The organism is Pseudomonas sp. P1_F7 (genome assembly GCF_056405655.1).
In genome coordinates this window covers 398313-455983 of record NZ_JBFUBR010000003.1, presented here as the reverse complement: position 1 = coordinate 455983, position 57671 = coordinate 398313, and the positions used below count along the sequence as shown (strand labels likewise).

Below are 57671 nucleotides of genomic sequence, written 5' to 3'. Positions count from 1 at the left end.
TTTTGAATAGCGTCATCAACCTGCTCAGCGGGCATGGTCGGGCCACCGTCTTGCGGATATGCATGTTCCATGGTTATCTCCTGCAAATGGCTTGTGGCTGAGTTAAAACTTCACGGGCACTGCAGTCTCACGCATCACGGCTTCAGGGGTCCGGTACAACTCCGCCATTTCGCGCTCTTCCTCGCTTTTCAGTTGCGTCTGCATATACGCGCCAAGATGCCTGGCATGCTGAACAATCGACGCCCCGAAACGACAGCGTTGCTCGCTATAGTCCGCCAATGCCTCTTCAACGGATGCATGTCGCTCCAGTGCTTCCACGATTGCCAAAGCATCACCGGCGGCCTTGGTAACCCCCATCCCGCAATGGGGACGCGCCACAAATGCCGCGTCGCCGAGCAAAGCGACACGTCCGAAATTCATCTTCGGTACTTCCAGATCGTAAATTGGCTGGAATAACGGCTGAGCAGCTTTCTTTACGACTTCGGCAAACTGCGGGGCCAGTAATGTCTCTGCGCACTTGTACATATTGTCGAGCACGTCACGGCGTATCAGCGCCGGAGGAATTCCACCTTCAAATTGTTTACCGCTTTCATCCCTCAGCAAATCCTTCAAGTCATCGTCGCCGCTGGTGCGGTACCACACAAAGTTGTAACGGCGCTCGCCGACGAGGGTGCTGTTGGAATGCCCGGCAACTGGATACCCCAAGATCTGCTCGTGCGGGGGCAAACAAAACGCGAATTTATCGAAAAGTGCGGCGTGGGCAGAGTCAGACAGAGCACTTTCATCGACTAACCCGCGCCAGGCGATATAGCCGGCATATTGCAGCTGCACATCAGGTAAAAAATGCTGGCGAATTGTCGACCGAAATCCATCAGCCGCAATAATGACGTCTGCTTGATGAGTTGCCCCATCGGCCAATGTGACGCTGGCATGGGTTTCAGTACTTTCGACCGACACGACACTGCCACCGCAGCGATACAGTGAGTCTGGAAATGCGGAGCGAAGCACTTGGTACATCTTCCCCCACGCGGTCAACGTTTGTGGGAGTGCGTTCTCAAGTACCACATTGCCGTCCTGGGCCAAAGTGACGCGCGAAAGCACATCGATACCTACAGATGCGTCGAGGGGAATTCCCGCTGCGGCCATCGCTTCGAACAGTTCAGGGTGTGTAACGATCCCAGCGCCTCGTCCAGCGAGTTCATCCGGAACGCGTTCGAAGACCTCAACGTCCCAACCTTTGCGCAACAGCATATTTGCTGCAAACAGGCCGCCCAGCGAGCCGCCCACGACAATGGCGCGGGGCTTGTTCAAAGAATTCATCATGGCTGCTCTCCCACAGTCGCAGCGGCATGGGAGGCGTAAGAACCCACCGCTTCAATCTCGGAAGCCGGGAAGTTGAGCTCGATGGTGACACCAGAAGGATCTTCGATGAACACCTGATGCAGGCCAAGGCTCGGAACGGTGCGATCGCGCCACGCAATCCCTTCGGCTTTGAAGACGCTCCAGAACTCAACCAGGCCGGTTACCAAAAAAGCAATGTGGTCAACGGTTCCAGTGCCTGTCAGCGGGATTTCTTTATCGCCGAGGTATTTCTTCAGACCTTCGGGGTTGGAAGGATCAATCCCGATAATGTGGACCGTGCCGAAGTCCTCCTCATCCCCTCCCATGTACAACCAGGCGCCGGGAAAATCGAACGGCGGCCGGTAGCCGGGGGTAAAACCGAGCACCCTTTCATAAAATCGACTGGACTTCTCCAGGTCGAACGACCGAATCGAGTAATGAGCGAGTTTCACGACTTGCATGGTGCCTCCAACAGTTTTTTGTATTTATTTATCAGTCGATAAACAATACGACCTGACGAAATTGAAGTAAATAGCTGGAGGATCAAATTTTCAGGATTGGCCTGAGCCACGTCGTGGCGTCGCCAAAAGAGAACAGGCTTCAGGCGTTGGGAAAGGGCTTTTCAGAGCAGAATGGCGCGCGTGCGCCCCTCATCACCCGATCAGCTGAGGGCTGAAACAGGTGATGAGTGGTCGACAAAAAAGAGGGTCGAAGCAAGAGATCAGGAGGCAGGAAAAGGGGAAAAATCCATTCGGATCGATGCCGATCAATTCAAGCGAGACTGCTCGCCGAGGTCGTTATCGACTTGCTGCAGTACGTGGGGACTGCCGTTAAGGAATGCATCGACCATCTGCTCGATTAGCGCATCAATGTCCTCAGTCACTGGAAGATCGTAAATCCATTTGCGCACGCCAATATAGAAAATGCTCGCATGCAGACTCCAGATCAGTTCGAGCTCTTTTTCATTGATCGTTTCACCTGAGGACGGTGCCAATCCATGAGCATGGCGGATTTCTGCAATGACGGGGATGAAGACCCGCTCACGCAATTTAGCCAGATACCGATCATTGATACCTTCACGTGTCAGCCCGGCGAAGACGAAGATACGAATCCACTCTCGGCGCAGAATCACACGAGCGTATGAGGTGTAGAAATGAACCAGTCGAGACTGAAGGGGTTCCGAGCGATCCTTGATCATCGCTTCCCACGAGGTATCCCACTGATATACCTCGTCGTACACGCGGTCTATCAGTGCCTCTTTGCTAGGGAAATATCGATAGAGTAAAGGTTGGGTAACGTCCAGTTGTCGTGCCAGCTCACGGGTACTCCCCGAGAATCCGTACGTCGCAAAATGCTCAATGGCTTTCTGCACGATTTGCTTTTCCCTGACCTCAGGCGAAAGGCGTCGAGTCGTCGATTTGACGAGGTCTGCTGAGTTCGCCGATTTTCCCGACTCTTTCTCGTCTCTATTTTTCGAGTCTTGCATAACGCCTCACTAGAGCTTCATTAAGGCATCATACAAAACAAAAGAATGCACTGGCTATGAACCACACCTATTTGGCCAGACGGCTTTCGATATCCTTCTTGAACAAAGCTGGTCGGCTTAAATAATGCCCCATGGCCAACACCTCCATTTGGCCATCGATTTCCAGCGCAAATGCCGGAAAGCCCCGCGCACTCAGGGTGTCAAGCATCCCGTTGCTGCGTTTGATATGGTCCTGCAATGAGTCCTCGGTGATCGAATCAAAAGTCGCCATGAACGCATAGGGTTCAAACCCAAGCTCACTGGCAATGCCGGCGATTACCCCTCGGTCAGCAATGGCTTGGCCTTCTTGGTAGTAGGCAATTTGCAGGCGTTTGAGCATTTCGATGCCACGTCCTGACAGCTGTTGGGCAGTCAACATTGCTGCAATCGGTGGTGAAGAGTTCAGCTGGACGTTTTCATGTTCAAGTACGCCCTGAACATAGGCGTCTGCGAAGGTTTGTTTGCTGAATGCGGTAATCCGAACTTCGTGAGGACGAACAAAATCGCGCCACTCACCAGACATCAACTTGCTTTTGTCCCCCGAGAGCATGCCCACACCATGGGCCTGAATTTCCAGGCCAGGAATAGCGGTGGCCGCCGTGATCATTGGCGCCGCGCCATAGCACCAGCCACAGAACGGGTCGTAGACGTAATGCAATGTCGCAGTTCTCATTCAAATCTCCGGGATCTGCCGTGTCCACACGGCGAAAAGGGATTCGTTACATCGAGGATCCAACGTTCGAAAAAAATGAGGAGATCAGCTCTCCGCCAAGCCTTCAGGCCCGAGCAATTCGCTGATGAAATCGATAAACGCATTGACGCGTTTGGAGCCACGATGATTGGGAAGATACAGCGCAGAAATAGCCGAACTTGCATCGTTCGGATTGATAACAAAAGACTCGAACAATGAAGTCAAATCACCGCTACCAATATCGTCGTTGACGAGCCAATCAGGTAACAGAGCCACCCCGCCGCCCGCCAGCGCAACTTCACGCAAAACCTCCGCATTGTTGCTTTTGAAGCGGCCCTCAATCGGTACTCGAGTCTCCTCACCTTCCTTTAAGAAAGTCCAAACCTGTTGCTTCGGACCATAACTAAAGCGCAGGCACTCGTGCTGCATGAGGTCCATGGGATGTTCAGGGAAACCACGTGCATTCAGGTACTCGGCGCTGGCCACCACCCGGCGTCTGAAATGACCGACGGGACGACTGACGACACCATCCATGGCTGCTGCCGATCCCAATCGGATCGCTAGATCGACGCGCTCACCCAGCAGTTCGACGATGTCGTCAGAGAGCGTCATGTCCAACACGAGTTGCGGGTAATGCTTCAAAAACGAGGCAATATAAGGCGCAATCAGACGGCGCCCAAGCGCTACGGGCACGGAAATACGAAGATGCCCCGCAGGGAGTTCCCCACGGTCAGTGACCGAGGCATCCGCCTCGGCCACAGCATTCAGCACCTCCCGCGCTTTCAAGTAGTAGGCGGCCCCGGCATCCGATAATGAGATTTGACGCGTGGATCGATTAAGCAGGACAGCGCCCAGTTCAGCCTCAAGCCCATCGATCATCCGAGTCACAGAAGACGTCGCCAGGCCTAACTGTCGAGCGGCAGAAGAAAAGCCCTTCGAATCCACAACCTGGACGAACATCTTCAATGCGAGCAGCTTGTCCATGACACTCCTTGATTAACCCGTTGTTCATCTTGAACATTGCGCATATTAGCCGTCTGATTGAACATCGCCATTTGATTGGATGACGAACCTGGGACTCTCACCCCATTCGTTGACACATGCATTGCCAGCAATCTTTTGTCGTTTCGGATTGACTCAGTGGGCCTGTTCGGCTCGACGAGAAACCATCGAGAAGACGACCAAAGCGACCAATGACAATGCGCTTCCCACCGCAGCAATCGCCAACCAGCCGGCGTGTTCATAAAGCGAACTGGCCACTGAAGAACCGATTGCGCCGCCAATAAAGATACTGATCATGTACAACGCATTCAGACGGCCTCTGTTGGCAGTGCCCAGGGCATAGACAGCTCGCTGGCCAAGTACCATGTTCATTTGCACCGCAAAATCCAGCGCTACACCGGTGACCGCTAACCCAATCACACCGTAAAAAGGATTGATGAAGGCCGGAAGGAAACTCAATACCCCCAGCACCATGGCCAGCTGCGAGGCTCGTCGAGTATGCCCTGCATCAGCGAGTCGACCGCTGATAGGTGCGGCAATTGCACCGATGGCGCCGACCAGAGAGAACATCGCAATCTGACTTTGCGTGAGGCCGAACTCACGACTCAATATCAGCGGCACAGCGGTCCAGAACAAACTGAACGCCGCAAACATCAGCCCCTGATAGAGCGCTCGCTGACGCAGCACGGGCTCGCGGCAAAACAGTTGTCCGAGGGACATCAGCAATTGACCATACGACGCGCGATGGGCCGGTTGCCATTTGGGCATGGTCATGCCAATCACGATGGAGATAACGAGCATCAAGGCAGCGGCCCCGATAAACACTGCCCGCCAGCCCAAATGATCGGCAACCAGACTCGACAGCGGCCGCGCAAGCAGAATCCCCAGCAGCAAGCCCCCCATGATCCCGCCAACCACTCGGCCGCGAGACTCTTCCGGTGCCAGATGTGCGGCCAATGGGATAAGCATTTGCACGGAGACTGAGCTGAAACCGATGAACGCCGATACCACTAGAAATACACTCGGCTGCTTGGACAAACCGGCGGCGACCAGGCTGAAGATCGTAATCACGATCGTCGCGATCATCAGCCGGCGGTTTTCTACCAGGTCCGCCAAGGGCACCAGAAAAAACAATCCGAGCGCATAACCAATCTGAGTCAGCGAAACAATAAGGCTCGCGCTCCCACTCGACATGCCGATATCCGGGGCGATCAAGCTGATAATCGGTTGTGCGTAATAGATGTTGGCCACGATGGCACCACAACAAAAAGCAAACAGAAGCACCAGCCCCTTTGTCATTGACGCTTTTTGTATCGTCGCTGCTGTATCACTTGTAGAAACGCCCATGCCATAGACTCCTGAGGTTCGACAGCGGTGACTCTCCAATGAAAGGTCACTCGCACTCATGTTTGCCAGGCCAACAACATAGGCGGCACTCCCCCTCGAGAGAATATGGGCAGGACGCAACGTAACGTTGCGTCCTGCGCAAAAGATACGCGGTGTAGTCAACGCCCCCTCTTTAGTCTATGGCGCGCAATTGAGCGAGATACCTCATTGCCGGCACCCACCCTTCTATATCGCGCCTGCTTGTCTCCAATATCAGCACCTGGCTTGAAGGGGATTCAGCCACCGTCTTCACCGGCCATCGACAAGCCGTTTCAACCAAAAAGCCTCCCTCCTTTTATGCGTCGTCGACGCCAGCCTTGACCGAGATAAAAATGGGTGGATAAAAATAAAATCTCTTGAGTGAACCTGGACGACATCGCCGCTGGAGATGGCGACCTGACACACCGCCTGCCAGTTTCGAGCAACGATGAGCTGGGGAATTTGGCAAACTCGTTCAACTTATTTGTGGAAAAATTCCACAGCCTTGTGCGTCAGATCACTGAGATGACCGAGCAATTGACCACACTGGTCGAAGACATGTCGGCCCAGGCTCAACGCTCAGAGCAGGCCATGAATAGGCAGCGCCAAGAGACGGATCAAGTGGCGACAGCCATCCATGAAATGTCCACGGCGGCGCAACAAGTACAAGCTGGCGACTCACCTTTGGGTCGCCCCGCAGAAGTCGCGCGCCCTGGAGCTGAGCTCGCGCGACTACAGAAACCCTCGAACCGCATCCGACGCATCCCAACGAACAAATCAGCTCAGAATGCGCTACGGATACTTTTTTACTTATGGGCTGGTCAACAGCTGCTCATTTACTGTCATCTGATCTCGCCCACGAGCCACCAGCCACCGATGGAAGTCACGACAGTGAGCTTTATCGAAAGCATCTTTGGCACCCACTAAAAAATACGACGAGGGCATTTTCAGCCCTTGCGCGAACGGCATGATTAAACGCCCATCCGTTACGGCATTGGCAATCATTGAATATTGCGCCAACACAACGCCCTGTCCAAGAATCGCAGCCTGTATGGCCATTGAAGATAATGAGTAGACCCGATATCCATCAGAAATTTGCGAACAGTCAACTTGTTGTGCACCGAACCAATCGCGCCAAGAGGGTGGGGAAGCGAATTTAGGCAACCAATCTATCGATAACAGTGGGTAAGCCAACAGGTCCGCCGGAGTCCGTAGCGGCATATCCGCACGCAACATGTGTGGGCTACAGACCGGAACGACACAATCTCGGAACAGCTCAATGGCGTGCTCGGTTGCCGCATAATCTCCGTATGTCACCCGAAAATCGATTTCATAGCCGTCAGGTGAGGGTTCAGCATGGCTACCATCAAGAAACAGATTGATTTCCGGGTGATCGCTCTGCCATGTGTAGATAAGAGGAGCTAACCAATCTGAAAGCAGCGATGGCAAAGCACTAATCCGTAAGTTGGTGGCGCTCTTCGCTCGTTCGACTTCTACCTGAGCAATGCGCAGCATTTCGAACGCTGCCACGCAGCTATCGTGGTAACGCTGTCCCGCGGCAGTCAGGCGGATACGCTTGCCCACCCTGAACGTCAAACTCATCCCCAGGCTGTCTTCCAGCAATCTCATCTGCTGACTGACAGCCCCTGCCGAGATGCCCAGGCGCCTTGCCGCTTCGACAATTCCACCGAAGCGTCCTACAGCTTCAAACACCTGTATGGCCCGCAGAGAAGGCAAGTTATTCATCTGCATCTCCAGAAAATCGAGCGCTGATTGATACTTTAGCTCAGCTACACAAAGCAACAGTTTTTAACATCTTTTCGAATATTCAGACTCTCGTATTCTGGTCCTGCCAGCGCTGCCTCTTGCAGGCAGTGAAGGCCACCTGGATTAGCCCTGCACCAAGTCCTTGCATTAGCCATGCGCAAACTCCAATGACAGAAAAAGGCAAAGAAAAATGAAAAAAATCATTCTCGCCACGGTATTTGCTCTCGCGTCGACCGGCGCGCTCGCTAACGATTTGAGCACGATTCGCTTCGGCGTAGATCCGACGTTCGCTCCGTTCGAATCAAAGGAGCCCAGTGGTCAATTAGTCGGTTTCGATATTGATCTGGGTAATGCCATTTGCGCTCAACTCAAGGTCAAGTGCGTCTGGGTGGAAACCGCTTTCGACAGCATCATCCCGGCACTCAAGGCGAAGAAGTTCGATGGCATTCTTTCGGCGATGACCGTCAACGAAAAACGCAAAGAAAATATCGCGTTCTCTGACCGGCTCTACAACTCGCCCAATCGTCTGATCGCCAAGGCTGATAGCGGTTTGCTCCCGACTGTGGAGTCGCTCAAGGGTAGGCGTGTCGGCGTCGCCCAAGGCAGTACCCAGGAGGCTTACGTCAGGTCAGTTTGGGCACCACATGGCGTTACCATGGTGTCCTACACCAATCAGGATCTGCTCTACCCGGACCTGGTCAGTGGCCGTATCGATGCCACCCTGACAGACGCGGTCGTTGCAGACATCGGCTTCTTGCAGACGCCCCGAAATACCGGTTTCGCTTTTGCTGGCGACACTGTCCAGGATGAAAAACTACTGGGCCAGGGGATTGCGATTGGCCTGCGCAAGGATGACCAGGCGCTGATCAAAGCCATCAACGGCGCTCTGGCAGAAATGCACGAAAATGGAACCTACGAGGCGCTTCAGAAGAAGTACTTCACTTTCGACATCTATAACTGAATCCTTTTCCTGGCTGGCTCTGATCGTCCTTGCGTAGATGATCAAGAGCCCTCCTATCTTCCTCCACAGTTCCCCCCCTGATTTCCAAGCCTCTAAATAGACGGTCTGCGGACCGCTATTTTATCCGGGAGAACAGATCCATACTTTTTTGCGCAACGACCATTGGTTGCACCTGCACGGGGATTTCACAGATCCAGTTGCCGGGCAAATCAAACTGAAGCTAATCGAACAGTTCTACCCAGCCGATCTTGATTGGCAAGCCGTCGTCTGGGAGCGCACTCGGCAAATTTGGGAGCGTGCTTTGGTGGCATTACTCATTCAATCGCCAGCCAATCAGTAAATCCCTGGCCCACCGCAACGGCTGAAAACCATTGACATACCACACATTCAAGACTGCCTTGCGCGGTCTTGAATGCGTTGCCAGAGACGGGCTCAAGTCCAGGCTTCTCGCACTCATTCAACCCAATGACCTGTTAGTAAATCTAAATAAACAAACAGATTTAAACATCTATTCTCACTCAATCAGATCCTCGTAACCTGTCCTCCTTGTTAGCCATCGTTCGCCAGCACAACGCGAACAACTAAATAATAAGGAGAAATCCCCATGTTTTTGCGAAACGCATGGTATGTAGCCGCCAGTGAAGCTGAGCTGGGTGATGATCTGTACCCCATAACTCTTCTCAGTGAGTCTGTGGTGCTTTACCGAAAGAGTGACGGCACCCCGGTAGCCCTCGAAGATGCCTGCCCTCACCGTAAGCTGCCACTGTCAATGGGCCGTCGCAAAGGTGATGACATTGAATGTGGTTACCACGGTTTGACCTTCGACTGCTCGGGTAGCTGCGTCCGTGCGCCCGGTAGTCAACGCATTCCCCAAGGCGCCAAGGTTCGCAGCTACCCCCTCGCTGTGCGCTACGGTTTGATCTGGATCTGGATGGGTGATATCGAACTGGCAGACGAAACGAAAATTTGTCACGTGCCTGAATGGGGTGACCCCGCGTGGGGCCTCAATCGCGGCGACAGTATGGTTATCCCGTGCAACTACCTGTACATGACCGACAACCTGCTGGACCCCGCACATGTCGCCTGGGTGCATCAATCTTCCTTTGGTAACGCAGCCTGCGCAGAGGAACCGTTGCAAACCACGGTAACCGATGTCGGTGTGATTGTTTCGCGCTGGATGCGCGATGTCGAGGTGGCACCGTTCTATGCCAAGTTCGTCAAGTTCAGTGGTCATTGTGATCGTAAGCAGCACTACGAAGTGCATTACCCGTCCCAGGCCATTATCAAGGCCCTGTTCACGCCCGCTGGAACGGGTAGTGATGAAGGTGAACTGCACGAACATGTGTTCCTGATGAACTCCTACAACTTCATGACCCCCATCGACGAATCGAACACGCGTTATTACTGGTTCCAGGTCCGTAACTTCGATACCGAAAATGAAGAAGTGTCACGCCAGTTCGACGAAGACGTGCGACACGCCTTTGCCGAAGATCGGGTAGTGCTGAGTGCCGTACATAAGGGGATGGCCAACAAGCGCACGCCCAACATCGATCTGGCTTCCGACTTGGGACCACTACGTTTTCGCCGTAACCTCGATAAATTGATTGCCCAGGAACAGCCTGGCAGCTTGATTCCGCTGACCCAACGACACACTGCGGAACAAAAGACGGAGGCATGAGATGGGCACTCAATTGCAAACGCTGTCTTCCTCTGCAGGTTTCAAAACCTTCCGGGTGATTGAAAAAAAACAAGAGAGCGCAGTCATCACCTCCTTCGTCCTGACGGCGAGCGATGGCGTTTCCAATCTGCGCTTTCGTCCGGGGCAGTTTCTCATTGTTCGCCTGTCCCTGGAGGGCGGTGTTACGGCGTTGCGCAACTACAGTCTCTCCGGAGACGCCAATGACCTCGCGCGCGTACGCATTTCGGTTAAACGCGAGCCTGCACCGTTCGACCGACCAGAGGTGCCGCCGGGTCAAGGGTCCAATCACTTGCACGATTTTGTTCAAGTCGGCGACTCGCTCGAGATCGCTGGCCCCACAGGCACCTTCGTGCTGGACGAAGAGAGCCCAAGGCCAGTTGTGTTGTTCAGTGGCGGTGTGGGGCTCACACCGATGCTGAGCATGCTCCATCAACTGAGTACACGTTCGTCGCGTCCGGTGTATTTCATCCATGCCTGCGAAAGTGGAATCGTACATGCCTTTCGTGACGAGGTTTTGGCACTGGCCAGCCGTCGCCCAGGGATCAGCGTGCACTACTGCTACCGCAACCCGGATGCCGACGATCATGCCAATGCTGCCTTTCACAGCCAGGGCTTGGTAAGCCGGGAAACCTTGCAAAGGCTTCTTCCGCTGGACGACTACGACGTCTACCTGTGCGGCCCCAGATTCTTTATGCAGGCGAACTGGCGCCTGTTGCGCGACCTCGGGATCGCTGGCAAGCGCATTCATTATGAATTCTTCGGCCCGGCGACCATCCTCGAGGAGGATGAAGTCGTACCAGTGGCGTCCCTTCCCCTCGCGTCGCCCGTACCCAAAGCGCCGACCGCGTCGATTGAAGGTGCTCTAACCGTGGAGTTTCTACCATCGGGTACGCGTGTGGCCTGGGATCAGAATTGCCAATCACTGCTCGAACTTGCCGAACAGAACGGCCTGACTCCGCCATTCAATTGCCGGGCAGGCCTGTGTAACACCTGCCAAGTCCCCCTTCGGGAAGGCTCTGTCGAGTATTTCGAAGAGCCACTGGATCCCCCTGAAAGCGGCAGCATCTTGCTCTGTTGTACCCGCCCGACCACCGCTGTGACGGTGGACTTGCGGTAGTGATCCTTCCTGTCACGACCAATTACCACCTACCGCTTTCGTTGCCCTGGGGAATCAAGATAATGATCAAATCGCGAGCCGCCGTAGCCTTCGCAGCCAACCACCCCCTGCAAATCGTCGAAGTCGACGTGGCACCGCCTCAGGCGGGTGCCGGCATTTGCACTTGGGCGACAAAGGTAAAACCCGGCACGTCCTGGTAGAAACGGCTGAGGGCCGGGAGATCGACGCAGCAAATCCCCACTTCCATTGGAACCAGCATCTTCACGCTCATTGGAGTGGGAGGACAACGAAGACAATGCGCGGGTGACCTTCAAGATCGAGGCTCGTCAAGTCGGCATTCTGCCTCACCGGGTGCACAGTGTGGTCATGCGGGAACGATCCAGTGAGCCGCCGACAGTTGGAAAACAGATCGAGAAAAGTATAGAGCGGGCCAACAACCAGAGTGTTTCTCCCGCCAAAAAATCCAGGGCGCGCAAAGAATAATCGGCCAGTAACTGATCGGCACCGGCACGTAATTTGCGCCTCTAGGCGATACCCGAGGACGTGTCTCAGGCCTCGTACAACCGAACGTTCGAACAATTGTTTTTTTATCGACGCAATGACTTGGGACTACTTGGCCATAGAGTGCTCAGGAGGCCAGATCATAGTTTCCAAGCTCCTCCTCCGCTCCACTTCGGTAAACACCCTCATAAGTCACGGGGGACCTTAATGCCTGATAGCACTCAACATTACGGGCGGGATGACGTGGGGAAGGTTCAACGGTTTGGATTCGGAAGGATCGCGAACGGCCTTTCTCAACTTCGGCGCAGGAGTGTATGAGGAGCAACACCAAAGGCCTTGCGAAAAGCATGACTGAAATGGGAGAAGTCGGAAAAACCGAAATCCAGCGCAGCTTGAGAAATGCTGCGCACCTTGCCGCATTCAATCGCCTCGCGGCTGGCGAACAGGCGCTCTTTCCAGATCTCCGCGACCGGCGTTTTCTGGTAACGGGCGAAAGCGCGCGTGACGGTTCGCGTGGACACATGATGCGCTTGGATGTCCGCCAGCACGTCGGCACGCAATATTACGAACGCTATGTCATCGCTACGGCCACATTACTCGTTGAAACCGGGGTCATTACCCAGGAAGAGCTCAACCAGGCTCTTGGCTCCCACTTCAAGCTGGCGAACCCGCCTCACTCAAATGGCCGCCCTGCCATCACCGGTCGCCCGCCATTCGAAGTCGGCGACCGGGTGTTGGTCCGCGACGAGTATTTTGCCGGGCACGTCCGCATGCCGGCCTATGTCCGCGGCAAGGAAGGCGTGATCCAACACCGCACCACAGAAAAATGGCCCTTCCCGGATGCCATTGGCCATGGAGACACCACCGCCGCGCATCAGCCCACCTACCATGTCGAATTCCGGGTGAAGGATTTGTGGGGCGATGCTGCCGACGATGGCTTCGTGGTTGTTGATCTATTCGAAAGCTACCTGGACAAAGTCGACGCGCCAACGGCGCAAGCGGTGAAGGCGTGAAAGACGGCAGCCGGTCGGGCCGGCTGCCGGTGACGGTCCTGTCGGGCTTCCTCGGTGCCGGCAAGACGACACTGCTCAACCACATCCTGCGCAATCGCGCAGGCTTGAAGGTGGCGGTTATCGTCAACGACATGAGCGTAGTCAACATCGACGCCGAGGACGTGCAGCGCAATGTGTCGCTGCACCGTGGCAACGATGAACTGGTGGAGATGAGCAACGGCTGCATCTGCTGCACCCTGCGCGCTGATCTGCTAGAGCAGATCAGCCTGCTGGCACGTCAGCAGCGCTTTGATTACCTGCTGATCGAGTCCACGGGCATTTCCGAACCCATGCCCGTGGCCGAAACCTTCGCCTTTCTCGATCAGGAGGGTTTCAGCCTGAGCGAACTGGCGCGGCTCGATACCTTGGTCACGGTGGTGGATGGCAGCAACTTCCTGGCTCTGCTGTCCTCGACCGATACTGTGGGCGGTGAAGACGAAACGGGTACACCGCTGCGTCATTTATCGGACCTGTTGATCGAACAGGTGGAGTACGCCAACGTCATTCTCGTCAATAAGGTGGATTTGATTGGCGAGAGCGGCTTCCTGGCGTTGCGCGCACTGCTTGCAGGCCTAAACCCGACAGCAGAAATCCTATCGATGGATCATGGCGCCATCGACCTAACGAAGATTCTAGGTACCCGTCGCTTCGACTTGCCGAGCCTGGCGCAATCGCCCGGCTGGATGAAGAAGATGGAGGATGCTCGGGAGCGGCATTCCGAATCGGATGTGTATGGAATTTCATCCTGGGTCTACCGTGAGCGGGCGCCACTCCATCCGCAACGTCTGCTGGAGTTCCTGCAGCGGCCTTGGCAAAACGGGCGGCTACTGCGTTGCAAAGGCTACTTCTGGGTTGCCAGTCGGCATCTGGACATTGGCATGCTGGTGCAAAGTGGCCGGCAATTTCGTTGGGACTATGTCGGGCGCTGGTGGACATTCATTGCGCAATCGCAATGGCCTCAGGATGACTATCGCCGCGAAGGGATAATGGCCAAATGGGACGAGATCACCGGGGATTGCCGGCAGGAAATCGTCTTCATCGGTCAGGGTATCGACCTGGATATTTTGAAGCGGCAATTGGACGCCTGTCTGCTGACCCCGCAAGAGATCATGGAAGGTCCACACACGTGGCCAGCCTTGCCAGGCGCAACATCCTTCGACCTCAAGGCATTGTCACCCTGATCGCTTGGCAACCCCCCTATCAATGCACAAACATAGCGAGGCCGCACTAGCCTCGCTATGACCTGTAACCTCAACTTCACGGACTGAGAAGCGCTGTATGTTGTTCTTCAGCACAACGACCCATCGGACACTGGCCTCAATCGCCGACAGGCTGGATCGACCCGAGATCGCTGGCTCAAACGTCCACTCAGTGAAACATCCACCATCGTCATCGCGACCAACAACTATCGGCCAATAGCGTCGGCAACGTGCGAAAGCAATGCCCCCCCAAAACCGTCGTCAATTCACTTAGTACGCTGAGGCCAAAGCCCTGCCCGGGATAAATTCCGAAATTGGTATCAGCTGAAGATTCCACCCAGAGCCAGTCGTTTTGTGGGGATAAAAACACTTAAAATAAAAAAGGGTCGCGAGATAAAATCTCGCAACCCTTTGAATTATATGGTCGGGACGGAGTGATTCGAACACTCGCCCCCTGGCACCCCATGCACGCAGGCCCCATGCAAGCCCCTTTGTAATGGCTGTTTTTACTGGCGCTCGCTGCAATCGAATGCCTACAAGAGCTTACAAGTGCGTGAGAAAGTCACGCAAAAGTCACGCACGCCTTATTGGCCCATCCCCGGCGTTCTGCCGACCGTCCCCCAATAAATCGTAGAGCTTATGTACCCGCTTTGTACCGCGTATGATACGCGCGTGCCAGAAACAGGCCCGATATCAAAAGTGGAGCACCACCGACAATGACGTCTCTCGCCGAACCGGCCAGCACGCTATTAACCCTAAACACCCACAGTACGAAATACCGGCCGGATATCGATGGTTTGCGCGCAATCGCCGTCCTGTCCGTGGTCGGCTTTCACGCCTTCCCGGAATGGGTGACTGGCGGCTTCATCGGCGTAGATATTTTCTTCGTGATTTCCGGGTATCTGATCACCACGATCCTGCTCGAAGGCCTGGCACGCGGGAAGTTCAGCATTCCGGATTTCTACGTTCGGCGCGTCAACCGCATATTCCCGGCCTTGCTGACTGTGATGATCGCCTGCTACGCGTTCGGTTGGCAGACACTGTTCCCCGATGAATTCCAGCAGCTCGGCAAACACATTGCTGGTGGCTCTGCCTTTATATCCAACCTGGTTCTGTGGAACGAAAGCGGGTACTTCGACACGTCGGCCGAGATAAAGCCGTTCCTGCATCTATGGTCATTGGGCATTGAAGAGCAGTACTACATCTTCTGGCCGGTGATCATGTGGGCCGCTTGGAAAAAACAGTTAAACCTGCTGACCATCGCGGTGTTGTTGCTCGGCGCTTCGTTCGCCCTGAACATGGAGTACATCAAGGAAGATCCTACGTTCACCTTCTACATGCCCCAGACTCGTTGCTGGGAACTGTTGATCGGCTCCGTGCTGGCCTACCTGTCACTCTATAAAATCTCGGTCTTTGATAAAGCCTTTGCAGCGACAGACCGATTTTTAGCCGCGATCATTCACAAGCCGGTCGAGAGCGGCCAAATAATCAGAAACGTCCTGTCGTTTATCGGGCTGGGGTTCATTGCCTACGGCCTGGCAACCATCACCAAGGATGATCAATTTCCCGGGTGGCGCGCAATTTTCCCAACAGTTGGTACCGCGCTGATCATCGCCGCCGGCTCGCGGTCTTGGCTCAATCGCTCGATACTTTCCAACAAGCCGATGGTGTGGGTCGGCCTGATCAGCTTCCCGCTGTACCTGTGGCACTGGCCTCTTTTGACATTCGCCCGCATCATTCAGAGCGATGTACCATCCCTAGAAATCAGAATTGCGGCCGTGTTCTCCGCTTTCATTTTAGCTTGGCTGACATATCGCTTTCTTGAGCGCCCTTTACGAACCAACCAAAGTAAATTCAAAACTCCTATTCTTGTCATCCTGATGGCGAGCATTGGAGGTGTCGGTTTTGCAACTTTCAATCTTGGCGGACTGCCTGACCGCGAGGCAGTCAAAAGCGCGGAAGAGTTCAATAGCCAATTTGTAGGGCCAATATGGAAATTCACCAAAAACGACATGTGTATCAATCGATACCAGTTTAAAGAAGCAGAATCATATGGCTGGTGGTTTTGCATTACAAATAAAGATGAAAAACCAACCCTTCTCTTATTAGGCAACAGCTACGCAAACCATTTGTATCCTGGGCTTGCGACGGAAAACAAAATAAACAATCAAACCATTCTTTCTATTGGTGCCTGCTCCCCAAACATGGGCAACCCATCTGATGAAAATACAGCAACGACGATAACTCCGTGTTCTGGTAATCGGGCTTACCATCAGAAACTTCTGATCAACAGCATCATTGAGAAAGACAAAACAATAAAATATGCAATTCTAGACGGCCTCGACCCGAAACCAGACGAAAATTCAATTGCAACAATTGAAGAGCGGATAAGTTATCTTGAAGGCAACGGAATTCAAGTCATACTTTTTGTTCCTCACATCACAACAACCCATGACCTAAAAGGCTGTTTTACTCGTCCGTTTAAAAGTGGACCAGCCTCTTGCGACGTTAGTCCACAAGCAAGGGAAACAGCACTCAATGACTTCAAGCCATTAGTCGATAAAATTTCAAGCAAACACCCAACCGTACGAGTTTTTGATCAGAATGAATTATTCTGCAATTTCCTTGGCTGTTCTCTTACAAAAAATGGGATGCCTCTATTTAGAGATGAATATAGTCATTACTCCGAGTACGCGAGTACAGAAGTGGCAAAATTGTTTGTGAAGTGGGCAGAGAAAAATGTACCGGGAATTTTAGAAAAATAATTAAGCAAGCTGCCAAGGCGATCAATCCGTAATCGCCAGTTGTATTTTAATGTTCGCGGAGTGAAATGTAGGCCTGCTCACAGGTCAGTCCCCGGGCTCGGGCTTGGTCAGCAATTGCAGCCAGGTCGCCCGCTCGCTGGTCAGCGCGTTTGAACACGTCGGCAAGCACAGCGGCGGCGCGGGCAGCTGCCTTGCTTGTGGCGGCAGTGCAGGAATTGCCGCTGGCTTCACAGGCTGCGAGTCGACGGGCAAGGTTATCGGCGGCGAGCTGCACGCCGTCAGCAGAAGCGCGAGCGGCAGCAGCATCAGCCGTTGCTTGATCGATGATGCGTTGGCCATATTGAACCGCCTTGTTGATTGACTGTTGGTAGGCCTGCTCTTTGGCTCGCTCGGCGGCCTCATTGAGCGCTCTCGCCTCTGCATCCCAGGTGTCGCGGGCGTTCCAATCCGACTGCCACTTTTCATCCGTGATCGTCACGCCATGGTGGTAGGCGCCAAACAGCGCGCCGGCCACCAGTAGAACCGCATATCCCACCTGGGCAATGAAGGCCGCCATGCGCAACCGGGTGTTGATCTGGTAGCGTTCCATAGCCAGGTTGAGCGCAGGTGCAAAAACGCCGGATTGTTTGCCGGCGTTCGGGAGGATCTGCAGCAACTGCTGCTGATTGATGGGCAGGGGAGAAAGCGTGTACGCAACTGGCGAGCTGAACCAATAAACCGGAGCTCACCCCTTCAGCCCGCCTGACGCCCCTCATCTGATTTCCACAATCCACCTACCAGCCTGCCGGTAAACGGCGGGCGAGGCGAAGCTATGCCAAAATTTAAAGGAACGCCTGGGCCATGGGTCACTGACGGCGAGTACATCAACGAGCACGGCAACCTGCTCTATTGCCACATAGGTGTGCCGGGTGACGGACGTCTAGCTGATGCCGCGTCGAACTGCATGGCCTCGGATGAGCAATGCCGGGCGAACGCCAAGCTGTTTGCTGCCGCACCAGAGTTGCTTGAAATCCTCACCAATCTGGTCGACCTGGCCAAGCTCGGCGTCGCGCAACTCGGCAAGTACCACGCAGCCTTGGCGCACGCTGAAGCGGTCATCGACAAAGCAACAAAAGAAACGCCTTCTGCCGTACCGGAGTAACCAATGATCGAAACTATCGAGGTGTCGCGCATCAAGCGCTTCGCTGCAAACACAGCGGGCCGGGATTTCGCGGTAGGAGACATTCACGGGCACTTCACCCGACTGCAGACTGCGCTAGACAACGTCTGCTTTGAACCGTCAGTAGACCGACTGTTCAGCGTCGGAGATCTGATTGACCGAGGCCCTGAATCTCTGGACGTCGATGAATGGCTTTTACGCAAGCCTTGGTTTCATGCAGTGCGCGGCAATCATGAGCAGATGGCCATCGATTCGCACGCCGCTGGCCGCGTCAGCGATGAATGCAGCATGCACTTCATCAACGGTGGAGCTTGGTTCTATGCGCTTTCCAGCATTGAGCAAGACTGCTACGCGAGCATTCTTCAGGACTTGCCGCTTGTGATCGAGGTCGAGACGGCGCAAGGCCTGATCGGCATCGTGCACGCCGATGTACCTCGGGGCAGCTGGGGAGAAATGATCTCTGCAATATCCGGATCGGAATTCGAAGCGGATCACGTAGCCGCAATGCTCCTGTGGTCGCGCAGGCGGATCACTGAAGAAAACCAATCTGGCGTAGATGGTGTTCGGGCGGTGATCGTGGGTCACACGCCTCTGAGTCAGCCTGTCGTACTCGGGAACGTGTATCACATCGACACTGCCGGTTGGAAGCATGGCCACTTCACGCTGCTGGATCTCGCCACCCTGCAATGCAACCCGCCAATCAATCCCGAACTCAGTTTTGACTGGGATTAACCACCTTCTGCCGCCGCGGGTGGCATGGAGCATCTATGTCTGCAGAACTGGCGCAGGCGCCGCGCCCATCTACCTGGGCATGTGCCGCGCCGAGTTCGACAAACCGTGCGCCCGTATGTCAGCGAGTTTCCCATAGGCGAGCGCGGTGTCGGATTCGATCGGCAGGAGCTTGATGACTGGGCAACGGCGTACGTCGAGGCCAAAGCAGTTGATAAAAAACGCGCCCCGGAGCATCAATTGCCCCGCAGCGAGCGCCAGAAAGGAGATAAATCATGGCGCGAAAATCGATCACGGGCCTCTCCGAAAGGAAAGGCAACGGGCATATCGACAAGAAAATCAACGGAGAACGACTTTACAAAAGCACTGGAACTGGTGACCGGGAAGAAGCGGAACGCTACCTGATCTTCAGGCTGGAGCAGATCCGCCAGCAGAAGGTGTACGGCGTAAAGAAGGTCAGGATCTGGCGGGAGGCGGCGACTCGCTTCCTGCTGGAGTTCAAGGACCAGTCTTCAATTAAGCTTTCAGCGCACCACCTTTCTCAACTGGACCCGTTCATAGGCGACATGCCGCTGACCCACATTGATGACCAGGCCCTGGTCCTGTTCATCAAAGACAGGTTGGCGACCAAAAAGCTGGCGGACGGCAAGGTAAAGAAAGGTGTCAGCAACAGAACGGTGAATATCTCGATCGAGCGTGTGGTTCGGGTTTTATCGTTGTGTGCCAGGAAGTGGCGAGACGATGAACGCAGACCGTGGCTGGATAGCATGCCGATGCTCACGAAGCTGGAAGAGAAGAAGTCGAGCCGCAAGCCGTACCAGATGTCATGGCAAGAGCAGTCGATTCTCTTTACGGAATTGCCGGCCCACCTGCAAAAGATGGTGCTGTTCAAGGTGAACACCGGCACCCGGGAGCAAGAAGTCTGCAAGCTGAGATGGGATTGGGAGATTGCGGTACCGGAACTCGGGACCAGTCTTGCGACTGATGCTGTGAGCCGCACCGAGTTGGCTGAAATTGAGTCGACCAGACAGGTAGTCGGCAATGAACATCACTTTCAGGTCCATAGGTTTCAGCTCTCGCCACGGCATGGTCAGATCCTCGGAATCGACCAGTGCCAGTTAAAGACTGTTACCTATGTGCTTGAACTGTTTTGTGACCTATGTGGGTGAGTCATACCCCCCATCTCCTTTTTCTTACTTCTTGAAAGATTCCAAAATTTTACTCTGGATTTTTCTAAGTCGGTCAACTGGTACATCGGACTCTTCGTGGACAAGGACCAGGCGTTCTCGATGCTCAACGACTTCCGCGCCTCGGCGATCATTGCCACCACCATTGCGGTAGTGATCATCATCGCCTTGCTCGGCATGTTGATCCGCTTGCTGATCCAGCCATTGCACGCGATGACCCGCGCGATGCAGGACATCGCCGATGGCGACGGTGACCTGCCCCGTCGCCGGAGCATCCAGAGCCAGGACGAGTTCGGCATTCTCGGCAATGCCTTCAACCGTTTCGTGGAGCACATTCACGGCTCGATCCGTGAAGTGTCATCGGCCACCGAGCACGTCAATGAAGTCGCACAACGCGTGGTCTGTGCATCGAACGCGTCGATGTTCAACAGCGACGAGCAGTCTTGCCGGACCAGCAGCGTTGCGGCCGCGATCAATCAGCTGGGCGCGGCCACCCGGGAAATTGCCCGCAACGCAGCGCACGCCTCGCACCAGGCCAGCGATGCCCGCCATCTCGCCGAGGACGGTCAGCAAGAGGTGGATCGCAGTATCGCGTCGATGAACCAACTCTCGAGCCTGCTCAGCGCCTCCAGTACCCACATCGAATCGCTCAACAGCAAGACCGTGAACATCGGGCAGATTCTCGAAGTGATCACCAGCATCTCCCAGCAGACCAACCTGCTGGCCCTTAACGCGGCCATCGAAGCGGCCCGCGCTGGCGAGGCCGGCAGAGGTTTCGCGGTGGTTGCCGATGAAGTGCGCAACCTGGCGCACCGGACCCAGGAGTCGGCGCAACAAGTGCAGACCATGATAGAAGAGCTGCAAGTGGGCGCCCGCGAATCGGTCAGCACCATGGGTGAAAGCCAGCGTCACAGCCAGGACAGCGTGGAGATTGCCAACCTTGCTGGCGAGCGCCTGAGCAGCGTGACCCTACGCATCGGCGAAATCGACGGCATGAACCAGTCGGTGGCCATCGCCACCGAGGAGCAAACCGCCGTGGTTGACTCGATCAACATGGACATCAGGGATGATCAACACACTGAATCTGCAAGGCGTGGAAAATCTTCAATCGACCTTGCGGGCCTGCTCAGACCTTGAGCAGCAGGCCGCGCGCCTGAAGCAATTGGTTGGCAGTTTCCGCATCTAAGCCTCATGCGCTAGAAGAACCGGCGCGCAACAACCGCTGCGGCGCAATCCAGGCTCGCGCCATCGAGGATAAAAACTCGAAATCAAAACCCATCGATATCAGGATCGTATCAACCGCTCGTGCAGAGGGCACAGCAGGTGATCTGCCAGTTTAGAAAGCCTGAACCGCAAAGCTGCACAAGTCCCTGTAGCCGCTACGCTTCCATTTTCGCCTGCAGGCCGCCCACCGCTGGAGAGTGGGTTGGCTCACAAGCTTGGTGAATGGTGGTCTTGCGGTATTTCAGCATGCCGCCACTGCGTTCATTGAGGTAGGCCGTGATCTCGCCAACAATGGCCAAGGCCACGCTCGCCGGGGTATCGCCCCCCAGATCCAGGCCGATCGGATAGTGAAGCCTGGGCAGGCTTTCTGGCAAACGGGCCAAGGCGCCCATCTCATCGAGCAGTCGTTCTGTTCGCTCTCGAGGGCCCAACTGCCCGACATAGGCAGGTGAACATTGCAAAACGTTTTCCAGCCAATGCCGATCCTGTCGGAAGCTGTGGGTCATGACCACCACCGCGGCACCGTCGACAGCGCTGGATAAGTTAAAAGGCTCGTGGATAGGTGCAACAATGACCTGGCTTGCTCCAGGGAACCGTTCCGGGCGAGCAAAGTGCGCACGCCCGTCCACCACCGTTACATGCCAGTTCAAATCCCTGGCGAACCGCACCAAAGGCTGGGCGTCATGACCCGCGCCAAAGATCATCAGTCGACGCTGTGGCGCGATGTATTCAAGAAAGACCTCGACCTCATCTACACCGCTTCCGTAAATCATCAACTGAGACTTTTTGCGCTCAAAGGTAGTGAGCAAATCACTACGCAGGGTGTGTTGAAGCGCTTGGCAGTGGATGCCCTCACACGCGTTCATAAAGGCGTTCATTCCCATTCGAGCGCCGACTCGCACACGGGTTTTTCGACCCGCCGAGATGACCGTTGCCAGGGCTGCCGGTTGACCGGTGGCCCTCACCCGTTGAAGCACATCGAGCAACAGACTCTGCTTGCCGGCATCATGGCGTTCCAGGAGTACATGCACGGTACCGTTGCAGCCCAGGCCAAACGTCAGCGCCGCATCTTCATCATCGGCGTCCTCATCTTCCTGGGCTGCAGTGCTGTAACGACGAACCACTGCGCCACCGGACTCGGTTAACCACCAGGCCTTCCTGGCCAATTCCTGTTCCAGACAACCGCCGCTTATAGTTCCGACTGTCTGGCCAAAAAGTGGAATCAGCATCCTCGCACCCGGACGCCGATAGGCCGAGCCCTCGACCTTGACGACCGTGGCCAGTACAGCATCGATCTTTGTGCTGTTGGCTTGATCCAATGCATCGAGCAAGGAGTACAAATCAGACATGGCCACTCTCCCGGGTCAAATTCAGTTGATTGCTGTGCCATCGTCTTCAAGTGATCGGCCCCTCGTTTGCGGGGAAAAACAGCGTTGCCAACAACCCGCCGAACGCAGTGAACGGGAGTACTATTCATTCCCTTGCATTCGTCGAAGAACAATGCGACATCGATCAAATGCATACGGTGTACGAGAAAACCCGGGGCGCCCAAAGAAACCCTTTGGCCGGAGTGCCCAGTTCAGAGATCGGTGGCGCACTACCACGGAATGTCATGTCATTTCCTAGCCATAAATATCGCTACGCATAATCGTCAAGGGCAACAGCGTGAACAAAAAAACAGGTATCAGAGCCCAGCAGGCCGACCAGACCAAGGCTCGTATTCTCAAGGCCGCGGTCAAGGTCTTCACCCGTGATGGTTATGCGGGCGGGCGGATCGAACAGATTTCCAGTGAAGCCGAGTCCAATGACCGGATGATCTATTACTATTTCGGCAGCAAGGAAAACCTCTTTGTACGGGTGCTTGAACACACTTATGAAGCATTCAACCATGCCGAAAGCATGCTGCGCCTGGACCTTTCGAACCCCGTGCAGGCCCTGCGTCAACGGGTGGCGTTCGTCTGGCATTACTACGTAAAGCATCCGGAATTCGTCGCTATCCTCAATATCGAAAACCTGCACGAGGGCAAGCACGCCAGGCAGTCCAGTGAGCTTCGTCGCTTGTCCGGTGCCACGCTGGGCGTGATCACACCGCTCATCGAAGCGGGTCAGCGGCAGGGGGTGTTTCGCCAGGACGTCGACATCAATCACGTTTACCTAATGATCGCCTCGCTCTGCTACTTCTATAACTCCAACCGGCACACCCTCACCTCATTTCTTGGTCAAGACCTGGCGGATCAAGGCCAGCAGCAGGACTGGCTGGCGTTCATCAGCGATCTGGTGGTGCGCGGCGTGCTGACACTGCCTGCGTCTCAGTGACTATCTGATCAATGAGTTCCGGGATTGGCCCGCAAGTGCGCGACCTTCTGCTCCAGCCCTTGCCACGCAGGTTCAGCTGAGGCGAAGCGATTGCGCAGGTATGCCGTCAGTTCGGCGATCTGCCTGTTGGACAGGCTGTCCTTGAAACCTGGCATATAACCCAGGTCCGGCGTCGCCGGGTTGGAGATGCCTTGCAAAATGACCTTCAGCAGGTTGTCTGGCAGCGTACTGTGAAGGTTGGTATTAGTCGCCAACGAGGGACTGACACCAAACAGTTTCGGCCCAAGACCATCGGCGTGACAGCCTTGGCAGGAACCTTCAAACACCCGCCGACCATTGTTCAACGACACCTCTGTGACGCTGGGTTGCGCTACAGTTTCCGTGCTTGAGCGGGTCTGTGCCTGCACCGTGCCATCGAGCGACGCGAGGTAAACCGCCATCGCCCGTATGTCTGCTTTGGGCAGCTTCGCCAATTCGCTAACCACCGGCCCCATGGGGCCCGCCGCGACACCGTGGGCATCGGAATAACCACTGCTCAGGTAGGTGAACAATTGATCTTCAGTCCACGGCGTAGGCGATTTGGATAAGCCATTGAGCGCAGGTGCTTCCCAGCCATCGACCATGCCGCCCGCCAGAAAATTTTTACCGCCCTTCTCCGCGCCCATCAGGTTGCGCGGTGAATGACAGGCCGCGCAGTGACCCAGCCCATTGACCAGGTAGGCGCCGCGATTCCACTGCTCGCTGCGTTGCGGCTGCACCTGGATTTCACCCTTGCGCAGGAACAACGCGTTCCAACCCGCCATCAGCGGCCGCATGTTGAATGGGAACTGCATGTCGTTGACCTTGGCTGGCTGGCTCACCGGGGCCTGTGACATCAGGTACGCGTACAGCGCCTGCATATCGGCGTCGTTGATATTTCGGAAGGCAGTGTAAGGAAATGCCGGATACAGATTCTTGCCATCGCGACTGATGCCATCGCGCATGGCCCGCTCGAACGCGGGATAGGACCAACTGCCAATCCCGGTTTTCGGGTCAGGTGTGATGTTGCTGCTGTACAGCGTTCCGAAAGGCGTCTGCATTGCCAACCCGCCCGCATTGGTCGCGCCGCCTGGCGCTGTGTGGCACACCGCGCAATCGCCGACTGCCGCCAGCAAACGCCCTCGCTCCAGCGTCGCCGCAGACCAGGTGCCCGCGCTGGGTGGCGTGATCGGTGCGATTTCCGTACGCCAGGGCAAAGCCGTGGCAGCAACGCCAAGTATCGCGCCGAACGCTGCGAACAATGAGCCAAACAACCATTTCGAGCGCTTGGCCTTTGGCGAATCAGGGGGATTGGCATTCGCTTCGTCCGCCGAGCCTTTGAGCGCGGCCAGCACACGCTCGGCGGTGATCGGTAGTTCACGAAAGCGAATCCCGGTGGCGTCGTAGATCGCATTGGCTATCGCTGCCGCGCTCGGCACTGCCGCCGACTCACCTGCCCCCATGGGTGCTTCGTTCTGGCGCGGCATCATCAGCACATCGATTTCCGGCACCTGGGGGAATGTCAGGATCGGGTAACCGCCCCATTCCTTGCTGGCAACGGCGGACTCTTCAAAGGTCACGCGCTCCTTGAGCACGCGACTGGTGGACTGAATCACATTGCCGTGAATCTGATGCTGCACTCCGTCCGGGTTGATCATCATCCCGGCGTCATGACCGATCACGACCCGGGTGACTGACACTTCGCCGCTGCGCTTGTCCACCGCCACGTCCGCGACCCACGCAGCCCACGCAGCGCCAAAGCCTGGAAATTTGCTGTGAATGTAACGGGCATAGGCAAAACCACGGCCGCGCAGGATGTTGTCTTGTTCCGGGATTTGCATCGGCTGCGTACGCGGCGTCCATTCGGCGCGGGCAGCCGTGGCCTTGACCAGATCCGAGGCGCGCTCATCATTCAGATAACGCAAGCGGTATTCGACAGGGTCGACGCCCGCGGCAAAGGCCAATTCATCGATATACGACTCATGGGCGAAAGTATTGGGCAGCGCCGACACGCCCCGCATCCACGAAGCCCGGACAATGGGTGCCATGTCATTTACGCTCACGCGCATGTGTTCAAAATCATACGGAGGGATCGAAGTGCGGTCGCCCATTTCGAACATCGCCGCTACCGGTTCGACACGCCCTGTCAGCAGCAGTGCCAGGGTCGGCGCACCGTTGGACGGGTAGCTGGTCTGGAAATCGTAACCGGCCACACCACCATCGGCATTGATGCCTCCATCGACTTCCATCAGTTGCGCCGTGCCTTTGGGCTCCCAGACATGCTCCTGCTCGCGGGTCAGTTGCACCCGTACCGGCAGGCCGACGGCCCGGGACAGTAACACCGCATCGGCGCACACGTCGTCGGCGCAATTACGCCCGTAACAACCTGCCGCTTCCATGCGGATGATCTCGATCCGCTCTTCCGGATACTCCAGCAGCCATGCCAGGTCAGCGCGCAGTAAATGCGGGTTTTGCGTGCCGGACCAGACGCGAATGCCGTCCTCTTGATAGTCCGCCAGCCCGCAGGAAGGGCCGATGGAGGCGTGAAGCTGATAAGGCCACAGGTAGGTGCGGGCCATGCGCTCGCTGGCCTGCTCCAGCGCTTGATCAACATTGCCCTTGTCCAGCACGACGCGCTGCACCCGGGGGTTGTCGCGAATGGCCTGCGCGATGTCATCCATGTTCGGCAATTTGTGGTTCCAGGCTTTCCAGGTGACTTTCAGTGCCTGGGCGGCCTTCGCGGCCTGCTCTTCACGCATGGCTACCACGCCGACAAAATCGCGAATCACTACCACCCGGACGATGCCGGGAATGTGTGCGATGGAGGACTCGTCCACCTCCAGCAGGCTGTTGCCGACAAAATCGCCGCTGTCGAGCCCGGCATAAGGCGGGCGAATCACCCGGCCATGCAGCATGTTCGGCAGCCGCATGTCATGCACGTAGGTCAGCTCACCGGTGGCTTTGCCCGGAATGTCCACCCGCGCTGCGCCCTTGCCCACCAGCCGATAATCTTCCAGACGCTTGAGCGGCGCATCGCCGGAAATCGTCAACTGGTCACGCTCGCCCTCCACCAGTTCGGCAAACGTGAGCTGGCGACCGTCTTCGCTGCTGATTACCCCGCTGTTTATCCCTAAGGTGTCAGCCGCAACGGCAAAACGCCGGGCCGCCCGAGCCAGCAAAAATCGTCGGGCTTCAGCCGCGGCGTTGCGCAAGGGGATGGCCGAAATCTGAATTGTCGCACTAGCGATGGTTGCGCCCTGGTTCGGCGCGCTATCGGTATCGCCAAGGACCATACAAACTTGATCCAGCGCCAGGTCTAGCTCTTCAGCGACGATTTGTGCCAACGAAGTACGGATACCAGTGCCCAAATCCACGTGGCCGTTAAACGCATAGACCTTGCCGTTGTCGTTGACCGCAATGAACAACGCCCGCTCTTTGGGCTTGATCACTGGTACGCCACCTTTGGCCACGGGGCCGGACGGTGGCTGGATCTGATCGACGATCAACAAAACGCCGGACTTGGCCAACAGCTGATCACGGGTGAGCGTTGCATGAGTCATGGTCATCAATCCGTTCAAGACTTTTGACGGGCGGCACGCAGTACCGCACGAAGAATTTCGATATGGGTGCCGCAGCGGCAGAGATTGGCCGACAGTTCGTTGCGAATCTGTGCCTCGCTGGGGTGCGGGTTGCGATCGAGCAAAGCCTTGGCGGTCATGATCATGCCGTTCATGCAGTAGCCACACTGCGCCGCCTGCTCATCTATAAAGGCCTGCTGCACCGGGTGCGGATGCTCTCGGCTGCCAATGCCTTCGAGGGTGGTGATTTCCCGGCCCTCGGCACCGGACAACGGGAACACACAAGCCCGCGCCGCAACACCATCGATGATCACCGTGCAGGCGCCGCACTCGCCCAGGCCACAACCGTATTTCGGGCCGTTGAGCTGTAAATCATTGCGCAGCACCAGCAACAGCGGCGTGTCGGCCATGGCACAGACCGTAGTGGTCTGGCCATTGACGTGAAGCGTCACGGTCTTTTCCGGCGCCAGTGCTTGCTCACTCATGTCGCACTCTCCAGGTGTTACCGCTCGCTCTCTTGAGGTGCGGCTTTTTATTAAGTAATCACTACATGAAAAAGGCGTGACCGGGGCCGCGAATACGTACTGCGCAGATCGAGCGCAGTGCCATTGCGGGTTCTAGAGCTTGAAGAGGGGGATGGCTACCCGACTCTTCACGTTACCCCTGACTACATCTTTTCATGAAGTATCTACTTCATTAATCAGAGGCAAGAAGAATGCCAGGGGCGGCTTGTCACTCGTTAATCGTCGACGTCATCGATCATTTTGCGCAGCAGATAAAGCATCGCGACGCGCTCGGCCGGGTTGAGGTTACCCATGGTCAGTTCACTGACACGGGCAGCATGAGGCACGGTATCACGCACTAATTGATGGCCACTGTCGGACAGGCCAACGATGACTTTGCGCCGATCTTGAGGGTCTGGTTCCAGGGTGATCAGGTCGCGCGCCTTGAGCCGCTCGACGATGCCTCGAATGGTCGCCTGGTCCACCGCAGTGGCCTTGACCAGCTCGGTCAATGAGCTAGGTCCGGCATCACGCACGGCGCACAGCGTGATGAACTGCACAGCGGTCAGCTGCGAATCGTCGACGTTCTGCTGGAAGATCGCCATGTTGCGCTGGTAAGCCTTGCGCAGCAAATGACCGACCTGCTCGGAAAAGGCATAGGGAGCGGTTGTCTGTGGAGTGATGTCTGTCGTATCCGGCACGGCGGGCTCTATCAAAAAAAAAGTAAGTGGCGTTTACATTAACCTGCGAGGGGGATCAAGGTAACTCAATCGTGATGGGTCACAGTCCCGCCCCCCTCTTTTATATCACCGCGCGATAGATGCCTGCGGCGCTACCACATCACCACCCAGGACCACCGCCTGATCATCGAGGTAGATATCGCAATGGCGTAGCGGGATGTCCAGGTGGCACGGGGTTTTTCGGGTACCGCCAACCTCGGTATTGGGCCCGGTGGAGAACAGGAAGTTGCCGTAGAACGCCCGGGCATCCATGCACATGCCGTCGTTTTTGTCATGCAAGCCCATGGCGGTCCACTGCGCACGCGGCTGCAAACCCCAGCCGATATGGGAGATGCCGTACACCTCGGGGTCGTTGAAGTACTTCATGTAATCGCGCAGGTATTCGGCCTCGAAGCCACCATGGATCGAGGTAATGAAGCCCTTTTCGATTTCCAGGGTGATCTTCTCTCGCGAGTAATTCTTGAACGGCAACAGGATATCGCCGACGTCGATCACCAGTACTCCCTCGGCGGTTTCCTCGTTTGGCCAGGAGAATAGAAAACCGCTGGGCCAGTGATCCCAACGCCCCGGCTCATCGGCAAAACCGTACTCGGTGACCGCAGGGTATTGTCCGAGCAACGCCTTGAAATCACTGCCGGCCCTGGACTTCACGTGGATCGAGCGCGCCTGCTTCAGCAGCTTCTCGGCTGCCATCACCCGCTCTTTGTCCGCCAGCGTAGGCAGCATCCGCGCCAGCACTTCCGGTGGTTCGACCGCCAGCAGTATGCGCGTCCCGGTCTTGAGGATCTGCTCCTGCTCCGGCGAGTGCAGCAACATCATGGTGTCGACCACAAGGTCCGCCGCTTCCAGCGCCCGTTGCGCGGCGATATTGCCGGTCAGCGCGGTGTCGCCACAGTAAGCGGTCATGTCATTGCCCATGGCCATAGGGTGATTGAATGACGGCAACTCGACCGCATAGACCTTGGCCCCAAGACGCTGCGCGGCGTCCATGGCCGCCCGCACGGTACGCGAGTCGGAGTAGTGGCTTTTCAGTACCGCGACGCTTTGAGTCGAGTCCACTTTCGACAGTTTCAACACGTGTTCAAACATCTGGGTCAGTTCGCAATCGCTTACCGGCATTTCTTGTCTTCCTCTTAACCTGTTGAGTTCGTTCGACGCCTCGCACCCTGTGCACCAAAGCAAGGCGGCGAGCTTGGCACCTGCACGATTTTGAAGTGTATACGCTATTTATTAACGATAAAACATTAAATTGACGGACGCCTGAAGAGAAGGAGCTAAACGTTACAAAGCAACACATCCCCACTAAATAAGGGTTACTTAGCGTTACGCGCGCTATTTATCGCTGATTTTATATTTTTCAAACGGGCTCTTCCAATTCAAAAACAATAGCGTATACACTCCAAATCGCGGCGAGACGACAACCCGATCTCACCAGCCACATATTCAAATCGAAGGAAAGCCCCCCCATGCGAAACAAACAAAAAATCGCAATCGTCGGCGCCGGTCTAGGTGGCGCTGCTGCTGCCACGCTGTTACAGAAAGCCGGGTTCGAGGTCGATATCTATGAACAGGCCCCAGAGTTTTCCCGTATTGGTGCGGGCATTCACATGGGCCCGAACATCATGAAAATCTTCCGTCGCATGGGCATTGAACAGAAGCTGAGCGACATGGGTTCGCACCCCGACTTCTGGTTCAGCCGCGACGGTGCCAGCGGTGACTATCTGTCCCGCATCCCCTTGGGTGAATTCGCTCGCAAGGAATACGGCGCGGCTTACATCACCGTGCACCGCGGGGACCTGCATGCACTGCAAATGTCGACCATTGCGCCGGGCACTGTGCACTTCAACAAGCGCCTGACCGGGATCGAGGAAACCGATGAACTGGTGCGCCTGCACTTCGGCGACGGCAGCACCACAGAGGTCGATATTGTCATCGGCGCCGATGGCATCAACTCCAGAATTCGCGAAGAGTTGCTCGGTGCGGAAAGACCGCTGTACAGCGGCTGGGTTGCGCATCGCGCCTTGATTCGCGGCGAGGTGCTGGCCAAGTACAACATGGACTTTGAAAACTGCGTGAAGTGGTGGAGCGAAGATCGTCACATGATGGTCTACCACACCACCAGCAAGCGCGATGAGTACTACTACGTCACCGGCGTACCGCACCCGGCCTGGGACTTCCAGGGCAGCTTTGTCGATAGCAGCCGCGACGAAATGTACGACGCATTCCAGGGCTATCACCCCACCGTTCAAGCGTTGATCGAATCCAGTGAAAGCGTGACCAAATGGCCGCTGCTCAATCGCAACCCGCTGCCGCTCTGGAGCCGTGGACGGATGGTGTTGCTGGGTGATGCCTGCCACCCGATGAAACCGCACATGGCCCAAGGCGCGGGCATGGCCATCGAAGATGCCGCCATGTTGACCCGCTGCCTGCAGGAAACCGGGCTCACCGATTACCGCACCGCGTTCAAGCTATACGAAGCCAACCGCAAGGACCGCGCCTCGCGAGTACAGGCGGTGTCCAATGCCAACACCTGGCTGCGCACACAGGAAGATCCGGCCTGGGTCTACGGTTATGACCTCTACGGCCACCCACTGAAATCGGAAGTGGCTGCATGAGCACCTTCATTCAGGGCGGCAACGTTCAAGCCAATGGTATCCGCCAGCACTACCTGCGTTATGGCGGTCAGGGCAGCACCGGCAAACCGATAGTGTTGCTGATTCCCGGCATCACCAGCCCGGCTATCACCTGGGGGTTTGTCGCCGAGCGCCTGGGCCAGCATTTCGATACCTACGTACTCGACGCTCGTGGCCGCGGCCTGTCCTCCACCGGACCGGAACTGGACTACGGCACCGACGCCTGCGCCGATGACATCGGCGCATTCGCCAAAGCCATGGGCATCAATGCCTATCACCTGGTGGGCCACTCCATGGGCGCGCGCTTTGCCGTGCGCAGCGCCGTACGCAATCCAGAAGGCCTGCAAAGCCTGGTACTGATCGATCCTCCCGTCTCCGGCCCCGGCCGGCGCGAGTACCCGAGCAAGCTGCCCTGGTACGTGGACTCTATCCGCCAATCACTGACCGGGATGGACGCTACCGCCATGCGCGCCTTCTGCCCGACCTGGACCGAGGAGCAACTGCAAGTACGCGCCGAGTGGCTGCACACCTGCTACACACCTGCCATCGTCCGCGCCTTCAACGATTTTCATGACGTGGACTTTCATCAGGATCTGCCGCACCTGCCTGTCCCTGCCCTGCTGATCGTTGCCGGTCGCGGCGGCGTAATCCAGGCCGGGGACGAAGCGGAAATTCGCGACCTGCAACCCTCAATCCAGATTACTCACGTCGAAAACGCCGGACACATGATTCCGTGGGATGACCTCGAAGGATTTTTCGCGGCGTTTGGCAACTTTCTCGGCCAGCCCCTGACCTGAATTCAACGCACGTTGCAAAGGAGACAGCTTGTGATCAAGCCTTATCGTATCGGCCAGATTGTGCCGAGCTCCAACACCACCATGGAAACCGAGATCCCGGCGATGCTGGCAGCACGCCAATTGATCCGCCCCGAACGCTTCACCTTTCACTCCAGCCGCATGCGCATGAAGCAAGTGCGCAAGGAGGAACTGGCGGCCATGGACGGCGAGTCCGACCGCTGTGCCATTGAGCTGTCGGACGCCAAGGTCGATGTACTGGGTTATGCCTGCCTGGTCGCAATCATGGCCATGGGCCTGGGCTACCATCGCCAGTCCGAGAAACGCCTGCGCCAGGCCACCGCCGACAACGACGGTAACGCACCGGTCATCACCAGCGCCGGCGCCTTGATCGATGGCCTGAAGGTCATGGGCGCCAAGCGCATCGCCATTGTCGCGCCCTACATGAAGCCGCTGACCGAGCTGGTGGTCAACTACATCCGCGAGGAAGGCTTCGAGGTGGTGGATTGGCGCGCCCTGGAAATCCCCGACAACCTGGAAGTCGCTCGCCACAACCCGGACAACCTGCCCGCCATTGTGCGCGACATGAACCTTGAAGGCGTGGATGTGATCGTCCTGTCGGCCTGCGTGCAGATGCAATCGCTGGGAGTGGTCTCACAAGTCGAGGCCGAAACCGGTAAACCGGTACTCACCGCCGCCATCGCCACCACCTACGCCATGCTCAAGGCACTGGACCTGGAGCCCATCGTTCCGGGTGCGGGCGCGCTGCTGTCTGGCGCTTATAAATAGGAGCGTGTCATGAACCAAGAACAAAGTGCCGACGCCAACTATCAGGGCGTGTGGGGCCAGCGCATCGGCTTTGGCAATAAGCCTGCGCTGTTGATGATCGATTTCATGCAGGGCTATACCCAAGAAGGCGCACCGCTGTACGCGCCAGGCGTGGTCAGCGCTGTAGCCGAGAGCGTCGAACTGCTAGCCTGCGCCCGGCAACATGAAATCCTGGTCGTGCATACAAACATTCGCTACCACCCAGGGCATTTTGCCGACGGCGGCATGTGGGTCAAAAAAGCACCCGTCATGAAAGACATGGTCGAGGGCAACCCACTGGCTGCTTTCTGCGAGCCAGTGCTGCCCAACCCGGACGAAGTGGTCATCAGCAAGCAATACGCCAGCTCGTTTTTTGGCACCAGCCTGGCGTCGATGCTGCGCGCCAAAGGTATCGACACCGTGGTACTGGCGGGCTGCTCAACCAGTGGCTGTATTCGCGCGACGGCGGTAGATGCCGTGCAGCATGGATTCCGGACCATCGTTGTTCGCGAATGCGTCGGCGATCGGCACCCCGCACCACACGAAGCCAACCTGTTCGACATTGATAGCAAGTATGGCGATGTGGTGAGTAAACAGGAGGCCATGTCGCAGTTCAGAAAATGAGAGGGCCATTGGTTTTCCCGGGCTGACACAGCGCCCTCCCGGGCAAGCCTGCAACCTCCACAGATTCATGGCTTTACCGAATAACCGGCAGAAATGGATATCTGCCGTAAGAACCAGGCCGTAGAGCACTGGTCGCCAAATACTGAGCAAGGGTCGACATCAAACCCTGCCCAGTCTTCTGACACTGCCTTTGGAAGCCGCCAACCGGTGCTACCAAAGCATTGATCCGCGGCTAAACAACAATCACAAAGTCACCGCCAGGAGACACCCATGCCCTCTGCAAATGTAGGTACACCCACTGCGACCACCGTCGCAGACCCAGTCCAGACGCTTTACCGCAAGATCACCTGGAAGCTTATTCCCTTCCTCTGCTTCTGCTATCTGGCCTCATATCTGGACCGGATCAACGTCGGCTTCGCCAAACTGCAAATGCTCGAGCATCTGCAGTTCAGCGAAACGGCTTTCGGCCTGGGCGCCGGTCTGTTTTTCGTCGGCTATATCATTTTCGAGGTTCCGAGCAATCTGGTCCTGGAAAAAGTCGGGGCGAAGATCTGGATCGCCCGCATCATGATCACCTGGGGGCTGCTCTCGGCCTGCACCATGCTCGTCACTTCCACCACGCAGTTCTACATCCTGCGCTTCCTGCTCGGCGCCGCCGAAGCGGGCTTTCTGCCGGGGGTGCTGTATTACCTGACCACCTGGTTCCCGACCTATCGCCGCGGCCGCATCATCGCCTTGTTCATGATCGGCCTGCCGTTGTCCAGCGTGCTCGGCGGCCCGCTGTCCGGCTGGATCATGGGGCATTTCGATTACGCTGGCGGCCTGCGCGGCTGGCAGTGGCTGTTCCTCCTCGAAGCGATACCCAGCGTGTTGCTCGGTGTGCTGACCTTCTGGGCCTTGCCGAACAACTACCGCCAGGCTAAATGGCTCAACGATGACGAGAAAAACCTGCTGGAACAGGAACTGCGCGCCGACGACGCCGACTCCACCGGCAGCAAGCACAGCTTTCGCGACGGTTTCTTCAACCTGAAGGTGTGGATGCTCGGTGGCATCGACTTCTCGATCCTGCTCAGCGCCTATGCCATGGGGTTCTGGATGCCGACCTTCATCCGCAACGCAGGCGTCGTCGATACCTTTCACATCGGCGTGCTCACCGCGCTGCCGAGTATCGCCGCGTTGCTGGGCATGCTGTTGATCGGCGCCAGCTCCGACAAACACCGCGAACGCCGCTGGCACATCATCGTGCCCTTTCTGGTGGGCGCGGCAGCCATGGCCAGTGCGCCCTTCTTTGTCGACAACGTGGTGGCGACCGTGGTGCTGTTCGCTATTGCGTCGGCGGCGATCATCGGCGCGGTGCCGGTGTTCTTCAGCCTGCCGGCAACCTTTCTCAAAGGCACCGCGGCGGCCACCGGCTTCGCCCTCGCCTGCTCGGTGGCGAACATCGCCGGGCTAGTCAGCAACTCGCTGATGGGCGTGGCCATCGACGTCACCGGCAGCAGCGCCGGCGCACTGTGGTTCTTCGCCGGCTGCCTGATTCTCAGCAGTTTCCTGGTGATCGCCCTGCCGGCCAAGCTGGTCAATCGTTGAGACACGTCAGCCAGGCAACTGCGTGTCCTGGTGTGAGTCGCAAGGGGATCTCATACAGCCCCCCTTGCGGCTGATCCCACCGACGCGGAGCAGCTCAAGCCAGGCCCGCGAACCATCAGCCACCTCATGTTCAAACCCCTCCTGCGGACAGGCCTCGACCTCGTCTGACGGGAGGCGCTTTGTCCTCATTCCAGAGATCAACAGCATGCACACTCCTGCACTGCGCAAAGCCCATGCAATCAGCGGCGCCCTAGGCGGCTGCCTGACACTCGGCCTGGCTCCGCACCTGCTCGCCGAAGAAACAGGCTTCATCGAAGGCGCGACGGCCAACGTGCAACTGCGCAACTACTACTTCAGCCGCGATTTCTCGGACATCGTCGGCCCCAACAAGCAATCCAGGGCCGAGGAGTGGGCCCAAGGCTTTATCCTTGATGCCCGCTCAGGCTACACACAGGGCAGTATCGGTGTCGGCGTGGACGTGCTCGGCCTCTACGGTGTCAAGCTCGACAGCAGCCCGAGCCGGGCCAGGACCGGACTGCTGCCGACACACGACGACGGCAGATCCGCCGATGAGTACGGCCGCCTGGGTGCGGCGATGAAACTCAAGGTCTCCAGCACTGAGCTGAAGATTGGTGAGCTGCGGCCCAACCTGCCAGTACTGGTCTACAGCGATCTGCGCCTGCTGCCGCCGACCTACCAGGGCGCTTCGCTGGTTTCCAACGAATTGTCCGGACTGACCGTAAACGCTGGCCAGCTGCACTCCACCAGCCTGCGCGACTCGAGTAACACCCAGGAGATGTATGCGCTGATCAATGACCCGATCAACCCGGCGCGTATCGCCAATTTCACCAGCGACCGCTTCAACTATCTGGGTGCCGACTACAGTTTCAACTCCAATCACACCAGCGTCGGTCTCTGGCAGGCGCAACTGGAAGACATCTACCAGCAGCGTTACTACAGCTTCAAGCACGCCGAGCCAGTAGGTGACTGGACGCTAGGCATAAGTGTCGGCTACTTCGATGCCCGCGACGACGGCCGGAGCATCGCCGGCAAGCTCGATAACCATGCACTGTTCAACCTGTTGTCGGCGAAGCGCGGCGGCCATACCTTCTACCTGGGCTACCAGCAGATCGGCGGTGACGATGGTTTCATCCAGGTTGGCGCCAACACCAACCCGCTTGGCAATACCCTACCTACCTACGAGTTCGCCGCACCAGATGAACGCTCCTGGCAAGTCCGGCACGACTACGACTTCGTCGCCCTCGGCATTCCCGGTCTGACCACCACTCTGCGCTACGTGACTGGAGACAACGTCACCACTGGGCGGGGGTTTGAAGGTCAGGACTGGGAGCGCGATCTGGATATTGGCTACGCTGTCCAGAGTGGAGTGCTGCGTGGAGTGGGTATCCGCATCCGCAACGTTACTGCGCGCTCCAACTACCGTAGCGATATTGATGAGAACCGGCTGATCCTCAGCTATAACATCAGCCTTTTCTGATAGCCGTACCCGCCGGAACTTTCAGGCAGAGTAAGCCAAGAACCTGGGCACCATCAGCGACGGTGCCCAGGAGCCGACGTGGCGAAGCAGAGCCTCAGCGAGCATCATCACCCTCGGGAAGATCACCCCGTGGTGAACCGGCGGTTGAGGCGCCACTACACAAGGACCCAACATAAATCAGTAGCACGCTTCGGGCAGACGCTACGCTTCCATTTTCGCCTGCAGGCCGCCCACCGCTGGAGAGTGGGTTGGCTCACAAGCTTGGTGAATGGTGGTCTTGCGGTATTTCAGCATGCCCGTGATCTCGCCAACAATGGTCAAGGCCACGCTCGCCGGGGTATCGCCCCCCAAATCCAACCCAATCGGATAATGAAACCCGGGCACAACTTCTGGCGAACGGGCCGATGCGCCCATCTCATCAAGCAGTCGTTCTGTTCGCTCTCGAGGACCCAACTGCCCGACATAGGTGGGAGAACATTGCAAAACGTTTTCAAGCCTATACCGATCTTGTCGATAGCTGTGGGTCATGATCACCACTGCGGCACCGTCGACAGCACTGGATAAGTTAAAGGGTTCGTTGATAGGTGCAACAATGACCTGGCTTGCTCCAGGGAACCGTTCCGGGCGAGTAAAGTACGCACGCCCGTCCACCACCGTTACATGCCAGTTCAAATCCCTGGCGAACCGCACCAAAGGCTGGGCGTCATGACCCGCGCCAAAGATCATCAGTCGACGCTGTGGCGCGATGTATTCAAGAAAGACCTCGACTTCATCGGCACCGCTTCCGTAAATCATCAACTGAGACTTCTTGCGCGCAAGGGTACTGCGCAAATCACCCTGCAGGGCGTGTTGAAGCGCTTGGCAGCGGATGCCCTCACACGCGTTCATAAAGGCGTTCATTCCCATTCGAGCACCGACTCGCACACGGGCTGTTTGGCCCGCGGCTATGACGGTCGCCAGTGTTGCCGGTTGGCCGCGCAAATCCCTGACGGACATCCGCAAGGCACGCAACCAGGCCCGAGCGCTCATCGATGAGCAGATCAATCCCAACGAACACAAGAAAACCGCCAAAGCACAGGCATACGCCGCTGCTAAAGTAGAGGCTGAACAAGTAAAAACGACGAAGGTGCAAACGCTGACCGTCCAGGATCTGGCCAAGGCCTGGTTGTTGGATGGCGTCGCGCGTAAAGACGGCAATGGCGAGTTGCAACGACGCTTTAACAAGGACCTTTTGCCAGCACTCGGCAGGACAGCGGTGAACAATGCTTCCGAACACGATGTTCGGGCGCTGATCCGCACCGTGGTCAACCGCGGCGCTCACCGGCAAGCCATCAGCTTCTTCGCCGACCTCACCCAGATGTTCAGCTGGGCGAGAAAGCGCCACCTTGGCGGGCGTTACTGGTTGAGGGTGATCCGACTGAACTGGTCGACATCTCCCCATTGATCCCTGCCGACTACGAAGCGGAAAGAAGCCGCATCCTTTCCCCGGCTGAGCTGTTGGAACTGCATAACCGCTTCCAACAAATGACCGCCGACTACAACGCCCTCCCCGCCGGCCAAAAATATGAAGGCATTCGACCACTGAAGAAAGAAACTCAACTCGCGCTCTGGATCAGCCTGGGCACGCTGTGCCGGATTGGCGAGTTGCTGCAAGCCGAATGGAAAAATGTCGATCTGGAGCGGCAAACGTGGTTCCTCCCCAGTGAAAACGTCAAAGGCTCCCGGGGCAAGAAACAGGACCACCATGTCTTCCTCTCCCCATTCGCCCTGCATTTCTTTCAGGAACTCAAGACCCTGACAGGAGACTCCCAGTGGTGCTTTCCGAACAAGCAGGATGATGGGCATGTGGACGTAAAGGTGGTGAGTAAACAGGTCGGCGATCGCCAGGCCCGGTTCAAAAACCGCAAGGCCCTCTCCAGACGGCGTCATGACGACACCCTGGTCCTTGCCGACGGCCAGAACGGCAACTGGACGCCGCATGATCTGCGCCGCACGGGCGCGACGATGATGCAAGCCTTAGGCGTTAGCTTTGACGTCATCGATCGCTGCCAAAATCATGTACTGGCCGGTTCTCGGGTGAGACGCCACTACCTGCATCACGATTATGCCGAAGAGAAGAAGCACGCCTGGAACCTGTTGGGCGATCGACTCAGTGCCGTGTTGTCCTCAACCTACGAGTATCCGCCAGCAGAAACGATGATGTCTTTTCCTGTGTATACCGCGACTGGCTCTTTACCGCCTTCTTAAGTCGGCGTTTTTAGTGTTGAGTCCTCATAATTGCGCATACATCGCCGAGCTCGTTCTTCAGCTTGATTTCGGCTTTATGACTGGCAGAGATCGGCCCAGAGTGTGTAAAAACGCTCTGACCTCATCGTCTTGGAGCATCGACGTTCGTTGGCTGAGCGATCGCACGGTCGATGCTGCGGGTCGCATCGGTCGCGGACTGGAACACGTCTACGTAGTTTTTACAGCCTCTGGGATGGGCCAAGATCAGCCTTTTTTATGTCGACAGCGCCTTCATCAAACCGTGAGCACCGATGATTTTCATGACCCGTTTCATGTTGTAGGCGAGCACATTCAAGCTCATCTCCGCACTCACCCCGGCCAGCTTTCGCGTCAGGAAGTGCGTCGTACCCATCCATTGTTTGAGCGTCCCTAAGGGATGCTCAACCGTCCGTTTTCGGACTCGCATCATCTCCGGGGCTTTGCTCAGCCGAAGCTGCATCTCCTCCAATACGGTTTCATGCTCCCAGCGTCGAATTCGTCGTTCCGTGCTCGGTGTGCATTGCGACTTCAAACCGCAGCCCTGGCATTTCGAACTCCAGTAACGATGCAACTTCAGGCCTTTTTCAACGTAGGAGTAGTGCCAGATCAGCGCCTCTCCAGCCGGGCAAATGTATTCGTTGTTTGCCGCGTCACAGATGAAGGCATCGTTATTGAAACGACCGTCAGCCTTGGCTCCCGAGGTCTTCGGCTTGGGCACATAGGCGATGATGCCGGCATCGTGGCAAGCCAGGACTTGCTCGCTTTTTGAAGTAACCTCGGTCAGCCACTACCGACAGCGTTTCTGACGCTATCGCCTCGCGGGCCTGCTTGGCCATTGAGCTGAGTTGATCGCAGTCGGAACCGACGTTGGTCACCTCGTGCGCAACGGTCAAATGGTGCTGAGTATCGAACGCTGTCTGTACGTTATAGCCGACAATTCCCGTACCGCGCGTCATCATGGAACGAGCGTCTGGATCGGTCAGTGAGACCTGTTTATCCGGCGATTCATTGAGCTGGATTTCGATCGCTTGAAGCTCCTTCATTTGCGTCTTTAGCTTGGCGATTTTATCTTCCAGCCGCACGGCACTGGGCTCGGAAGCTGTTGGTGCTTGTCGATCGGCAGCATCCAGTGCGGTCAGATAGCGACTGATGCTCGATTCAATTTCTTCCATTCGCCGCTTCAGTTTGGCACTGGTGAAATTGCGATCGCGGCTGTTGACGGCCTTGAATTTACTGCCGTCGATGGCGACCAGATGTTCTCCGAACAGTCCCAACTGCTGACACAGCACCACGAACTGGCGACAGACGCCTCGGATGGCCTTGCTGTTGTCTTTTCGGAAGTTGGCGATGATCTTGAAGTCCGGCACCAAACGCCCGGTCAGCCACATCAGCTCGACGTTGCCTTGGGCTTCTCGCTCCAAACGTCGGCTCGACTGGATGCGGTTGAGATAACCGTAGATGTAGATCTTCAACAAGACCGAGGGATGGTAAGCAGGCCGGCCAGTGTCGGCTGGAATAACGCCTTCAAAACCCAATTTGACCAGGTCAAGTTCATCGACGAAAACGTCGACTACGCGCACCGGGTTGGTATCGCTGACGTAGTCGTCGAGACTCTCGGGAAGTAAGGTGCCTTGGCCTCGATGTTCACCTTGGATAAAGCGTTTCATGGGCGATCCTTGCGATGAAATCCTCAGAAATCATAGCAAGGGTTCGCGAAGGCGTTCTTACACACTCTGGGCCAAAAGGAGCCCGACGCGAGTGCCTGATCGGTGAGTAACCATGGTCGTCATTCACGGCTTACCTGTACCTATGTATACAAGAGCTTATGACGCAGCCTTGAAATTTCGCTGAACCCTGCCTCTGTACTCGCTCAATGCGAAGCGGTTAATCGATAACTGCTTCGCATTGAACTCAGTCGAACCTCTGGCCGTTTAAATCCGCTTAACCGATGGAGGGTTCCATTTGCCATTGAGTGCTTCGGGCTTGGGTGCATAAAGACGCATGGTCAGATTGAACGCGCCCTCGGGCGCAGGCAGCCAATTGGCCTCCTTATCTTTGCCAGGGCTCTCGTTTTGGATGTACAGGTCAAGAGAACCATCCGCGTTGTTTTTGAACGGCATCCAACTGCTGACGGCAAATCGATTGAGCACGTTCCCCACCTGGAAGCCCTCATCGTCATAGAGCGTGACAGACCAAAATGCGTTTATCGGTGGGATATTGCTTTTGTCGAAATGGAGCGTGTACTTGTTGACGCCGTCGAGCGGTTTGCCGGTGTCGTCGGCGAGGTTCAACGGGTAGATTGCATCCTCTGGAAGGTTAGCGCCGAGACCTTGTTGCGCAACGATGGCGCGCTTGAGGTAGTAATTGCCGTAGACCCCCATCGTGTCAGTGTTCATCGACCAGCCGTTAGTGACTCGGGCAAGTGTCTCCATCTTCCATTTCATGAGCTCTTGCGCTTGTGCCGGTACCTTCTCAAGTGTCTGCTTCAACGCCGGATCGAGCTTGTTGATGTCAAAGCTCTTACCAGGTTCAAGACCAATTTTTTTCATCTGCGCGATGATCGGCTGGTCAGTGTCGTGGGGAGGATTGACCTTGAGGAGTTCGGCGGCGTATGCAAAGTACTGGTCGGCCGGCATGGTGTCGACCTGTACCTTTGGTGGCGTTTTCATGTCGATGCTCGGGTCAATCTGCACCGTTACCGGCTCCGCAGTTTTGCCCCAATGCGAGAGCGGAGTCACCTTGTAACCGGCCTGGATCTTATGCACCGCGGCGTAATCCGGTTCTCCATCGGTCTTGGTGCGGCCGATGACCCAGACATAAGACGTCGGGGCCGGAAGATGCGTAAAGCCCTCCGGAACAGTTCCGCTCCAGCCAGGCGGGGTCACTAGAAAATTGCCCGCTTGGGTACCGGTTGTCCGCCAACCGGGGGAGGCAAAGACATCCGTCCACATGTCGAGCATCGGCAGAAGGTAATAGCGTCCATCGGTATCCGGCGCGGAGATCACCAAAGGTTCCTTGGTAAGATCCAGCCACGCGGAGGAGTAGAGCGTGTCAAAATTCAAGCGAACTACCGCTTTCATATTTGCTGGCGGATACGCCGGAACGCTCACGAAAGTATTCATTGGGCCTTTGCCGAACGATTTACCGGGCTCAATGTTGGTGAACTGTTTGCGGGAGATATCCATGGACAACAGCGGATAGAAATAGGTGTAGGCATCGATGCCAATGGCATACGCTTCTTCAGCGGTAAGCCCCGACTGAGCATGTACTGCCGACAATGGCAGCAGTCCTAAGAATGCCATCGTCAATGTGGAAGCTTTTAGCAGTTTGATATTCATTATCGACAAACTCCGGTAATTTCGGGGCGGCGCTGCTATTCAAACGCTTTAACCAGCACTGTTCACTTGCCGTTCACAGCGTAGTCGGTTTTTCGTGCCTCAATCATCAAGAGGCAATAGCAGCTGTTGGTCGATAACGTTGAGTGGATGCGAGAGTCAGCTTTGGGTTGTGGCCCATCGCGACAGGCAGCTATCGGCTCAATAGCGGTCTTCGCAGATAAACGAAGTCGGACACATCTGCGTTCCCAAAGCGCCGGCAAGCTGCAACACTTGTGCGCGGACAGTCACCTTGCCAATCCAGAAAAAAGGGGGCCCATTCCCCCCTGTAGGCTTCACTTTATTTTTTATTTTTGACCAAGTGCATGTTCGCGTCGCCCGACCAAGCTACGGTATTTACACACCGTCCGAGTGGGAGGCAGCCGGTCACCAATGCTTCGCCTGTATACAATTGAAACCAACAGTTTTCATGAGTGAGGACAAGCATATTTTTTAGCGGATGAGATCCAATAAAGCTTCGAGCACCTCACGCGGCAATGGCACGTCGCTAGTCAAGACCTGTTTTTCCTGAGTATATCGGAGCGAAAACACCAGAAGAATGCCCTCTAACCTAGCTTCCTCGATCTATGGAAGCGGCTATTAGGGTGGAGCATAGTCTCTATGGACCATTTGAAAAAAAGCGCATCCGTGCTAAAACCAATGTATTCAATGTTATATATTTTTGGATGCAATTAATGCGCACGACTCGTGTATTCGATGATTCGGCCCAAGGACTGAGGGGCGGCGCAGAACGGCCGCGAGGTGTCAGGCGCTGGCTCATGGGCGCTACGCTCTTTTGCTCGCCATGTGTCAGATGTTCGCCAACGTGGCCAATGCGCCAGTTTCAGGAATGATCGCGAGCTAATATGCCCTCAAAAAAATCATCTTTAAAAATCGGCGGACCTGGAGAAATTAGTACAAGCCCATTCCGTAGGTTCCCGGAAGTAGTTGACGCGATAGGGGGGTCCTCGCGAAGCGTTTTCAAAGACGCTGGTATCAGCCTTGAGCAATTTGCAAATGAAGACAACCACCTCGCCTACATGGATGTTGCTCGTCTGTTCAACACGGCATTCGAACACACTCAGTGCCCCCATATTGGCCTGTTGATCGGTGAGCGCTTTTCGCTGGATAATTTGGGACCGGTAGGTCAGCTTATGCGTCTCGCGACTACACCAGGCGACGCATTAAACGATCTGGTCGGGCATGCCAATCTCTATGATCGTGGTGCGACCCCACTCCTTCTTCCCTTGGCGGGCCAACATAGTTTGTTGGGATATGTCATTTATCGCCACGACCTGCCCAATCAATCATTACTTGTTGACACTGCCGTCATGGTTGGCCTCCAAATGTTGCGGACATTGTTAGGCGCTAACTGGACGCCCGTTCGCGTGCAGTTTTCATATCGCAAGCCATCAGACATCACCCCGTACATCAGAAAATTTCGCTGTAACATTCAGTTCAATGCAAGCATTTCCGGACTTGTAATAAACAATCAGCAACTCCGACAAATTCAATGTACGGCGAATCCACGCTTACACCATCTGCTTAAACTGGCTATTTCGACCGCCACGTCACACTTGACGATGTCAGAACAAATAAAGAGCCAGACATACGCTCTATTATTGAAAGGCCAGGCAAACTCCAGGCACATCGCCAGTCAATTCTCATTGAATGAAAGAACGCTGCGACGCCGGCTGGATGCGGAAGGTTCTCACCTCAAAGAACTGATCACCGACTCCAGAAGCAACTTCGCGCGGCAGCTCTTGAAAGATACGGATTTGCCGATATCCATAATCTCTCAGACCCTTCAATACCAGGATCCAAACGCCTTCTCCCGCGCGTTCAAAACGTGGACAAATACGTCACCACAGCATTGGAGAGATGGACTGGGGTAACCTCCATTGAGGGTTGATTCAACAATTTCCATACACCCGCGATACCGCGCGCACTGTCCGAAAATGCAAGATGCCTTTCTGATGATTGCCGTAAAGTGAACGCAACAACAGGCTGATTGCAAAGCTGATCTTCGGTTTTTTGTGCTGTTCATGAGGTTGGCGATTAGTTGCACCTGCGGGTGGAGTTCCGCGCAGACACTCAAGAAGGCCACACGAATAAAAGACGATGCCCTGGCCTTGGGGCGATGCAAGCGACATAGACTGAGTGATCTGATAGAGAGGGATTTCATGCAATTAAATAAAAGTGTGTTGTCGATTACTGTTCTTGGTGCGCTGACACTCTTGACCAGTGGCCGCAGTGTTGCCGGTGGCCTGATGTTGTACGAAACCGCCACCGACAACGTCGGACTGGCCAATGCCGGTGCAGCGGCCCGGGCACAGGGCCCTTCGACCATCGCCAGCAACCCCGCAGGCTTGAGTTACCTCAGCGGAACACAGATCTCCGCTGGCGCTCAGGTTCTTTTTGGTGACTTATCGTTTGATAAAGACAGTGAAACCAATACACCGGGCACTGGCAGTGGTAACGCGCTCAATCCCATACCGGGTGGCAGTTTCTTCATCAGCCATCAACTGGATGATCGGTGGTCCATCGGCTTCGGCTCCTATGGCGATTTCGGCCTCGCTGAAAACTACGACAACGACTGGTCCGGCCGTTATTTCGTACAGAACGCGAGCATTGCGGGACTGTCACTGGTACCCAGTGTCGCCTATCGCTTCAACGATCAATGGTCCGTCGGCGTCGGACTGAAAGCCATGTACGGGACGCTGAAGAGCGAAGCTGCGATTGATCAGGCGCCGCTCGGACTGACACAACGGGGTGACGGCCAATACAAATACCGGGACAGCACCTGGGGTTACGGCGCCAACGCAGGCGTGATTTATGCCCCAAAGCCCGGTACCCGGATTGGCCTGGCTTACACCAGTCAGGTTGACCTCGACTTCGAGGATCGCCTGGATGTGAAGAGCAGTGCTCCGTTGGTGAGTCGCCTCAACAGCCTCAACACCAAAATCGACCTGAAAGTACCGCAAACGGCGACCCTCAGCCTGTACCAGCAACTGGATACGCAATGGGCTTTTCTGGCCTCGGTCAATTGGCAGGACTGGTCGAAATTCGGCGACATCGGCATTGACGTAGACACGTCCAGAACCGGTTCTCGGGCCGCTTCAATCGATGCGCATTACAAAGACACGTATCAATTGGCGCTTGGTGCTCAATACCAGATGAACCAGGACTGGGTCTGGGATTTCGGTGTCGCCTATGACACGTCCGCGGTGTCCGACGGTAATCGTACGCTCACCGTGCCCATGGGCGCCGCCTGGCGCTTCGCCACTGGCTTTACTTATTCGCTGAATAAAGAGACAGACGTGAATTTCAGCTGGGTCACGGTGTGGATGGGGGACATGCCAGTCGATCAGCAAAAATCTCTGTCTGGCAATCGTGTATCAGGCGAGTTCGACAACGCCTGGATTCAAGCCCTGACCGCCAACATGACTTGGCGCTACTGAGAAAAATCCAAGAGTGTTTCAGGTGTCATTCCTAGTATCTAACCGTCGGCATGAACACTCACGACACCAGCTTGCACAAAACTAACGAGGTGAAAATGAACAGGAAGTCTCACAGTAGCTGGACAATGGCTGCGGCACTCGTCGTAGTGGGTTCAACGCTTTTCGCGGGGTGTGCGAGCAAGAATGATCCGATCGCGCAGGCAGACAAGGCGGATGTGGCCAAGGGCGTACCTGCGCCGAGTCTCGAGCAGACCAAGGCGATCGCCGAGGAAGGCTTTATCTACGGCTTGCCGCTGGTCATGAACTACGCCGTGATGAACGAATTCGCGGTGGACTCCAGGTCCAGCCAGTTCAAGGCCCCCTTCAACCAACTGCACAACGATCATAAGGTCGCGACCCCCGCTGACACGGCCATCATTACCCCCAACAGCGACACGCCGTACTCCTTTCTCTGGGCCGACCTGCGCGCAGAGCCGCTGGTGATCACCGTGCCGGCCGTCTCCAAAAAGCGCTACTTCTCGGTGCAACTGATCGACGGCAACACCTATAACTACGGCTACATCGGCAGCCGGGCCACGGCCAGCGCGGCCGGGAGCTACCTGATCGCAGGCCCCGACTGGAAGGGTGCGACACCTCCAGGCATCGACAAGGTGTTCAGCTCCACGACCCCTTTCGCACTGACGCTGATCCGCACCCAGCTGTTCAATCCGGCCGACATGCCGAATGTCGAGAAGCTGCAGGCGGGTTACAAGGTCCAGCCGCTGTCCGCTTTCCTCCATCAACCCGCGCCGCCCACTGCGCCGAAGATTGCTTTCGTGCCGGCCACCACGGAGGGCATCAAGGCCAACTTCTTCGAGTACCTGTCGGCCGCGCTGGAGTATGTGCCAGCATCGGCTGAGGACAAGGCGATCCGGGCGAAGCTGGCCAGTATCGGCGTAGGCCCCGGTCGCAGCTTCGAATTCAAAGACCTCTCGCTCGAGCACAAGGCCGTGGTCCTGCTGGGGATGAAGGCCGGCGACGAGAAGGTCGACAAGTTCCTCTCGAGCGGAATGAAGAACATCGACGGCTGGAGCGTCGGCGCGTTCTTCGGCGACCAGGCGTTCTACAAAGGCGACTGGCTGATGCGGGCTGGCGCCGCGAAGGCTGGTCTGTACGGTAATGACGCCGCCGAGGCGATGTACCCCTACACGCGCACCGACGGCACCGGCCAGACGTTGAATACCGGCAAGCACAACTACACGCTCACCTTCCCGGCCGGCAAACTGCCACCCGTCAATGCCTTCTGGTCGGTGACCATGTACGACGGCAAGAGCCAGCTGCTGATCAAGAATCCGCTCAACCGTTACCTGATCAACTCGCCGATGCTGTCGGCCATGAAGAAGAACGCGGATGGCTCACTGACCCTGTACATCCAGAAGGATTCGCCAGGCAAGGCCAAGGAGTCCAACTGGTTGCCGGCGCCTGACGACACGGCCTATCTGGTGATGCGCCTCTATTGGCCGAAGGCCACGCAGCCTTCGATTCTTCCCGCAGGCAGCGGTAGCTGGCAGCCGCCGGCAGTGGTGGCATCGAAGTAACGCTACGCTGCGACTGCTTGCAGTTGGCAAGCAGTCGTTCGATTGCTCAGGCAGAGATCCGGCGGGCCTTATTGCCGAAAGGGCTGAGGCCACAGGGTCTGGTCTTGAATAACAGACATTCAGGAACACATCCCTCAAGGAGTACCGTTATATGAACTTCTCGCACAAATGGATAATGGGTGCCGCACTGAGCAGCTTGTTATTGACCGGCTGCGTATCGAAAGTTACCGAGCAAACACAGTATTCCGGTTTTCTAAAGAGTTATGACGGTCTGCAGGAAACCACCTCGCCAAGTGGCGTGGAAGTACTTCGCTGGGTGGCGCCAGGATTCAAGCCTGCGGATTATTCCACCGTGGTCTTCGAGCGTTTGGAACTGTATCCGGCGCCCAAGCCGGATGAACGTGTGGACCTGAAAACATTACAGGAATTGCAGTCCTACACCACTGAAAGCGCCAAGCAGGCATTGTCTCAAAATTACGTGGTCGTTCCTGATTCCAGAGATGTTCGCAAAGACGAGCGAGCGCTGATCCTGCAGGCGGCAATCACTGGCGTGACAGCCACCAACGAAGGCATGAAATGGTACGAAGTGGTGCCGGTCGCGGCAGTCATAGGTGCAACTCAGGCCGCCACGGGTCATCGCGACCAGAATACCGAGCTGTATATCGAGGCGGACTTGATCGACGCCAAAACTGGCGCACCGGTCGCAAAAGCCGTGCGTAAAGTGTTTGGCGAGAACCTGAAGAACGCCAGCCAGAAAATCACCGCGAATGACTTCAAAGCGGCCATCAAGGGAATGACCAGCGACATGCAGACGTTACTCAAGTAATCGACACGGCAGCGATAAAGTTTTACGACTCCTCGTGCCCGGGCTCGACAAGACTGGGTTACGGGGGGAAGTTGAACGTGTGAAATAAGTAACCTCAGTATGAAGCAGGCATGCCCACAACAGATCGGGTGCCTTTATCGTTTTGCGCTGAACTCGAGGTGCTCAAGCAGTTTCTGCCGATCGTTAGCGGGCTCCCCTTGATAGTCGAGGAGCCCGTGGCGATCCGCATTCAAGGATTTCAACATGTACAAGCGCATTGAACGGCTTTTGCTCGCACTTTCGGCTTTCGGTATATCCGTTTCCAGTCAGGCTGACGATCAGGCGGAACTGGCTAAACAGTCATTGAATCCAGTCGCGGCACTGTACAGCTTGCCCATCCAATACAACTGGAATCAGAAAATGGGGCCCTCCGGCAATGGAATCCAGAGCGTCACCAATATCCAGCCGGTATTACCCTTCTCACTCAATGACGATTGGAATCTGATCTCTCGCACGATCCTCCCGGTCATTGATCAGCATGGATTGGCACCGAGGGGCATTGCCGATAAAAGCGGAGTGGGCGACACCACGCAAAGCTTCTTTTTCTCTCCCAAAAAGCCCACCGAGGACGGCTGGATCTGGGGCGCAGGTCCCGCGCTGCTGTTACCGACCGGTAGTGATGAACTACTGAGTAGCGAACAATGGGGGATTGGACCGACAGCGGTGGCGTTGAAGCAGGCCAACGGCTGGACGACCGGTATTCTGGCGAACCACATCTGGTCGCTGGACAACAACCCGGCCAATGACAAGGAGAAGGTCAATCAGACGTATCTGCAACCCTTCCTGGTCTATACCACAGCGTCGTACACCAGTTTTGGCATTAATACAGAATCCACTTACGACTGGGAAGCCAGGGAGTGGAATGTGCCGATCAACCTGTTCGTTACGCAATTGTTCAAAGTCGGCAAGCAGCCCATGAGCCTTCAGGTGGGGCCGCGATACTGGGCGGACAGTCCTGAAGACGGTGCACACGGTTGGGGCTTTCGGGTGGCGTATACACTACTCTTTCCCAAGTGAAACGATCCGTGAGATGTGCGTTTAGCGCTCGAATGATTGATCGCCTGCGATTCGGTGAGATTCGAGAAGTTGTGTCCTGGATGGGCACAGATATGCATCAAGATCGTCAGGGGTTCCTGCCTTTGGGGAATATCGCCTGATTAGCAGTTAGCTGACCGACACCCCCCGTCTAACACGAAAAATGGAGTTTCAGATTCATGATAACCACACTACCGAGAACATTTGGCTGTGCGCTGGTATTGCTCGCGTCCTTTGGATTTACGCACGCCCAGGCAGCGGACATCACTCCCGCTGAAACGAAAGCCATCGCCGAGGAAGGCTACATCTACGGTCTGCCCATCGTGATGAACTACGCGATCATGTACGACTATGCCGTGGACAAGAGCTCCGGCCAGTACAAGGCGCCGTTCAACCACATTCACAGCATGCACAATGTCTTTAGCTACAAGGACACGGCCATCGTCTCGCCGAACAGCGACACGCCGTATTCCTTGATGTTCATGGACCTGCGTAGCGAGCCGATCGTGCTCTCGGTACCGACGGTGGAGAAACCGCGGTACTACTCGGTGCAGCTCATTGACAACAGCACCAACAACTTCGGTTACATCGGCAGCCGTACCACCGGCAGCGAAGCTGGCGATTACATGGTGGTCGGCCCAGACTGGAAGGGCGTGACCCCGCCAGGCATCAAGAGGGTGTTTCGTTCCAGCACACAACTCCCCTTCGTGATCTTTCGCACCCAGCTCTACAACCCGGCGGACATGCCGAACGTCGAAAAGATCCAGTCCGCTTATGCGGTCCGGCCGTTATCGGCTTATCTCAAGCAGCCCGCGCCGCCTGCCGCGCCGGCGATCGACTTCCCGAAGATCGACAAGGACCTCGTGAAGACCGATTTCTTCAAATATCTGGGCGTTGTGATGCAGCTTGCCCCTGCTACACCAGAGGAAGCGGCGATCCGCGCGAAGCTGGCCCGCCTGGGCATTGGCGCCGGCAAGGACTTCAACTTCCAGGATCTGTCCGCCGAGCAAAAGGCCGCAGTGGTTGAGGGCATGCAGGCTGGGCATACGAAGGTCCAGAATGCAGTCAATCATCTCGGCACGCAGGTCAATGGCTGGAACATCGTGAGTTCCGGCGGTGATGCCGCGTTCTACGGTAGTGACTGGCTAAAGCGTGCCGCCATCGCCCAAGCGGGCATCTATGCCAACGACGCCGAAGAGGCCACGTATCCGATGGCCAAGATCCTGTCCGATGGTACGCCGCTTGACGGCAGCAAACACAACTACACCCTCACCTTTCCCGCTGGACAGCTCCCGCCGGTCAATGCTTTCTGGTCGGTGACGATGTACGACGGCAAGAGCCAACTGCTGATCAAGAATCCGATCAATCGCTACCTCATCAACTCGCCGATGCTACCTGACATGAAGAAAAACGCAGACGGCTCGCTGACCCTCTACGTCCAGAAGGATTCACCCGGCGCGGACAAGGAAAGCAACTGGCTGCCTGCACCGAATGATCTGATCTACATGGTGATGCGCCTGTATTGGCCGAAGACGGAAAACCCTTCCGTCCTGCCTCCTGGCAAAGGCACGTGGAGTCCGCCGGCGATCGTTAAAATCAATTGAGCACCTAACGACCGGTTGCAGCGGACGGCGCCGGCGCGCCGCCGCTGAACCGGGGCGTCAGGGTTTCGCAGAGGCCCTGACGTCCGCTTTGATCACCCAAAGGCCGGCGGTGGCCGCAAACCGTAGATGTTGTTGTTTTGGCGTTATTTGCACGGCACTCCGTATGCCGCGATTCAACGCCATTGGATGGATACCCCTCCTCAAGAGGGGGGCGGTGTGAGCACAGCCTGTTCACGATGCTCTCAACGCACCGTGTAAATCCTTCCACCGTCCAACAGAGAACAACAAGCATGTTTTATGAAAACATCGACACCTCCTCCATCAACGACGAGGACCTGCCGTGGGTTCCGTTCGCACCTTACAGCGATGAAGTCTTCATCAAATACATCAAATGCGACCCGGTTCGCGGGGAAACCATCACCCTGCTCAAGGCCCCGGCCGGGTCTGCTCTGCCCAAGCACTATCACTCCGGCACGGTCATCGTTTACACCATCAAGGGTGGCTGGAAATACCTGGAACACGACTGGATCTCGACACAGGGCGGCGTGGTGTTCGAAACCGCAGGTTCCAGCCATACGCCTATCGCGCTGACTGAATATGGCGATGAACTAATCACCTTGAACATCACCCAGGGCGACCTGCTGTATTACGACGATAACAACAACGTCGTTGCCATCGAGAACTGGAAATCCAGCGTGGATCGTTACCTGGCGTTCTGCAAAGCCAATGATATCGAGCCCAAAGACATCACCAGCTTTGCGGTCTGACCAGCCCTCCAATCTCTCAGTCGTCCGGTGTTCGACCGGGCGGCTGCGCCGTTGCAATAAATAAAAAACGGAGACACCCATGTCCCAGAAGCTGCAACCCGCCGGACGTTTCACCCTGAAACTCTGCGCAATGTTGGCCAGCTCGGTAGCATCCGCACAAGACTCGCTGCCCTTCCCGCCGACGCCTTCGGCCAGTGACGCCAAACCGACGCTGCAAGAATCGAAGCACCAGAAACGTCAGCATCAATCTCACCTTCCTGCCGAGGTCCCCAATATTCTGGTGATCATGCTTGATGACGCCGGCTTCGCGCAGTCCGACACCGTCGGCGGCGCAGTCCATACGCCGACCCTGAGTCGAGTCGCCGACAGCGGTGTGCGCTACAACGCTTTTCATACCGCTGCCATCAGCTCCGCAACTCGCGCCGCTTTGCTTACCGGACGCAACCATCACCGAGTTGGCAACGGCGTCATCGCAGAACTGGCCACTGACTGGGATGGCTACACCGGCAAGATACCCAAAAGCTCGGCGACCATGGCCGAGGTGCTCAAGCAATATGGCTACAGCACCGCCGCGTTCGGCAAATGGCATAACACACCCCCCATGGACACCACGGCGGCCGGTCCTTTCGATACTTGGCCGACGGCTTACGGTTTTGAAAGTTTCTACGGTTTCCTGGCTGGCGAAACCTCTCAGTACGAACCGCGTCTGTACCGCGACACAACGCCAATCGAACCGGCGCGAGATCCGAAATATCACCTCAGCGAAGATCTCGCCAATCAGGCCGTAAACTGGCTGCAAGACCATCAGACCTACGCACCAGCAAAACCATTTTTCATGTATTGGACACCGGGTGCCGTGCATGGCCCGCACCAAGTGAATGCGCAATGGGCCGATAAATACAAAGGCAAGTTCGACGCTGGTTGGGACGCCTATCGTGAGCAGACGTTTGCTCGCCAGAAAGCTCTGGGCTTTATCCCGCAGGACGCCGTCCTCACCCCACGCCCGGCGGAACTCCCAGCCTGGGACAGCTTGTCTTCCGAACAGAAACAGTATCAGGCACGGTTGATGGAGGTGTATGCCGGTTTCCTGGAACATGCCGACACGCAGGCCGGAAAGATCCTCGACGAACTGGAGCGTGAAGGTAAGCGCGACAACACGCTGATCTTTTATGTCTTCAGCGACAACGGCGCTTCTTCCGAGGGGATGGAGGGCACGATTAATGAGTTGCTGGCCCAAAACGGGATTCCAGTCCCCAAAGAGCAGCAGTTGAAAGTCCTCAACGAGATGTATGGCGGCTTGTCCGCGCTCGGCGGTCCTAAACTTGAAAGCATGTACAACGCTGCGTGGGCCTGGGCAGGTTCAGGGCCATTCGTAGGCACCAAACTTGTCGCCGGCTACTTCGGCGGTACGCGCACGCCGCTGGCTGTTTCCTGGCCGAAACAGATCAAGGCCGACGCCAGAGTTCGCGCACAATTCCACCATGTCAACGACATTGCCCCGACGGTCTACGACGTGCTGTCGATCACGCCACCCAAAGAGGTCAACGGTATCGCTCAGGACCCAATGGATGGCGTCAGCCTGCGCTACACCTTCAACGACGCTCAGGTGAAGTCGAAAAAGCCGGCGCAATACTTCGAAGTCTTCGGCAGTCGCGGCGTCTACAAGGATGGCTGGATGGCCTCGGTTTTTGGCCCGCGCAAACCCTGGGTGCAAGGCTTTGCGCAGTTCATGGGCTGGAATCCGGCGAATGATCAATGGTCGCTCTACAACCTGCAAAACGACTACTCCCAGGCCAACGATGTAGCCGCGAGTAATCCGGAAAAACTTGCGGAGCTGAAGGCGGAGTTTGACATGCAGGCCAAGGTTAACCATGTCTATCCGATTGGTGCCGGTCTCTACCCCTTCCTCGATCCGACTGCACGAATCTCTAGCAGCCAACGCGAATGGCATTTCAGTGATCGCGTCCATCGCTTTCCGGAATTTGCTGCCCCCAACCTGCGCAATCAGAACAGTAAAGTTGTCGTCGACGCCGACGTTCCAGCTAACGCCACCGGCGTGTTGTATGCCTTGGGCGGTATCGGTGGTGGGGTCAGCCTGTACATGGATGACGGTTTCCTGATCTACGAGTACAACGCGCTGGCTATCTCTCGAGTCAAACTGCGTTCGGCCGAACGAGTACCCGCAGGCAAAGTCAGTATCGAAGTGCTGACGACCCTGTCGTCAGCCAAGCCCGGAGCGCCGGCCAGTCTGAGCCTGCGACTTGACGGGCAGGAAGCCGCCAAAGGGGTGACGCCGTTCACTCCGGCACTGACGTTCACCGCCAGCGAAACCTTCGACGTGGCTGAAGACCTCGGTTCCCCCGTCACCCTGGACTATTTCGAGCGTGCGCCCTTCGCATTCAATGGCAAGGTCAAGGATGTACACGTGACGTATTTGCCTTGACCCTCAATGCCGCCCGGATAACCGGGCGGCAGACTGATGACTCCCGGACCCTGCCCCCATGCCTACCCACGAAACCCCGCCCCAGGGCTTGCATCTCATGGCCAAACCCGTCGGGCCGATCTGCAACCTCGATTGCAGTTACTGTTTCTACCTCGAAAAAGAACAGCTTTACCCGCCTCGGGAACGCTTCAGCATGACCGACGAGGTGCTGCGTCTGTATGTGCAGCGCTACATCGAGGCCCAGCCCACGCCTGAAGTCGAATTTACCTGGCAAGGCGGCGAACCGACGTTGCTGGGGTTGGATTTTTTCCAACGCGCGGTCCTGTATCAACGCCAGTTCGCGGGGAATAAAGTCATTCGCAACACCTTGCAGACCAATGGCACGTTACTCAGTGACGACTGGTGCGCATTCCTCGCCCGTGAACGCTTCATGGTGGGGATCAGCCTCGATGGCCCGCGATTCGTCCACGACCTCTATCGCCCCGACAAGCGCGGACACTCCAGTTTCGATGATGTGATGCACGGTCTGGAACTGCTCAAGCAGCATGGCGTCGACTTCAATGTGTTGGTGACCGTGGCGCGCGATGTCGCCAGATTCCCCTTGGAAATCTATCGATTCCTCAAGTCTGAGGGCGTTCGTCATATTCAGTTCAACCCCGTGGTGGAACGCGAGCCCAGCACCTCACAGGTCAGTCTGGGTCTGCATTTCGCTATCCCGCCGGAATTGCGCTTGCACGTGGTGCCGGAGCCCGCGATGGTGACGGAGCAAACGGTTGCACCCGAGGCCTACGGCGATTTTCTCATCACGATTTTTGACGAGTGGGTGCGCCAGGATGTCGGGGAGGTTCATGTCATGAACTTCGAATGGGCACTGGCCTCATGGTGTCAGCTGCCGGCCTCGGTGTGCCTGTTCAGCCCCCGCTGCGGCAAAGCAGCGATCGTGGAACACGACGGCAATGTCTACTCCTGCGATCACTACATGTATCCCGAGTATCTACTGGGCAACCTGAAGACCGATGATCCTGCCGTGCTACTCGCCTCTGCTGCGCAACAAGCCTTTGGCGCCGCCAAGGAAGAGACACTGCCGACGTATTGCCAGCAGTGCGATTACCGCTTCGCCTGCCATGGCGAATGCCCGAAAAACCGCTTCATGAATGCACCCAACGGCGAGCCGGGTCTAAACTACCTGTGTCCGAGCTACAAGAAATACTTTCGTCACCTGACGCCCTACATGAACGCCATGGCCCAACTGGTCAGCCACCAGCAACCCGTGGCGTTGATCATGCAAGCCTTCGCCGGCCCGCTGATCGTGCCACTGGATAAATAGCCTTTTAGCTCTGAAATCTGAAGTCGCGAAACTGTTCTCGAAGCTTCATCTTTTGCAATTTGCCGGTGGCGGTATGCGGCAGCGCTTCGACGAAGGCCACATCGTCCGGCAGCCACCACTTCGCCACGCGGCTTTGCAGTACCTTCAGCAGATCGTCTTTGCTCGCGGTTCTACCAGGTTTGAGCACTACCACCAACAACGGCCGTTCCTGCCATTTCGGATGAGGGATGCCGATCACCGCCGCTTCGGCGACGGCCGGATGACTGACGGCAGCGTTTTCCAGATCAATCGAGGAAATCCACTCGCCACCCGACTTGATAACGTCCTTGGCGCGGTCGGTGATCTGCATGTAGCCGTCAGTGTCGATCGTTGCGATGTCACCGGTATCGAGCCAGCCCTCGCTATCAAGAATCTGCCCTCCCTCGCCGCCGTAATACTGGCTGGCGATCCACGGTCCCTTGACCAGTAGAAGACCGCAAGCCTTGCCATCTCGCGGTAGTTCAGCGCCTTGCTCATCGACAATCTTCATCGACACCCCAAACAACGCCCGCCCTTGTTTGGCCTGCAAGTCGAGCACTGCTTCCAGCGGAGCATCACGGTGTTTGGGCAACGGATTGCAGATGGTGCCCAGCGGGGACATCTCGGTCATCCCCCAGGCATGCAAAACACGCGCATTGAAACGGGTTTCAAACGTATCGACCTGGCTGCGTGGCGCGGCGGCTCCGCCGATCACCACCCGGTTCAGGCACAGCTCTGTCGCCGGTTGCAAAGCCTGCGTCTCGACATGCTGTTGCAGCATCATCCACACCGTTGGCACACCCAGCGCCAGGGTCACCTGTTCATCTCGCATCAGCGTGTAGAGGCTCTCGCCGTCAAGTGCGGCGCCCGGCAACACCAATTTGGCGCCACACATTGCGGCGGCGTACGGCATACCCCAGGCATTGACGTGGAACATCGGCACGACCAACAACGCTGAATCCGCCGCCGATAGACCGAAGCCATCCGAGGTACACAGCGCCAGCGAATGCAGGATCGAAGAACGGTGCGAATACAGCACACCCTTTGGATTGCCAGTGGTGCCCGAGGTGTAGCACATGGACGACGCCGTGCGCTCATCGAACTCAGGCCAGATGAAGTCGTTGCTGTGCTCGGCAATCAGGTCTTCGTAGCACATCAAACCAGGCACATTGATTGCCGGCATTTGCACCCGGTCACACAGAGCGATGAACGCTTTGACTGTCTTCAGGCGCGGCGCGATCTGCTCGACCAGATCAGCGAACGACAGGTCGAAAAGCAGGTACTGATCCTCGGCGTGGTTGGCGATGAATTCGATCTGCTCGGCGAACAGCCGTGGGTTGATCGTATGCAGTACCGCGCCCATGCCCGACACACCGAAATACAGTTCCATGTGCCGGTAACCGTTCCAGGCCAGGGTGCCGATTCGGTCGCCAGGTTGCACGCCCAACGCAACCAGCGCATTGGCCACTTGTTTAGCGCGTTCGCCGATGTCGGCGTAAGTGCAGTGATGCACCGATCCATCTGCCGTGCGTGAGGCAATTTCAGTGTGCGGATGCGCCTTCAGCGCATGTTCCAGAACGGAAGAAATCAACAGCGGTTGATCTTGCATCAAGCCCAGCATGGTTTTGTGTTCCTTTTATTCTTGTTTGATGTCGACGTTTCAGAAGTGGCAGAGACTCACAGATAGCCGAGCGGATAAATCATGCAAGCAGCCGTTTCAAGGCGCACGACGGAGCAAGAAATGCGACAGTGCCGGGATCAGCACCAGAGCGCCGACCATGTTCCAGATGAACATGAAGGTCAGCAGGATGCCCATGTCGGCCTGGAACTTGATCGGCGACCACGCCCAGGTGATCACGCCCGCCGCCAGGGTGATGCCGACCAGCGCCACCACTTTGCCGGTGAACGCCACGGAGTTTTTGTAGGCTTCGGTCAACGACAGACCGGCACGCTGCTGAGCCAACTGAACACTGAGCAGGTACAGCGCGTAATCGACACCGATGCCGACACCCAAGGCAATCACCGGCAAGGTCGCGACCTTCACGCCCATGCCCAGCCAGACCATCAACGCCTCGCAGAGAATCGACGTCAGCATCAACGGCACGACCGCCACCACCACCGCTCGCCAGCTGCGGAAGGTGATGAAGCACAGCACGATCACCGCGCCATATACGTAGAACAACATGGTGCGATTGGCGTCGCGCACGACGATATTGGTCGCCGCTTCGATCCCGGCGCTACCGGCGGCGAGCATGAACTGCCGATCGTCGTTGCTGTGTTCACGGGCGAACTGATCGGCCACTTTCACCACGTGATCGAGGGTTTCGGCCTTGTGGTCGGAGAGATAAGCGATCACCGGCATCATCGAGCAGTCACTGTCGAACAGTTCCGGGTTGTTCACCGAGGCCTGCTGCGCGCCGTAGTTGAGCACGTTCTGGTTGCGCGCGACGGTCAGCATTTTCGGGTTGCCTTCATAGGAACCCGCCGTAATCTGGCGCACAGCGTTGACCAGCGACACGGTAGTCTGCACGCCCGGTTGCTGTTGCAGCAGCC

At 56.5% G+C, this 57671-nt stretch carries 43 protein-coding genes and 8 pseudogenes (2 of these 51 cut by a window edge); 31 read left to right on the top strand and 20 right to left on the bottom strand.

Annotated elements, in window-relative coordinates; translation table 11 throughout:
• The 7 genes from AC1D1M_RS06135 to AC1D1M_RS06105 form a co-directional block, all read right to left on the bottom strand.
• Positions 1-71 carry the 5' portion of a DUF485 domain-containing protein gene (locus AC1D1M_RS06135; RefSeq protein ID WP_477774925.1) on the bottom strand. Its footprint begins 292 nt before the window's first position, so only the first 71 of its 363 coding nucleotides appear in the window; the start codon lies at positions 69-71; the stop codon falls past the left edge of the window.
• 31 nt (positions 72-102) lie between these two features.
• Complete coding sequence (locus AC1D1M_RS06130; protein WP_477774924.1) at positions 103-1323, bottom strand: FAD binding domain-containing protein; 1221 nt, start codon at positions 1321-1323, stop codon at positions 103-105.
• On the bottom strand, positions 1320-1802 hold the full coding sequence (locus AC1D1M_RS06125) for a VOC family protein (protein WP_477774923.1): 483 nt from the start codon (positions 1800-1802) through the stop codon (positions 1320-1322). The genes AC1D1M_RS06130 and AC1D1M_RS06125 overlap by 4 nt, the downstream gene beginning before the upstream one ends.
• 305 nt (positions 1803-2107) lie before the next feature.
• The gene (locus tag AC1D1M_RS06120) at positions 2108-2827 is read right to left on the bottom strand and encodes a TetR/AcrR family transcriptional regulator (protein ID WP_477774922.1); all 720 of its coding nucleotides are present in this window, start codon (positions 2825-2827) and stop codon (positions 2108-2110) included.
• A 67-nt stretch (positions 2828-2894) separates the two neighbouring features.
• The gene (locus AC1D1M_RS06115) at positions 2895-3539 is read right to left on the bottom strand and encodes a DsbA family protein (RefSeq protein WP_477774921.1); all 645 of its coding nucleotides are present in this window, start codon (positions 3537-3539) and stop codon (positions 2895-2897) included.
• Positions 3540-3623: 84 nt separating this feature from the next.
• Positions 3624-4541, bottom strand: coding sequence for a LysR family transcriptional regulator (locus AC1D1M_RS06110; protein WP_477774920.1), 918 nt, complete (start codon positions 4539-4541; stop codon positions 3624-3626).
• Between the two features lie 153 nt (positions 4542-4694).
• A complete protein-coding gene (locus AC1D1M_RS06105) occupies positions 4695-5906 on the bottom strand; it encodes an MFS transporter (protein WP_477774919.1) in 1212 nt (403 codons plus the stop codon).
• 402 nt (positions 5907-6308) lie between these two features.
• Here AC1D1M_RS06105 and AC1D1M_RS06100 point away from each other — a divergent pair.
• Positions 6309-6590: pseudogene (locus tag AC1D1M_RS06100) on the top strand (HAMP domain-containing protein); the annotation flags it as partial.
• Between the two features lie 144 nt (positions 6591-6734).
• Here the strand turns inward: AC1D1M_RS06100 and AC1D1M_RS06095 are convergent.
• Complete coding sequence (locus AC1D1M_RS06095; RefSeq protein WP_477774918.1) at positions 6735-7670, bottom strand: LysR substrate-binding domain-containing protein; 936 nt, start codon at positions 7668-7670, stop codon at positions 6735-6737.
• A 211-nt stretch (positions 7671-7881) separates the two neighbouring features.
• Between AC1D1M_RS06095 and AC1D1M_RS06090 the strand changes: the two genes are divergently transcribed.
• From AC1D1M_RS06090 to AC1D1M_RS06065, 6 genes and pseudogenes are all read left to right on the top strand, one after another.
• Complete coding sequence (locus tag AC1D1M_RS06090; protein WP_477774917.1) at positions 7882-8652, top strand: ABC transporter substrate-binding protein; 771 nt, start codon at positions 7882-7884, stop codon at positions 8650-8652.
• Between the two features lie 106 nt (positions 8653-8758).
• A pseudogene (locus AC1D1M_RS06085) lies at positions 8759-8992 on the top strand (DUF2817 domain-containing protein); the annotation flags it as partial.
• A gap of 264 nt (positions 8993-9256) precedes the next feature.
• The gene (locus AC1D1M_RS06080) at positions 9257-10330 is read left to right on the top strand and encodes an aromatic ring-hydroxylating dioxygenase subunit alpha (protein WP_477774916.1); all 1074 of its coding nucleotides are present in this window, start codon (positions 9257-9259) and stop codon (positions 10328-10330) included.
• Between the two features lies 1 nt (position 10331).
• Positions 10332-11468, top strand: a complete 1137-nt coding sequence (locus tag AC1D1M_RS06075; protein ID WP_477774915.1) for an FAD-binding oxidoreductase — start codon at positions 10332-10334, stop codon at positions 11466-11468.
• A 62-nt stretch (positions 11469-11530) separates the two neighbouring features.
• A pseudogene (locus AC1D1M_RS06070) lies at positions 11531-11617 on the top strand (hypothetical protein); the annotation flags it as partial.
• A gap of 124 nt (positions 11618-11741) precedes the next feature.
• Positions 11742-11951 (top strand): annotated as a pseudogene (locus AC1D1M_RS06065) (single stranded DNA-binding domain-containing protein); the annotation flags it as partial.
• Between the two features lie 311 nt (positions 11952-12262).
• Here the strand turns inward: AC1D1M_RS06065 and AC1D1M_RS06060 are convergent.
• A pseudogene (locus AC1D1M_RS06060) lies at positions 12263-12436 on the bottom strand (helix-turn-helix domain-containing protein); the annotation flags it as partial.
• Here AC1D1M_RS06060 and nthB point away from each other — a divergent pair.
• From nthB to AC1D1M_RS06045, 3 genes are all read left to right on the top strand, one after another.
• On the top strand, positions 12362-12982 hold the full coding sequence (gene nthB / locus AC1D1M_RS06055) for a nitrile hydratase subunit beta (RefSeq protein ID WP_477774914.1): 621 nt from the start codon (positions 12362-12364) through the stop codon (positions 12980-12982). The pseudogene AC1D1M_RS06060 and the gene nthB overlap by 75 nt on opposite strands.
• Positions 12979-14202 carry a GTP-binding protein gene (locus tag AC1D1M_RS06050; RefSeq protein WP_477774913.1) on the top strand — a complete coding sequence of 408 codons (1224 nt, stop codon included), beginning with the start codon at positions 12979-12981 and terminating at the stop codon, positions 14200-14202. The genes nthB and AC1D1M_RS06050 overlap by 4 nt, the downstream gene beginning before the upstream one ends.
• 734 nt (positions 14203-14936) lie before the next feature.
• Complete coding sequence (locus tag AC1D1M_RS06045) at positions 14937-16985, top strand: acyltransferase family protein (protein WP_477774912.1); 2049 nt, start codon at positions 14937-14939, stop codon at positions 16983-16985.
• Positions 16986-17031: 46 nt separating this feature from the next.
• On the opposite strand, the gene AC1D1M_RS06040 is transcribed toward AC1D1M_RS06045, so the two are convergent.
• Complete coding sequence (locus AC1D1M_RS06040) at positions 17032-17661, bottom strand: DUF2514 family protein (protein WP_477774953.1); 630 nt, start codon at positions 17659-17661, stop codon at positions 17032-17034.
• A 135-nt stretch (positions 17662-17796) separates the two neighbouring features.
• Here AC1D1M_RS06040 and AC1D1M_RS06035 point away from each other — a divergent pair, with 135 nt between their 5' ends.
• From AC1D1M_RS06035 to AC1D1M_RS06020, 4 genes and pseudogenes are all read left to right on the top strand, one after another.
• Positions 17797-18126: a hypothetical protein gene (locus AC1D1M_RS06035; protein ID WP_477774911.1), complete on the top strand. Its 330-nt coding sequence runs from the start codon at positions 17797-17799 to the stop codon at positions 18124-18126.
• A 3-nt stretch (positions 18127-18129) separates the two neighbouring features.
• On the top strand, positions 18130-18876 hold the full coding sequence (locus AC1D1M_RS06030) for a metallophosphoesterase (RefSeq protein WP_477774910.1): 747 nt from the start codon (positions 18130-18132) through the stop codon (positions 18874-18876).
• A 272-nt stretch (positions 18877-19148) separates the two neighbouring features.
• Positions 19149-19850 (top strand): annotated as a pseudogene (locus tag AC1D1M_RS06025) (tyrosine-type recombinase/integrase); the annotation flags it as partial.
• A 312-nt stretch (positions 19851-20162) separates the two neighbouring features.
• The gene (locus tag AC1D1M_RS06020; protein WP_477774952.1) at positions 20163-21197 is read left to right on the top strand and encodes a methyl-accepting chemotaxis protein; all 1035 of its coding nucleotides are present in this window, start codon (positions 20163-20165) and stop codon (positions 21195-21197) included.
• Positions 21198-21439: 242 nt separating this feature from the next.
• Here AC1D1M_RS06020 and AC1D1M_RS06015 read toward each other — a convergent pair whose 3' ends face one another.
• A complete protein-coding gene (locus AC1D1M_RS06015; protein WP_477774951.1) occupies positions 21440-22633 on the bottom strand; it encodes an XdhC family protein in 1194 nt (397 codons plus the stop codon).
• Between the two features lie 316 nt (positions 22634-22949).
• On the opposite strand from AC1D1M_RS06015, the gene AC1D1M_RS06010 reads away from it, so the two are divergent.
• The gene (locus tag AC1D1M_RS06010) at positions 22950-23600 is read left to right on the top strand and encodes a TetR/AcrR family transcriptional regulator (protein WP_477774909.1); all 651 of its coding nucleotides are present in this window, start codon (positions 22950-22952) and stop codon (positions 23598-23600) included.
• A gap of 8 nt (positions 23601-23608) precedes the next feature.
• Here the strand turns inward: AC1D1M_RS06010 and AC1D1M_RS06005 are convergent, their stop codons facing one another.
• The 4 genes from AC1D1M_RS06005 to AC1D1M_RS05990 form a co-directional block, all read right to left on the bottom strand.
• Positions 23609-27178: a molybdopterin cofactor-binding domain-containing protein gene (locus AC1D1M_RS06005; protein ID WP_477774908.1), complete on the bottom strand. Its 3570-nt coding sequence runs from the start codon at positions 27176-27178 to the stop codon at positions 23609-23611.
• A gap of 14 nt (positions 27179-27192) precedes the next feature.
• Positions 27193-27681 (bottom strand): (2Fe-2S)-binding protein, encoded by a 489-nt coding sequence (locus tag AC1D1M_RS06000; RefSeq protein WP_477774907.1) that lies wholly within the window; start codon positions 27679-27681, stop codon positions 27193-27195.
• A gap of 254 nt (positions 27682-27935) precedes the next feature.
• Complete coding sequence (locus AC1D1M_RS05995) at positions 27936-28400, bottom strand: MarR family winged helix-turn-helix transcriptional regulator (protein ID WP_477774906.1); 465 nt, start codon at positions 28398-28400, stop codon at positions 27936-27938.
• Positions 28401-28505: 105 nt separating this feature from the next.
• Positions 28506-29558 carry a 2,5-dihydroxypyridine 5,6-dioxygenase gene (locus AC1D1M_RS05990; protein WP_046043574.1) on the bottom strand — a complete coding sequence of 351 codons (1053 nt, stop codon included), beginning with the start codon at positions 29556-29558 and terminating at the stop codon, positions 28506-28508.
• 347 nt (positions 29559-29905) lie between these two features.
• Here AC1D1M_RS05990 and AC1D1M_RS05985 point away from each other — a divergent pair, with 347 nt between their 5' ends.
• From AC1D1M_RS05985 to AC1D1M_RS05960, 6 genes are all read left to right on the top strand, one after another.
• A complete protein-coding gene (locus AC1D1M_RS05985) occupies positions 29906-31054 on the top strand; it encodes an FAD-dependent monooxygenase (protein WP_046043572.1) in 1149 nt (382 codons plus the stop codon).
• Positions 31051-31869 (top strand): alpha/beta fold hydrolase, encoded by an 819-nt coding sequence (locus tag AC1D1M_RS05980; RefSeq protein WP_477774905.1) that lies wholly within the window; start codon positions 31051-31053, stop codon positions 31867-31869. The genes AC1D1M_RS05985 and AC1D1M_RS05980 overlap by 4 nt, the downstream gene beginning before the upstream one ends.
• Positions 31870-31899: 30 nt before the next feature.
• Positions 31900-32655: a maleate cis-trans isomerase family protein gene (locus AC1D1M_RS05975; protein WP_108217713.1), complete on the top strand. Its 756-nt coding sequence runs from the start codon at positions 31900-31902 to the stop codon at positions 32653-32655.
• Positions 32656-32664: 9 nt separating this feature from the next.
• Positions 32665-33297, top strand: a complete 633-nt coding sequence (locus AC1D1M_RS05970) for an N-carbamoylsarcosine amidohydrolase (RefSeq protein WP_477774904.1) — start codon at positions 32665-32667, stop codon at positions 33295-33297.
• 270 nt (positions 33298-33567) lie between these two features.
• Positions 33568-34884: an MFS transporter gene (locus tag AC1D1M_RS05965; RefSeq protein WP_477774903.1), complete on the top strand. Its 1317-nt coding sequence runs from the start codon at positions 33568-33570 to the stop codon at positions 34882-34884.
• A 205-nt stretch (positions 34885-35089) separates the two neighbouring features.
• The gene (locus AC1D1M_RS05960) at positions 35090-36382 is read left to right on the top strand and encodes an OprD family porin (RefSeq protein WP_477774902.1); all 1293 of its coding nucleotides are present in this window, start codon (positions 35090-35092) and stop codon (positions 36380-36382) included.
• Between the two features lie 201 nt (positions 36383-36583).
• Here the strand turns inward: AC1D1M_RS05960 and AC1D1M_RS05955 are convergent, their stop codons facing one another.
• Positions 36584-37282, bottom strand: coding sequence for an XdhC family protein (locus tag AC1D1M_RS05955; protein ID WP_477774901.1), 699 nt, complete (start codon positions 37280-37282; stop codon positions 36584-36586).
• Positions 37283-37352: 70 nt separating this feature from the next.
• Here AC1D1M_RS05955 and AC1D1M_RS05950 point away from each other — a divergent pair.
• Positions 37353-38629 (top strand): annotated as a pseudogene (locus AC1D1M_RS05950) (tyrosine-type recombinase/integrase); the annotation flags it as partial.
• 253 nt (positions 38630-38882) lie between these two features.
• Here the strand turns inward: AC1D1M_RS05950 and AC1D1M_RS05945 are convergent.
• Positions 38883-40314: pseudogene (locus AC1D1M_RS05945) on the bottom strand (IS1182 family transposase).
• A gap of 264 nt (positions 40315-40578) precedes the next feature.
• A complete protein-coding gene (locus tag AC1D1M_RS05940; protein ID WP_477774900.1) occupies positions 40579-41985 on the bottom strand; it encodes a DUF1254 domain-containing protein in 1407 nt (468 codons plus the stop codon).
• 902 nt (positions 41986-42887) lie between these two features.
• On the opposite strand from AC1D1M_RS05940, the gene AC1D1M_RS05935 reads away from it, so the two are divergent.
• The 9 genes from AC1D1M_RS05935 to AC1D1M_RS05895 all read left to right on the top strand — a co-directional run bounded on the left by AC1D1M_RS05935 (position 42888) and on the right by AC1D1M_RS05895 (position 55100).
• Positions 42888-43916 carry an AraC family transcriptional regulator gene (locus tag AC1D1M_RS05935; protein WP_477774899.1) on the top strand — a complete coding sequence of 343 codons (1029 nt, stop codon included), beginning with the start codon at positions 42888-42890 and terminating at the stop codon, positions 43914-43916.
• 288 nt (positions 43917-44204) lie between these two features.
• Entirely contained in the window at positions 44205-45482 is a 1278-nt protein-coding gene (locus AC1D1M_RS05930) for an OmpP1/FadL family transporter (protein WP_477774898.1), read from the top strand.
• A 95-nt stretch (positions 45483-45577) separates the two neighbouring features.
• The gene (locus tag AC1D1M_RS05925) at positions 45578-47059 is read left to right on the top strand and encodes a DUF1254 domain-containing protein (protein WP_477774897.1); all 1482 of its coding nucleotides are present in this window, start codon (positions 45578-45580) and stop codon (positions 47057-47059) included.
• 151 nt (positions 47060-47210) lie between these two features.
• Positions 47211-47885, top strand: a complete 675-nt coding sequence (locus AC1D1M_RS05920) for a DUF3313 domain-containing protein (protein WP_477774896.1) — start codon at positions 47211-47213, stop codon at positions 47883-47885.
• A 243-nt stretch (positions 47886-48128) separates the two neighbouring features.
• The gene (locus tag AC1D1M_RS05915) at positions 48129-48941 is read left to right on the top strand and encodes a transporter (protein WP_477774895.1); all 813 of its coding nucleotides are present in this window, start codon (positions 48129-48131) and stop codon (positions 48939-48941) included.
• 197 nt (positions 48942-49138) lie between these two features.
• On the top strand, positions 49139-50563 hold the full coding sequence (locus AC1D1M_RS05910; RefSeq protein WP_477774894.1) for a DUF1254 domain-containing protein: 1425 nt from the start codon (positions 49139-49141) through the stop codon (positions 50561-50563).
• Between the two features lie 290 nt (positions 50564-50853).
• Positions 50854-51330 carry a 2,4'-dihydroxyacetophenone dioxygenase family protein gene (locus AC1D1M_RS05905; RefSeq protein WP_046028178.1) on the top strand — a complete coding sequence of 159 codons (477 nt, stop codon included), beginning with the start codon at positions 50854-50856 and terminating at the stop codon, positions 51328-51330.
• Positions 51331-51409: 79 nt separating this feature from the next.
• A complete protein-coding gene (locus AC1D1M_RS05900) occupies positions 51410-53773 on the top strand; it encodes an arylsulfatase (protein ID WP_477774893.1) in 2364 nt (787 codons plus the stop codon).
• A 58-nt stretch (positions 53774-53831) separates the two neighbouring features.
• Entirely contained in the window at positions 53832-55100 is a 1269-nt protein-coding gene (locus AC1D1M_RS05895; RefSeq protein WP_477774892.1) for an anaerobic sulfatase maturase, read from the top strand.
• Between the two features lie 4 nt (positions 55101-55104).
• Here AC1D1M_RS05895 and AC1D1M_RS05890 read toward each other — a convergent pair whose 3' ends face one another.
• Both AC1D1M_RS05890 and AC1D1M_RS05885 read right to left on the bottom strand, forming a co-directional pair.
• Entirely contained in the window at positions 55105-56739 is a 1635-nt protein-coding gene (locus AC1D1M_RS05890; protein WP_477774891.1) for a 3-(methylthio)propionyl-CoA ligase, read from the bottom strand.
• Positions 56740-56835: 96 nt separating this feature from the next.
• Positions 56836-57671: the end of an efflux RND transporter permease subunit gene (locus tag AC1D1M_RS05885; RefSeq protein ID WP_477774890.1), read on the bottom strand. It continues 1600 nt past the right edge of the window; 836 of the gene's 2436 nt are visible here — the last part of the coding sequence; the start codon falls outside the window, past its right edge — the gene reads right to left on this strand; its stop codon occupies positions 56836-56838.

Bases quoted from the DNA above. Each gene is read 5' to 3' on its own strand.
- AC1D1M_RS06130 (WP_477774924.1), bottom strand. From the start codon at position 1,323: ATGATGAATTCTTTGAACAAGCCCCGCGCCATTGTCGTGGGCGGCTCG.
- AC1D1M_RS05905 (WP_046028178.1), top strand. From the start codon at position 50,854: ATGTTTTATGAAAACATCGACACCTCCTCCATCAACGACGAGGACCTG.
- AC1D1M_RS06030 (WP_477774910.1), top strand. From the start codon at position 18,130: ATGATCGAAACTATCGAGGTGTCGCGCATCAAGCGCTTCGCTGCAAAC.
- AC1D1M_RS05970 (WP_477774904.1), top strand. From the start codon at position 32,665: ATGAACCAAGAACAAAGTGCCGACGCCAACTATCAGGGCGTGTGGGGC.
- AC1D1M_RS05910 (WP_477774894.1), top strand. From the start codon at position 49,139: ATGATAACCACACTACCGAGAACATTTGGCTGTGCGCTGGTATTGCTC.
- AC1D1M_RS06080 (WP_477774916.1), top strand. From the start codon at position 9,257: ATGTTTTTGCGAAACGCATGGTATGTAGCCGCCAGTGAAGCTGAGCTG.
- AC1D1M_RS06075 (WP_477774915.1), top strand. From the start codon at position 10,332: ATGGGCACTCAATTGCAAACGCTGTCTTCCTCTGCAGGTTTCAAAACC.
- AC1D1M_RS05990 (WP_046043574.1), bottom strand. From the start codon at position 29,558: ATGCCGGTAAGCGATTGCGAACTGACCCAGATGTTTGAACACGTGTTG.
- AC1D1M_RS05915 (WP_477774895.1), top strand. From the start codon at position 48,129: ATGTACAAGCGCATTGAACGGCTTTTGCTCGCACTTTCGGCTTTCGGT.
- AC1D1M_RS05900 (WP_477774893.1), top strand. From the start codon at position 51,410: ATGTCCCAGAAGCTGCAACCCGCCGGACGTTTCACCCTGAAACTCTGC.
- AC1D1M_RS06020 (WP_477774952.1), top strand. From the start codon at position 20,163: ATGCTCAACGACTTCCGCGCCTCGGCGATCATTGCCACCACCATTGCG.
- AC1D1M_RS06110 (WP_477774920.1), bottom strand. From the start codon at position 4,541: ATGGACAAGCTGCTCGCATTGAAGATGTTCGTCCAGGTTGTGGATTCG.
- AC1D1M_RS05985 (WP_046043572.1), top strand. From the start codon at position 29,906: ATGCGAAACAAACAAAAAATCGCAATCGTCGGCGCCGGTCTAGGTGGC.
- AC1D1M_RS05930 (WP_477774898.1), top strand. From the start codon at position 44,205: ATGCAATTAAATAAAAGTGTGTTGTCGATTACTGTTCTTGGTGCGCTG.
- AC1D1M_RS06015 (WP_477774951.1), bottom strand. From the start codon at position 22,633: ATGTCTGATTTGTACTCCTTGCTCGATGCATTGGATCAAGCCAACAGC.
- AC1D1M_RS06125 (WP_477774923.1), bottom strand. From the start codon at position 1,802: ATGCAAGTCGTGAAACTCGCTCATTACTCGATTCGGTCGTTCGACCTG.
- AC1D1M_RS06035 (WP_477774911.1), top strand. From the start codon at position 17,797: ATGCCAAAATTTAAAGGAACGCCTGGGCCATGGGTCACTGACGGCGAG.
- AC1D1M_RS05960 (WP_477774902.1), top strand. From the start codon at position 35,090: ATGCACACTCCTGCACTGCGCAAAGCCCATGCAATCAGCGGCGCCCTA.
- AC1D1M_RS05940 (WP_477774900.1), bottom strand. From the start codon at position 41,985: ATGAATATCAAACTGCTAAAAGCTTCCACATTGACGATGGCATTCTTA.
- AC1D1M_RS06090 (WP_477774917.1), top strand. From the start codon at position 7,882: ATGAAAAAAATCATTCTCGCCACGGTATTTGCTCTCGCGTCGACCGGC.
- AC1D1M_RS05895 (WP_477774892.1), top strand. From the start codon at position 53,832: ATGCCTACCCACGAAACCCCGCCCCAGGGCTTGCATCTCATGGCCAAA.
- AC1D1M_RS06095 (WP_477774918.1), bottom strand. From the start codon at position 7,670: ATGAATAACTTGCCTTCTCTGCGGGCCATACAGGTGTTTGAAGCTGTA.
- AC1D1M_RS06105 (WP_477774919.1), bottom strand. From the start codon at position 5,906: ATGGGCGTTTCTACAAGTGATACAGCAGCGACGATACAAAAAGCGTCA.
- AC1D1M_RS06045 (WP_477774912.1), top strand. From the start codon at position 14,937: ATGACGTCTCTCGCCGAACCGGCCAGCACGCTATTAACCCTAAACACC.
- AC1D1M_RS05920 (WP_477774896.1), top strand. From the start codon at position 47,211: ATGAACTTCTCGCACAAATGGATAATGGGTGCCGCACTGAGCAGCTTG.
- AC1D1M_RS05980 (WP_477774905.1), top strand. From the start codon at position 31,051: ATGAGCACCTTCATTCAGGGCGGCAACGTTCAAGCCAATGGTATCCGC.
- AC1D1M_RS06120 (WP_477774922.1), bottom strand. From the start codon at position 2,827: ATGCAAGACTCGAAAAATAGAGACGAGAAAGAGTCGGGAAAATCGGCG.
- AC1D1M_RS05935 (WP_477774899.1), top strand. From the start codon at position 42,888: ATGCCCTCAAAAAAATCATCTTTAAAAATCGGCGGACCTGGAGAAATT.
- AC1D1M_RS06005 (WP_477774908.1), bottom strand. From the start codon at position 27,178: ATGACTCATGCAACGCTCACCCGTGATCAGCTGTTGGCCAAGTCCGGC.
- AC1D1M_RS05955 (WP_477774901.1), bottom strand. From the start codon at position 37,282: ATGAACGCCTTTATGAACGCGTGTGAGGGCATCCGCTGCCAAGCGCTT.
- AC1D1M_RS06115 (WP_477774921.1), bottom strand. From the start codon at position 3,539: ATGAGAACTGCGACATTGCATTACGTCTACGACCCGTTCTGTGGCTGG.
- AC1D1M_RS06000 (WP_477774907.1), bottom strand. From the start codon at position 27,681: ATGAGTGAGCAAGCACTGGCGCCGGAAAAGACCGTGACGCTTCACGTC.
- AC1D1M_RS05965 (WP_477774903.1), top strand. From the start codon at position 33,568: ATGCCCTCTGCAAATGTAGGTACACCCACTGCGACCACCGTCGCAGAC.
- AC1D1M_RS05925 (WP_477774897.1), top strand. From the start codon at position 45,578: ATGAACAGGAAGTCTCACAGTAGCTGGACAATGGCTGCGGCACTCGTC.
- AC1D1M_RS05890 (WP_477774891.1), bottom strand. From the start codon at position 56,739: ATGCTGGGCTTGATGCAAGATCAACCGCTGTTGATTTCTTCCGTTCTG.